Below are 57,671 nucleotides of genomic sequence, written 5' to 3' on the forward strand. Positions count from 1 at the left end.
AGCCATGCCCAGCCGATACAGAGCCAAGCTGATAAACAGCTTATCTGGTTTTAAAAGCGCCAATCTTATTGGCTCTCAAAACAGCAAAGGTGAAACCAACCTAGCCCTGTTTAGTTCTGTTGTTCATATCGGAGCATCGCCTGCACTCGTGGGCTTTATTTCAAGGCCTCACACAGTTGTAAGAGATACCTTAGAAAACATTCTGCAAACTAAGCAATTTACCGTTAACCAAGTTAATAAAGAGACTTGGCGTTCGGCACACCAAACATCAGCCCGTTACAACGCCGACGAATCAGAGTTTGAACAGACAGGTTTGACCCCCTTGTATGTTGATAACATAGACGTACCTTTTGTTAAGGAAAGCCATTTAAAATATGCGTTAACGCTAGAAGAAATCGTGCCAATTGCAGCCAATGACACCCAGTTAGTTATAGGCAAGGTCACCGATATCTTTTGCCAGCCCACGGCCATACGAAAAGACGGTTATATCGATATTGAATCCATAGACACGGTTAGTATTTCTGGTTTAGACAGCTACCACGTGAGTCGACGTTTATCACGATTATCCTATGCAAAAAAGGATAAACAGCTTGAGCACATTACTATCGATGGCGATAGGGTGAGTAAATAAGAAACCTGATAAACAACACTTTTTAATAGAATTATCTGGAGAAAAAAATGCTTAGCATTTTTTATGATGGCAATTGCCCTTTATGTGCTGCAGAAATGAATCATCTTAAAAAATCTGATACCAATAATGTGATCACCTTAGTGGATATCAATCAGCCAGATTTTGAGGCCCTATACCCCGACGTGAAGTTCCAAGATGCCATGAAAATACTGCACGGCCATTACAACGGACAAGTGCTATTGGGGCTAGAGGTTACTCACCGAGCATGGACATTGGTGGGCAAAGGTTTTTGGGTGGCCCCACTTAACTGGCCGGTAATCAAAACAATAAGCCACTGGGTTTACTTGCTTTTAGCCAAATATAGGCATCCTATCTCTTCTTTTTTAGCTAAGGTTTTTAATATGAAAACCGCTGACTGCCCATCGGGTAGTTGCGCTGTTACCCCCAAAAAGCCCAAGTAAAAACTTTAAAACGCCGATTTGTTGCAAGCAATACTCCTCTGTCCTGCAAACAAGCAGGGTATTGATTGAATTATTTTGCCCGCTTTTACGTATCACCTACTAACGCCCCCGTTCTTGTTACAACACAGGTTAGGAGATGTTCATGTTTAGCACCGATCCCACACTGGATTTTCTACTTAAAGGCCTATTATTAACCATCATGGCCATGGTTTGGGTGGTTCTGTTAGTTCGCATAAACGGCCTTCGGTCATTCTCTAAGATGACCAATTTCGATTTTGTAATGACCGTTGCCGTGGGTTCATTGCTAGCCAGTGCATCCCAAGCCAGTAGCTGGACGAGTTTTTTACAAGCTATGGTAGCGATGGCAACGCTATTTTTAGTGCAGTCTACCACCGCGTGGTTACGCAGACGCTCTGACAAAATTGAAGCGCTTATGCAAAACACGCCAATGATTCTAATGCGCGACGGTGAAATTATTGAAAGCGCACTTGTCGAAACCCGCGTGGCCCGCGACGATTTAATGGCTAAACTGAGAGAGGCGAATGTACTAAACATGCAACAAGTCAAAGCGGTGGTACTAGAAACCACCGGCGATATCTCTGTGCTTCACGGTAATCATTGTGCCGACGAAATGCTACAAGGCACCAAAGCGGTAAAACCCTAATTGCTATGCCAACAAAAAAAATATGCCCTGCCCCTTTTGTTTATTAGTTGAATTAGAGGTGCATATTCTGTATACAATTTAAACAGAACTAGAATCGAACATTTAAATGATGTAAATGTTTCTTCAATCAAAGGACTGTAATGTGAAGATTGCCCGGCTTTCCCTCATCTATGTTTGTGCGTTTATATTCTCGTTAAGCGCATTCGCCACAGCTGCCAACGAACACTGGTATCAACAACCGGCAATATCACCGGATGGAAAAAGTATTCTTTTTTCCGCCAAGGGAGATATTTACCGTGTAAGCACAACTGGTGGGCAAGCCGTGCCTCTGGTTTCAGATAATAGTTGGGACGGTTATCCAGTTTGGTCCCATGACGGCACCAGCATTGCCTTTGCCAGCGACAGAAACGGCAGTTTGGATGTGTATCATCTTGTTTTACAGACCAACACCCTTACACGGTTAACCTTCCACAGTGCCAACGATTATCCCATTGAGTTTTCCACCGACGATCAAGCCATTCACTTTAACTCGGCCCGTATGCCCTCGGTTACCTCGTCGGGGTTTCCTACCCCTGCGCTAACACAACTGTATTCGGTGAGTGTTAACACAGGCACGCCGCAAATGTTGCTAACCACGCCAGCCATGCAGGGGAAAACCTCCCCCGATGATAAGCAGTTTGTTTATATGGATAACAAGGGGTATGAAAATATTTATCGTAAACACGATGTCTCCTCATTCGCCAGAGACATCTGGGTGTTAGACAAGCAAAGCGGTGAACACAAACAACTGACCCATTTCGCCGGCGGAGACAGTAACCCGGTATGGGGCAAAAACGGGGTTATCTATTACCTTAGCGAAGATGAAACCAACAATTTTAATGTTTGGAAAATGGACAGTAACGGCAGCAACAAGGCCCGGGTTACGCAGCACACAACCCATCCGGTGAGATCCTTATCCAGCTCAGTGGATGGCCACCTTGCCTATGCTTGGCACGGCGAACTTTTTGTACTGCAAGGGGGCCAACAGCCGCAAAAACTAGATGTCAGTCTATTGGCTGAAAAACACAATTTATCTGAACAACCTTTTTCGGTAGGTAACAAGGCCAACCGATTTAGCCTTTCACCTAATGGTAAAGAAGTGGCCTTTATTGCCAGAGGCGAACTGTTTGTCACATCCATAGAATTTGGTACCACGGTTAAACTTACCAACACCCCAGAGCAAGAAAGAGGGATCAGTTGGTTTCCCGATGGACGTACAATTGCTTATGCCGGAGAAAAAAATGGCCATTGGGGCATTTACAAAGTCTCCATTGTTGACGAATCTGAACCCTATTTTTTTGCTGCCACAAAGTTTAATACCACGCCCCTCATTGTGGGTAGCAACAATGCCTTTCAACCACAGGTATCACCGGATGGAAAGGCCATTGCCTACATAAAAAATCGCGATGAAATCAGCGTTTTCAATTTAGATTCTGAAAAATCAAATACAGTGTTTTCAGCGCGGTTAAACTACAGCTATTCAGATGGCGATATTAGTTTTGATTGGTCCCCAGATAGCCGCTACTTAGTTGCTACTTACATACCCAGAGGCTTACTGTTTTATACCAGCTTAGGTATTGCACCGGCGGATGGCAGCCAATTACCCGTAGATATTACCCTGTCGGGGTACAGCGATATTGTCCCACAGTGGAGTGACTCTGGCTCAATTCAATTTCTCTCTGGACGATTCGGTAGAAGAAACCACGGAAGCTGGGGCAACGACTTCGATGTTATGTCGGTGTTTCTTAACCAAACAGCTTATGACGACTTTTTAAAGACGAAGGAAGAAAAAGCGTTAGAAAAAGAGCTACAAGCTAAAACAGAAAAAGAAAAGGACGACAAGGACACAAGCGAAAAAGACGAAGAAAAAGACAGCGACGTGGCCCCCATTACCATCGAGTGGGATCACCTTGATGAACGCACCGTACGCTTAACCAAACACTCGTCTAACTTCGACAATTTTAGTGGTATGAACTATGGGTTAACTCCCGACGGCGAAAAGCTTTTTTACTTAACTAAATTTGAAAAAGGCTTTGATCTATGGGTGGAAGACTTTAAAGAAAAAAGCACCAAGTTAGCGGTAAAATTAAACGCTAAACATGCCTTAATCGAAATTGATGAAAAAGGCGAAAACGCGGTTATTTTGGCAGATGGGGCCTTGTTCCAGATTGCCCTTTCAGGAAATTACGAGAAAAAACCCATAGCCTACACCGGCAACATACAGCTTGATGAAAGCAACGAGCGCGCTTACCTGTTTGATCATATTTGGTATCAAACCAAAGACAAATTCTATAACGCCAGTATGCACAACATCGATTGGCAACAAATGTATGATGAATACTACGATAAAGCAGTCAACACCGAAAATAATTATGACTTTTCTATTATCACCAGCGAATTGCTTGGGGAGTTAAACGCCTCCCATACTGGCACCTATTATCGAACGAAGCCCTCGCCCGCGGCCACCACCGCTTCCATTGGTGTTATTTATGCCGATACCCCCACCAACGATGGCATTGTGATAAAAGAAATATTACCTAATTGCCCCCTTACCCTACTTTCAGACAAGGTAGCGCTAGGCAGTCTGCTAACCCATATTGATGGTGAAGCCGTAAGCAGTACCAGTAACTTGTACCAAAAGTTAAACGGTAAGGCTGGGCAAAGAACACGGCTAACCCTTGTAACAAAAGGTAAAGCGCGGGAAGTCGTCATAAAGCCCATCTCATTAGGAAGCGAACAAAAAGCCCTCTATGATCGCTGGGTAGAGAGCCGCCGCGCTTTGGTAGATAAAATGTCTAAGGGCCAGTTAGGCTATGTTCACATTCCACAGATGGACGATTCGGCGTATCGCACAACCTACGCAGAACTGTTTGGCCGTAGTTTTGATAAAAAAGCCGTGGTGGTAGATACAAGGTTTAATCGCGGCGGCTGGCTTACCGATGATTTAGTCACCCTACTAAGCGGTAAGCAATATACTTGGCAAATGGCGGGCGGAATCAAATATCAAGGTGATTCCATGAAACGGTGGACAAAACCCTCCATTGTGGTGATGAACGAAGGGAACTACTCTGACGGTTATTGCTTTCCTAAGGCGTACACGGCAAATCGTATCGGTAAAACCGTAGGCATGCCTGTACCTGGCACCTGCACCGCGGTGTGGTGGGAAGAGCTACAAACCGGCGATCTGTTTTTCGGGATCCCGCAAATGGGGGTAACAGATATAAACGGGAATTTCCTGGAAAATAGCCAGCTAGAGCCGACCATAAAAGTAAAAAACACCCCTGAAGATACCCAAAACGGCAAAGATGACCAGCTAGAAAAAGCCGTAGAAGTATTGATGGATGAAATCTAAACAACGCTAAATAGTCAGGTTGTGTAACCTGGCTATTTTATCTACCCGTTGGGGTTAATAAGATCCAACGATTAGAATCACGGGTTTCTTAACTACTTAAGCAACACGATTATAGATTGCTGACCCGTGATATTTGCTTATTAACATCGGTTAAATGCCCGGTTTTTATCCACACAGTAGCGCCATCAGCACCAGCTTTTCCGTTAATTTTGCTATTGATTGGGCTGCGCAACCAGCTGTGTTTACCCAGTTGGTCGGCGTGTTCTGTTAACGTCCCAGCCAATACCAATAATTCAGCACCGCCTTGAGCGTCAAACGCAAATTGCACATTAGGTTCAACATGCAGCAAGCTCACTTCTTCAAACTCATCCTTATACAACGCAATTACTTTTACGCCAGCAATACGCTGGTGCGGCTGGCTTTCCATTAAGTTAGTTTGTAGCCGTACATGAGCTCTGTCGGCTGGTTGAAACTGCCATAATTTAACAAAAATGATGCAGCCGTTTTCAGAGCCTGGCTTATGTGTAGATTGGGGAGGGTTTCTTACATATGAGCCCGCAGGATAGTCACCGTGCTCATCTTGAAACACGCCCTCTAATACCACAAACTCTTCTCCGCCTGTATGCACATGCGGCGAAAATTCGCTATTTGGTGCATACCTCACAATGGTGGTTGCACGCGCAACTTCATCGCCAACTCTATCGAGGGCTCTTCTGTCTACGCCGGGCATAGGTGAAGCCACCCAAGGTAGCGTTTCATTGTGCACAACTACGCGTTGGTCAAAATTGGCGGCTATTTTCATGTGTGATCCTTAGTGTGCTAGCCCATTAAAGAGCCATGTGATCCGTTTGCCCAAAACACAAAAAGGCCAGTGAAATCACTGACCCTTAACTCACAAATATAAATTAGGTCATGTGGTAGAAGCAAAGTTTGTTGCCATCTAAATCATACACGTAGGAGCCGTAAAAAAAGTCAAAACGTTGACCGGGCTCACCGGCGTCTGTGGCACCTAATTCGATTGCCTTATTGTAAAGTGCCTGAGCACCTTCAATGGAACCACCGGGAATGGCCACTTGCTGACCATTTCCGCAGCTTTGTTCCTCGTTATCGTAGGGCGTACATACCGCTAACATGGCACCACCAGCGTCTGAGCCATAAAATTTAATGCGATCCATTTCCATCAGTCGCTTACCGCCAACTAACGCAAGTAGCGCATCGTAAAAGGGCACGGCTTTAGTTAAATCTTTTGAGCCTATGGTTGTATATCCAATCATTATTCTTACCTTTGCAATGTTAAGTAATCTATTATTTTTGACCTAATGATAGGGCTCAAAAACATAAACCTTGTGTGTTGAACGGCTTTCATTATTATCTACCTATCGATAGGTAGTCAATAAAAATTAACCATAACCCTGCTTAAATTGTTTTTATAACGATGAACATATTGATTTAAATGAGATTATTTAACACAAATAATTGCGCCTAGTCATTCTCATACACCATTTAATCCACACTTTATTAATTCATTTTAAATCAGCTGCTTACCCATAAATTAATAGCCCATCAAGTGCTAACAAATAGCGACGCAAGACCACCATATGGCTGTTTCCGTGACTAAAAAAATGAAAGCAGCGCGCCTAAGCAAAGTATGGAAACCAGAGCCTGTGCTATTTTGATGGCTAGCGGAATGAGGAGAGCCCGGCCAAGCCTTGTAATGCTAAAAGCGCTGTTAGATAATTACCTATCTACTAGTAGGACAATGAAGATGAACAAAAAAGAACAGCTTTTAAAAGTTGCCGAAAACAAAGTTCGCCAAGGGGGCTACAGCAATTTTAGTTTCAGAGAAATTGCCAATGAAGTCGGCATTAAAAGCGCCAGTGTACATTATCATTTTCCTACCAAAGCGGATTTGGGGGCGGCGTTAGCTCACCAGTATACCGACGTTTTTTTAGCCGCCTTAGGCAACGTTGACGACATCAAGGCCAGGGGCGAAAACCCCATTGATGTGTACACCGCAATTTTTAGAGGCTCGTTAATCAACGAAGACAAAATGTGTTTGTGTGGTTTATTAGGGGCACAAAACGAAAGTCTTCCCGACAAGGTGCAGGTTGAAGTAAAACGTTTTTTCGCTAAAAACCTAGCCTGGTTAGCGGCGGCCCATGCCGCCAATGGTGAAGCGAACCCAGAGCAAGCAGCCATTACAACGGTGAGTTTGCTTGAAGGCGCGATGATGATCAGTAAAGCCCTAAATGATCATAGCTACTTTACATTAGCCACGCAGTAGCGAATCCATAACTATCCAGCCATCAAGGGCGACACTAGGGGTTTTCCTACGCCCTAATGCCGGTTTGAGTGCGCGATAGTTGCAGCAGTAATAGGTTATTTTTTCTCAAAGGTATTAGCCATAAATTTAACGATATATTGGGCTATTTCTACGCTTTTTTCTTCCACACTAAAATGCCCTGAGTCTAATAAGTGTAACTCGGCATTAGGCACATCCTTTAAATATGCCTTTGCGCCGGCGGCAATAAACGCCGGATCTTTTTTACCCCACACAATCAAGGTGGGTGGTTGATGCTGCCTTAAATAGGCTTGCCACTTGGGGTAATCGAGCAAATTATTATAGTAATCTTGTAATAATTGCACCTGAATAAGCCGGTCTTTTTTTGTTTGTAAAAAGTGCACATCATGAGTCCAGCTATCTGGGCTCATGATCTCAACATTATCTTGTACATCCCGTAAATACTGATTATTAATAATGGCTTGCTGTGAGGTAAACGAATACAGTTTATCGGCCTGCGCTAAGGATGTATCTTGGTTTGCCTGTTTAAAAAACGCTTGTCTTGGCGCCGTTAAGCCCGCTAAATAGGCGTTGCCATTTTGCACAATAAGCGCTTCTAATTTATCGGGATTGTTCAACAACAGTCTAAAACCTACCGGCGCGCCAAAATCCTGAATATATAACGAGTATTTTTCTAGGTTCAAGGTAGTTAGCAGCCCGTCGACATACTGAGCTAACACATCAAAGGTATAGGGATGTTCATCAGGATCTGGCCTGTCACTGTAGCCTGAGCCTAAATAATCAGGCGCAATTATGTGATATCGCCCCGACAATAAGGGGATCAATTCGCGATAGGTATGTGAAGATGAAGGATAGCCATGTAATAAAACGAGGGTTTGTTTATGCTGCTCACCCGCTTCGCGATAGAAAATACGTTTTCCTGCCACCATGGCGTACCGATAAGCGGTTTTAGCAGGCCACACCGCAGCAACGTTAGCTTCAGTATCATCTGCGGCATTGACGTTATTAGCTTGCATGGCCAGCGCCAACATCAATACAACCCCAAAAATAGCGCTACTAATTACAGATTTAAACGTAAACTTGTTGCCCGACGCAATGCCATAACAATCATTAAACAATGTCATACATACCTTAAATAAATACTGAACCAATATATAAAGACCCGATATTGGCAGTTTTCATTCAAAACTTAACAACATAACGGGATTGAGCTAGGGCTGAAGCAAACGAAAAACGACGTTGTTTGATGGCTTATCTTTTTAAGATAAGGGTACCTTGGTAATTAACCTTTTCATCGGTACACTAAGGTGTAATTTTGTCGTAATCTTCGTTAAGGAAACCGCTTGTGAAAAAAGCGCTATTAATAGCCGTAGCCGGAACACTGCTTAGTGTGGGCGTAGTGACTCAATCTTCTGCAAAAACCAATTGCCAACTAAAACACAACGCCAATAAAGCAGAATGCAAGGTAGTAAAAAAAGCCCCGGCTAAAAAAGTTGTGGTTAAAACGCCGGCTAAAGTTGTGGTGAAAACCCCACCTAAAGTTGTGGTGAAAACCTCGCCTAAAGCGCCGGTTAAAGTAAACCTGATCCTTGAAACCCAACAGCAATTGGCTCGACTCGGTTACAACCCCGGGCCGTTAGATGGATTGATGGGTAAAAAAACCCGGCAAGCAATCATGGCGTTTCAACGCCAATACAAAAAAACAGTGGACGGCAAAGCATCAACAAAGCTGTTGCAGCAACTTAAGTCTATTCGCAGATAAAATAGCTGAGTAAAGTTGAGGGGCCAACACCAAGTTGGTTTAGTGCGATTACCCAGTAACACTGATGATACCATTACCCAGCGGCACTCGTTGCTGGGTAATGCAAACATTGATCATCACCTCCTCCCCTATTTACGCATTTTACTGTGCTTAAACGATTTACCCACTTCAAAAGAGAAACCAATGTTTTATCAAAGATTCACGTCTAAACTAAACGCCGCTCTTATCACCGCTGGCTTGCTCTCATTTTCGGCTAGTTCACAGGCCAAGAGCATCAGCATGGATGTCTTTGCTATTCCTTCACAGCCCATAGTTAGCCTGGTGAAACAAACCAGCGACAGCCTTAAAAAGGAAGGCATTCATACCTTTTACGAACAAGGCTTTGCGGTACACGCTACTCTCTACTTAACCGACTTCCCCGAAGGTGCAGAAGACGCCATCAAAACTGCCGTTAAAAAAATTGTGGCCCAACAGCAAGCGTTTCCAATAAAGGCCCAAGGTTTCACCGTAACCCCAAGTAATTGGGCCTTTATCAATCTGGAATTGTCCACCAAACTACAAAGACTTGCAGATGAAGTAACCTTGGCTATCGAGCCCTTACGTGATCAGCAGGCTGACGTACCTGGCTGGGTATCACACTACCCCAACAAATTAGAAGCTTTCAAACGCTACGGCAGCCCCAATGTGTTTCAAAATTTTCAGCCGCACCTAACATTACTTGCCAATGAGCCAAGCCCTAAACTGGCCAATTTTAACGTTAAAATGAAAGCGACTCCGCCTGTGGCAGAGGGTCAAATTATTGGCCTAGGCATTGGAATTACAGATGAATTCGGACAACAAAAAGAAGTGATAGCAAGGTACTTTTTTAATTAAAAAGAACACAGTAACCTCTTTGAAAGGCATTTAAATTTAACCGTGAAAAATGCCTGACTGGGTGCGGTGGGTTTCCTATGTAAGACGGGTCTCCTTTCCCTGTTGTTGCAACCTTGTCAATGTAATGGCAACTTCATCAAGTTCCTTTAACGGATCAGGGCGATGCAGAAGTAAGATATCCAGCGGTTCAATTGCCGACTAGTCGGGCTGAGCGGCCATATAGTTAATATTAGCAAAGGCCATAATCACGTCTTTGGCGAAATCCACCCTTGAGTTACGTAACGCCCCCTTTTTCCAGACTAAATAAATTTCATTCTCGGGCCCGCTTTTGCCAAGTTGAATAAGCTCACCGTTAGCGATCCCCTCTTTACATAAATAATCTGGTAACACGGAATAGCCTATACCAGCTTTAATAATGCTGCTTATCGCGCGAATATCGGGACATACTGCCGCCACCGGCGACTCACACGAGGCATTAAAGAGCTCAGAAAAATAGCGGCGAATAAGAGGTAACTGTTCGTCATAGGTTACCACCTTGTGCTGATTTAAGAGTTCTGCAGTTATTTCCCTGTCTCCAAGAAGCTTTCCTTGCACTCTATTTATCACCAAAACCAAGCGCTCTTTATCTAGCACTTGGTATTCGTACATGGCATCAGTAGGTTCTGAAGCCACAATAGCCAGTTCTGCAATGTCCTTTTCTAACAGTTCATAAGTGTTGTTTTTGTTTCCCGTGTGAATGACCAAATTCACTTTATCTGCCTGCAACAAGTTAGCCAGCGCTGGCCCTGCTACAATACTTAAATATTCCGCAGGCCCCGCTAGATGCAATGTGCCATGGTCGGTTGACGCGCGGCTTCGTATTGATGCCACTTTTTGCTCCAACGTATCAATATGGCTTGCCACTTGAAGTGCTAAATCATCTGCAATGGCAGTAGGCTCTACTCCCCTCGCCTTTCTCACAAACAACTCTTTGCCAACAATACTTTCCATGGCTTGAATATGAGATGTGACAGCAGGCTGTGACATATGAAGGCGCGCAGCGGCTCGGGTTATATTGCCGCATCGGTATACTTCTACAAAGGTTTTCAATTGTGTTAAATAGGACATACATCCTTACCCATCAGATTTTTGATGACTATCCTTAATTTATCTGACTTCTACAGTTTATCCAACTCTCCTAAGATGCCTTCACTTTCTAATGCGGTAGAAGCTGAACGAAAAACATACATTATTAATTTTATCGCTTGCGAGTATTGTCAGTTAATCCCCCTCTGTTTGCTAAATAAATTTATAAGGCAACGAGAAAGTTTAGGTGACAAGCTTGTATTGCCATTTCGCGAACACATTCTATTTAATGAACTGTTCGCAACAAAACGGTCTACCGTTTAATCGCAAAATATTTAAGGACAGGCAAACCATGCTTAATTTTACTTTTAAAAATCAAACCGAAATTTTATTTGGTAAAGGTCAACTCAGCGAAGTGTCTTCCCGTTTACCTCAACAAGCCAAAGTACTCTTTTTGTATGGTGGCGGTTCAATCAAGAAAAACGGTATTTACGATAAAGTAAATACCGCACTTAAAGACGCAGACGTAGTGGAATTCCAAGGTGTTGAACCCAACCCTGAATTTAAAACCTTAATGAAAGCCGTGAAGGTGGCTCGTGAAAATAACGTTAACTTCATTTTGGCCGTGGGTGGCGGTAGCGTCATTGACGGGGCTAAGTTTGTCGCCGCGGCGGTTAACTTTGAAGGCGACCCGTGGGATATCCTTGTTAAAGGTGCCACCTTTGCAAACCCATTGCCTGTAGGCGCAGTACTGACCTTGCCAGCCACCGGCTCAGAGAGCAACGGCAATGCGGTGGTAAACCGTTCAGAAACCGCACAAAAACGGGCATTTGTTTCGGAATCTGTACAACCGGTTTTTGCGGTTCTTGACCCAGAGTTCACCTATTCACTACCACCACGACAAGTATCCAACGGTGTAGTGGATGCCTTTGTCCACGTCATTGAACAATATCTGACTTACCCGGTAAATGCGCCTTTGCAAGATCGCTTTGCAGAAGGCATTTTACAAACGCTGATCCAAGAAGGCCCCAAAGCCCTAGCAACACCAGAAGATTACGATGTTCGCGCCAATGTTATGTGGTCTGCAACCATGGCCCTTAACGGTCTTATTGGTAAAGGTGTTCCTCAAGATTGGGCCACTCATATGATTGGCCACGAACTCACCGTGCTACATGGCCTTGATCATGCCGTCACTTTGGCGATTGTTTTACCCTCGCTCATGTTTATTCAACGCCAGCAGAAGCAAGAAAAGATCTTACAACTCGGTGAGCGCGTATTTGGAATCAAACAAGATGACAAAGAGAAAGCCATCGACTTAACCATAAAAGCGGTGCAGGATTTCTTTGAAACCATGCAAATAAAGACCCGTTTGTCTGACTACAACATTGAAAAGTCGGCCATTGATGGGCTTGTGAATAACCTAGAACGCAACGGACTGACTGCCTTAGGTGAGCACGGCGATATTAACCTTTCAAAGGTCCGTGAGATCCTCACCCTTGCTGCTTAAAGTTATATTTTATAAAGCACCTAATGGTCACTCTTAACTGACACTTGGGTGCTTAACCTTCTCAGTAAAAAGGAAGAACGTTTACTGCGTTATTCGAATAATTTACCTTACAAGACATTCCCCTTAATCGACCAGACTTTACTAGACAGATTTTTGTTTGAATTATTCTAGGCTTTCATGCCTAAGTATCGATAAGCTCTATGGTACTTTCGCCCGAAAAATTGTTCATTGTTTAAGCATGCGTACGACATTACAAAAATAAATGTGTGAATTTAGATAAAAAAATAGCGGAAAAGTGTGGGTTATTGCTCTGTAACTAAGAGGCTCCCGATAAAAACTATAACTTGTGAGGATTTTATGAAATTTCGTGACTTAATGTTTGGCGCTTTATTGGCGTTAGCTGGCACTTCGCTAACCCAAGCTCAAAGCTTCAAAGAGTTTAATGAGGGCTTCCCAGAAACAGTTCAAAAGATGTATCACGTTCCTGTGGCGATGGGTGACGGTGTGAAGCTAGCAACGGATATTTATTTACCTGACAAAACAGGAAAATATCCAACATTGTTAATTCGCGATATGTACACCAATGGCTCTGCTGCTAGCCGCCAAAAGTACGCAAAATTTGCCACCTCCAATGGTTATGCCTTGGTGTTCCAGTCTGTTCGTGGCCGCTATGACTCCGAAGGAAAGTGGTATCCCTATTTTCAAGAAATAAACGATGGGGATGACACCCTAAGCTGGATTGCTGAACAATCTTGGTCTGACGGTAAAGTAGGAATGTTTGGTTCTTCCTATTTAGCCTCTGTTCAATGGTTAGCAGCGATAAATAAAAACCCAGCATTGGTTGCCATAGCACCCGCAGTGAGTCCAGGTAACTACTATCGTGACGTAGCTTATCCAGGGGGTGCGTTTTCGCTGTTATCCAGAGCTAGTTGGGGAATTGGTTTAGTTGGCAGCAGAACCAACATGTCGTTTCCGGTTGATTGGGTTAGCGGGATCAATCATTTACCCATAGAAACCTTAGCCCAAAGTGTGGGCTTTAATGTGCAACACTTTCAGGATTGGATCGCCCATCCTTCCTACGACGATTATTGGAAACCATTAAATTTAGAAGACAGAGCAACCGAAATGGATGTGCCAGCCATCAATATTGGTGGTTGGTTTGATGTGTTCTTACGCAGCACTATTGGTAGTTATACCACCATGACTGAACAGTCTGCCTCAAGCACCTCTAGAAACGGTCAACGCCTAATAATTGGTCCTTGGCCCCATGGTTGGAATCAATCTTCCAAGCTAGGAGATGTAGATTTTGGTGAAAACGCCCTGATTGATGCCCCAGCAATGTTGCTAGATTGGTTTGATTATTGGATGAAAGGCTCAACTAAGCCTAAAGGTCTAAAAGCAGATGAAGCGCCAGTGCGCATCTTTATCATGGGCGAAAACGTTTGGCGTGACGAGCAAGAGTGGCCATTGGCAAGAACCGATTATCGTCCGTTTTATTTCCACGACAATCAAACCCTTTCAGAAAAATCACCAGCAAAAAAGACTGGCACCTTAAAATACGATTACGATCCAGCGGATCCCGTGCCTACCCTAGGTGGCAACATCATGATGCCTAAATTAAGAGGGCCTTACGATCAAAAACCTCTTGATGACCGGGAAGATATTCTGCGATTTGTCACAGAACCCTTTACCGAAGCCACGGAATTCACCGGCCCTATTAGCGCAGAAATTTATGCTTCAAGTAGTGCTCCTGACACCGACTTTATGGCCAAATTAATTGTGGTTAAACCTGACGGTACTGCATTCAACTTGGTTGATGGTGTAATACGAGCCCGCTATAGAGAAGGTTTTGAAAAGCCCAAGTTAATTGAACCGGGTAAAGTGTATAAATACGAAATCGACATGTGGGCCACAAGCTACAAATTGTCTCCAGGCGATCGTATCAGGGTTGATATCACCAGCAGTAACTACCCACGACTTGCCAGAAACTTAAACACCGGTGCTGAATTCGCTAAAACCTCAGAAATGCAGGTCGCTCATCAGACACTGCATATGAGTAAAGAGTACCCATCAAAAATAGTGTTACCTATTATTCCTTAAACAAGAACCTGTGTAGCCAAAGCGCCCGTTATGCTGAACCTAAATTCAACATAACGCGCGTTTACGTGCTAGTTATGGAAAATGATTTTTGGGATAATGATGAGTTAAGCTTTTAACTTACCACTTTGATTAGAGATAACCATTCTATTCGGTATTGGTTTATTTTCTACCTAGACTATTGCTACCGAAAAATAACACACTATTAAGTCGAGACTAATGGCTGTGGTTAGGTAACGGAAACCATCGCCGTTATAATAGGCATTCTTCAGAGCGTTTTTGATGCCCATCGCACTGTTGTGGAAACGAGGGCTATAGCCTTGTTATCTGGTTAATGATCAATGGAGTGACAGAGGCATGAATCCCGCCAGTCGGACCAAACATAAAATGATATTTATCCTGACTTCCATCTTTTTTATTAACCAATACATGCTTGTCGATAAGGGTTAGATTCTCCACGCTTTCCGCCCGAAATTGGTGAGATCTGATTAAGGTTTAATTCATGGCAAGGAAGCCATTGCTAGTAACTCACTTTCTTACCTATAAACGGCATCGTCTAGAACAGGGCCTTTTTATTTAATCAAGAACAAAACGTGTATTCGGGTTTTGTATGATTCTTCATTTCCAGTCGGTTAGGCCTAAGGCTTCATCAGCATACTTAGAAATATTACTGGCCAGCGCAGCCATTTTGACAAAACTATTGATACCCGACGCACCACCAAAAAATGGGACAACAAAAACGAGCGTATTATTGTCATTGCAACGCGCAACACTGAACATTTCACCGTCGTCTACCGTCGTTAAATCGCAGTCGAAAAAGCGAAAAAAAGACATCATCGAGCCTTTACCGGTACATACTATTATTCGCGGACCATGCTTTTTTACTAAGCTTTGAAAAAAACGCCCTCGATTTGAAATACACCATTCAAGATAAACTTCGAAAGAATGCAGTCCTATGAGATCTGCGATTGCGGGAGTCCAAGATACACTAGCACGATTTTTGAAAGAAATAGGAAAAGCGTTCATCTTAAATCCAATGCCATCCGAGCACATAAGCTTACGCTGAACAGCTTCTTCTTTATGCCCATCACCCCAGCCATAGAGATAACTATATAGCCAAGCAATCTTATTATTGTATTGATATTTGAGACGCTCTTTTACCTGCCCATCCCAGCTGCCAACATTAAAAGGCCCCTCCATTGCCTCATCTAAATCAGCTAAATCTTTAAACTCCGTTCCCCACTCCAAGCCACATACCCAGACTTTCGAATCTAAATTTCCACCATCACAGCCGTAGTGCGAACATGCAAACTGTTTGAATTTTTCATTTAACTGGCGCTTCACTATTACTTCCTTAACTCTAGTCTTTTCTACTTTTACACAAAACTACACTTAACTTGCGTCAGGTTTTGTCGCAGAGATCAAAAATTGTCGACTTTGTACAAATTCGCTAATGCGATCACTTCATTTTTGATTGTTTGTCGCAGTGTCGTTGGTGCGATTACTTCAATGCAGCTCCCTTGTGAACGTAGCCACCATCTAAACTGCCAAGAATCCTTGACTGTGGCAGTAAGGCCAAGCCAATCACTCTCTGTTTTCTCAACCTGCATATCATCCGATAGCGGAGTCTCAAAAAGATAGTTGATGACTGAACGATGAATCCGAGCTTTAAAGGCAATGTCATCACTCAAACTAAATTCAGCAGCGCCTGAGTCGACATAATCCTTCAATGAAAAATTTACTGGCTTATCTATCTTTTCTTCCAGCTGTTCAACGACACTTATTCTTTGTAATGCATATAATCGGGTATCTCTGTAACCAAATGCTGTGGCAACTAAGTAAAGTATCTTACCTCGGTGAATTAACCCAAGGGGATGCAACACCAGTGTTTTAGCCTCTTTCGCCCAAACACCAAAATAAACAACTTTTACTTGCTTCTCATCCAGCAGAGCACTTTGGATAATACCAAGCACTTGTTCATCAATAACTGGAGGAAGTAATGGCATTGATGGGGGGCGAATCGCAACTTTATCAGTCCATCGAGCAAGCGGGTGACTTTGATTGGCCTCTTGCAAATGTTTTTTTGCATATTCAAAACGCGGCTTTAAAGGTCGTAAAACCGACGGAGGCAATAGTGGTGAAATCACTTCTTCAGCCATTATCAATGAAACACAATCGCTGATGCTGAGATTAGGGATATCAAATGAGGCATTATCCATCCAGCGCCAGCCATAAGGTTTACTTTTGTCGTTACAGAGCAGCGGGAATTGGCGAGACAACTCATTTAAATCTCGCTCTACAGTACGCTTTGAAACATTGAAACCTAGACCTGTAAGTCTTTTCACTAATTCACTGGCCGTTATTCCTGCTCCAACTGAAGGTAAGAGTCTCAAGATTTCCCACTGGCGACTTAACGTATTCCTTTCTGTCCTATGATTCAAAGTATCTCCTCCTTCTCCTTGCGACATATATTGTCGCACCTCTTTATCACTATACCTGAGCTTAGTCAGATTAATACTTCTTAAGGACAAAACGTTCGAAGGTCTTTATGCGGATGGTGACATGTTTCATTCCCAACTATGACATGCAGTGTATAGCCAAATTAAATCGTGTTGCTGGCGAGCTTTACTATGCCTTATGTAAAGGGCGTTATGTACTAAAAGGAACGCAGAGATGCTCTACAAAATAGAAGATCAAGCCGAAGTTTTTGAAAAGTTAAAACCTGTAGAGTTCAGAGACTTTTCTAGTTTTGGAAAAAGTGAAAAAGCGTTAGAAAACTTAATTGCAAACAGCATTTTAGATGTGTTGTTTGAAGAGGCTAGATTAATGCCGGTGTGCCAGGAAAGACAAGGGCAAGCAGAAGCTGATATATATGCGCTTAATAAAAATGGTCAATTAGTTATATTTGAATTAAAGCGTGCACCCGCTGGGAAAGATGGCGTCCTTCAAGCACTTAGTTATACACAAGAAGCTGCTCAATGGAGCTACCAAAAATTAGAAGAAAAGTTCAAAGAGTATAGCAAAGGTGAAATGACCCTAGTTGAAGCTCACAGAGAGGCTTTTAGTCTTGAGCATGAATTAGATCCCAAAAAAATAAATGATAAACAACACCTATTAATTATAGGTAGCGCAACCGATGAATCATTAATATCTTCCGTCGATTACTGGAAGAAAAATGGTGTATCTATTGATTACCTACCATATCGAGTTTACGAACTCGCTGGAGAAAAGTACTTTGAATTCTTTGCGCTTCCATATGATAAGCACAAACAACCAAGTGATGTAAAAGGTGTATTATTTGATACAAATCGTAGTTGGGATGAGAATTCTATTTGGTCGATGATGGCTAATAGTCGTCTTGAGGCATATGGTGATGCAAAGAGGTTTATTCACCATGTTCATGTAGGAGATATTGTTTTCTTTTCGCACAAATGGTGCGGCTTAATAGCTGCAGCAAAAGTAAAAGGTGAGGTTAAAGCTCTAGACAGTGAAACTTTGTATCGAGATGTAGAGTTTTTGACTCCTATCCCTAAGCGGAAAGGTAGCACACTGTTAGCTATGCCTTTTTCACAAGTGAGCTCAAAAACAGGTAAAAATTTCTTTTGGGCTAGAACGATAAAGGTGCCTTATCTAACAAAAAGTGAAGCATTTGAGTTAGTCGAGCAGCTTAACCAATACTTGCATCGCCCATAACAAATCAATACTGCCCAATAAATTGCCTTATCTACATTGAAATAAGGCTCTCTATTGGGCGTTTAATAGAACGTCTATATATGCAACGCTTTTGCTTCGTACTCAGCAATAGCGTTTTCTTCCAGTAATGTTCTTCCTATTTTATCTACTCCAGTTAACAAATTTTGTTTATGGTGAAGCGGAATAGCAAAACTGAAAACATCACTGTTAAAACGAACCTCCTGATTGCTTAAATCAACACATACCAATTGATTCGGATCCTGCCGACATTGCATCACAATATCGTCAACCACAACGCGGGGTAATGTAATCGGTAGAATCTGATTATTAAGACAATTCGCATAGAAAATGTCAGCAAACCCTTTGGCTATAATCACACGAAAGCCAAAATCAGCGATAGCCCATGGCGCATGCTCACGACTCGAACCACAACCAAAATTTTCACCCGCCAGTAATATTTCAGCGCCAGCATACACAGGATCATTAAGCACACAATCTGGGTTTAAAACACTTTCATTGTTGTCGAGGTAACGTACATCATGAAGAAGGTGCTTTCCAAAACCTTGACGCGTTATTTCTGTCAGAAATTGCTTTGGCAGCAGTTGATCAGTATCCACGTTATTTTCTGCAAAAGGTATTGCCTTAGATTCAACCGTTATTAATGGTTTCATGGCTGCCCCCTTAATAGCAATCTAACATCGGTGAGTTTACCTTTTAATGCCGCACCCGCGGCCATGGCTGGGCTAACTAAGTGCGTTCTAGCGCCTCGCCCCTGTCTGCCTTCAAAGTTTCGATTGCTGGTAGACGCACAGCGGTCGCCTTCTTTAAGCACATCATCGTTCATCCCTAAACACATTGAACATCCGGGCAATCGCCATTCAAACCCCGCATTGATAAACACGCGATCTAGCCCTTCTTCTTCGGCAAGTTTTTTCACTCGCATCGAACCGGGCACCACAATCGCTTTGACTTGATCGGCCACTTGCCCATTTAATGCCACCGCAGCGGCTTCTCTTAAGTCTTCTATTCGACTGTTTGTACACGAACCAATAAATACATGGGAAATAGCAACATCGTCTATGCTTTGCCCAGCGTTCATGTCCATATACTGTAGCGCCTTCTGCATAGCGCTAGCATCGCCGTCGGAATAACTGTCAGGCAATTGAGGTACAGCTTCATCGATGCCGATAACTTGTCCTGGGTTAGTTCCCCACGTTACCTGAGGGGATAAACGAGACACATCAATGTCGACTGTTTTATCAAATTCTGCATCAGCATCTGAAAAAAGCGCCGACCAAGCAACTTTCATTGCCTCGAACTTCTCTCCTTTAGGCGAAAATGCTTTTCCGTCTAAGTAGCGAAAGGTGACATCATCCGGTGCAATCATGCCTGCTTTCGCACCGGCTTCGATACTCATGTTGCAGATTGTCATTCGCCCCTCTATCGATAAACTCGATATCGCGTCTCCGCTATACTCCACGACATACCCGGTTGCACCGTCGTGTCCAATTTCTCGAATTAAGGCTAAAATCATATCTTTAGCGAAGACCCCTTCGGGTAGCTCGCCATTAAAATTAACCCGCATATTCTTTGCTTTGCTTTGGCGAATGGTTTGGGTAGCTAACACATGCTCTACATCTGATGTGCCAATGCCAAAAGCTAACGTGCCCAAGGCGCCATGGGTAGCGGTGTGCGAGTCGCCACACACCACGGTCATACCAGGATGAATAAGCCCCATTTCCGGCCCCATAACATGCACAATACCTTGGTGACTGTCTCCTACTGGATATAAAACGATGTTATTAGCGTGGCAGTTTTTAATTAAGGTCTTTAACTGCAACGCGTTCTTTGGACCACAGGCATCTAAACTAGCCGACTGCGTAGAAATGCTATGATCCATCGTCGCTATCGTTAAGTCAGGTCGTCTTACTTTTCTGTTGAATTGTTTTAAACCATCAAATGCCTGAGGTGAAGTCACTTCATGAATCAAGTGCCTATCAATGTACAGCAACCCGTCACCATCAACTGAAGTAACGAAATGCTTATCCCAAAGCTTGTCATAAAGTGTTTTAGGCATGGTCGTCCTCCGCTTTTCTCTTAGCAAAATATGACGACACGGCGTCAAGACTGACAACTTCAGTATACTTTGCGTGTAGGTCGTGCAAGTTCGCGTTGTGAGCGTCAATGTTTCTGTCTCCGCAGGCCTCTTTGACAACCCACACAGGAAAATTACACGACAATGCATCTACTGCGGTTGCGCGAACGCAACCGCTGGTTGTTAAGCCACACACGACTACGCTGTCCACCCCGCCGGCCTTTAACTTCTCGTTTAGCTGGGTACCAAAAAAAGCACTTGGGACGGTTTTCTCAATTAACGTAGCGTTATCAGAAAACGATAGGCGGGGGTCTATCTCAACCCACCGGCTACCCCGAGCAAGCATATCTAAGTCAGGCAAATGCTGTCTGAACACCGATTGCTGGCTGTCGTTGTCATATACAACTGTTGAGAAATAAACAGGTAAGCTTTCGCCATCGAAGTGCTGAATTAATGCTTCAGCGGCGGCAATTTCACTATCAAATACACCGCCAAGAGGACTTTCAGGTGACGCAAAGCCTACTGTCATATCAACAATAATTAACGCAGGGCGCACGCCAAAGGCGACACCTTGCGAGAGTAAATCGCTGCTACTAAGCTGCATGTTATTGTCTCGCAACGTTGAACGATGGTGACACAGGTGCGGCTAAGCCCGTTTCCTCTTTTGCTTTGGCTTTAATTTCTTCTATTGTTCCGCCACGATTAAACAACGACACATCTCCTCTCTCTTCTTTCAATGTCGCTCGCAAGCGCTGGGTTTCTGTGTCGTTTACCAACCCATTTTCAATCACCACACCGTATCGACGCGCGCCTTCCAAAGAGACTAATCCTCTGGCGACATCATCAGCTACCGCTTTGGGTTCGCGGTCAAATGGATCGCCCCAACCGCCGCCGCCCCATGTATCGAAATACAATACGTCACCGGCTTTTACTACAATGCCCTCGCATTTAGCGGGCAGAATTTCTGTGCTGCCATCTTCTCGAACGAGGCGTTTTGTTGAACGTTTACCTGGCAACCCGCCATTAACGCCCCAAGGATAAGTTAACCACCTGTCATCATGAATCGCGATGGCACCATCACAAAGGAACCGATACCCCACCGACAGGCCATTACCACCACGGTGAAAACCAGGGCCACCGGAATCTGGAATAGTTTCGTAGGTTTCAACACGAAGAGGAAAATACGCTTCGATAAATTCGTTCGGTACATTAGTAAAGCCTGGCCACAAAGAATGTCCGTCTGGCCCATCACCCACAGGCCTGCCTGGGATCCCACCAAAACCAATCTGGAAGAGTTGGAACCACTCGCCTTTATCGTCATAGCCAGAATAAAACAGATGGGGAGAATCAGAGAAACCGGCGGCATTCATGGCATCAGGTGCACCTTGCCCTAATAGCCCTCCCATTACGTCAAAGATACGGCCTAATGCGTGCGTTCTTCCCGAAAGGGCCGCTGGAAAGTTTGGTTTAAGTAAGCTGCCTTGAGGTATACGCACATCAACTAAGTCATAGAACCCATCATTGAACAGTATTTGTGGGTCCACCAAATTGATAGTAAAAGAGCCGAAGAACATCTTGAACATGTCTTCATTTAAGTAGAAGTTTATTGAGCTTTTCGCTTGCGGATCGGTGCCTTCAAAATCGAAAATTGCCTTGCCATTCTCCCGCCACATCTTGCAGCGTATTTTGTATGGCCCCATGCCCACACCATCGTCACATAAGTAGTCTTCGAAGACCCGAGGCTTTTCTGGCACCAACATATTGATAATAGCTTCCATCGCAACATGGTTACGCTCGAGCATAATTTCCATGGTGGAATAAAACATATCGTCACCGAAACGTTCGGCTATTTCTTGGCAGCGTTTTGCCGCCGTTTTACATGCTGCCACAAGTGCGTTTAAGTCAAAGCGGTTCCACTGAGGCGTTCGCACATTATGCAAAATGAGCTCTAAGATATCGCTTTGTAGCACACCCTTTTTATAGAGTTTTGTGGGTGGGATCCGAATACCTTCTTGAAATATGGTTTCCGCTTTAATGGGTATTGAGCCTGGCACCATTCCGCCGTTGTCTGACATATGACCAAACATCGCGGTCCACGCAATGTGTCGTCCATCTTTAAAGATAGGAACAAGAATAATCCAGTCAGGTAAATGAGAAACAGCTGCATTTGTCATGTAAGGATCGTTGGTAAGGATAATATCCCCTTCTTCCAATTCACCCTCAAATGCACTTAGGAAGCCATGGATAAAAGAACCAAATTGCCCTACTACCATTTTGCCGTCTTTATTCGCAATCATGGGAAAGCAATCACCCTGCTCGCGGATCCCAGGGCTCATTGCGGTACGAAATAACACCGCATCCATTTCCTCTCTGGCATTACGCAATGCATTTTCAATGATATCAACGGTGACCGTATCAACGTCAATTCTGGTCAACTCAGCTGTGTTGGTTTGTTTAATTTTATTATTCATAACGCCTCCTTATTTACCAGTCGATTCAGGGTTGCTTAACGGGTTAAGTAATAGGTTGCCCACCACATCAACAGTTGCAACGTAACCAGGCAGGACCACAGTCGTTGAGTCCATTTCACAAATAACCGCGGGTCCCTTGACCGATAACGCTTCGTGAAGTTTTCTACGCTCGTAAATAATGGCGTCATGATAGCGACCTTCATAATAAATTTGGCTCTCGGTTATCATGCAATCTTCCAAGGTATAACTGGTGTTAACAGGCGGCGGAGTTGGAAGCGCTTTACTTTTTGCAGTGGCAACCGCACGAACCATCACAACCTCATGCCCATCTTCTAACGCAAAGGTGAATAGCTGTGTATGTTCAGCATCAAAGTGCTTTTTAAGTAAAGAAAGACCATTATCTTCAATGTCTTGCTTAGAAAAAGGAACGCAAAGTTGGAAGGCTTGTCCGGTGTAGCGAACATCCGCTTCATAAGTAATCGTTTGCTCGTCCATTGAAATTCCATCGGCGAGCAAGGTAGAAGATGCTTTTTCTGCTAATTCTTTAAGTACATGCTTAAATGCATCCTCGGTGAGGTTGTCGATTAGCGAAACCAGTGTTTGGGAGGCCTCGTCACGTACTTGTGTGGTGGCATCACCATACGCACATAATACGCCAGGACCAGGAGGAATAATGGCCGGCCACGCTTGGGTTAGAATACCCAGTGCATTGGCGTGTAATGGGCCAGCCCCACCAAAACCGACAAGGGCAAACTCTCTTGGGTCAAACCCTTGCTCTACCGACACCAAACGAAGGGCGCCGAACATCGCTTCGTTAGCTATTTTAATGATACCTTCTGCCGCTTCTTCAACCGAAATATCCATGGCGTCTGCCACTTTTTTTACCGCCGCTACTGCAGCGTCTCGATTGATAGCCATTTTGCCACCAAGCTGCACATCTGAAGGAAGGTAACCGAGTACCACATTGGCATCACATACCGTTGGTTCTACCCCGCCTTTCATATAAGCCGCTGGGCCCGGTTTAGCGCCTGCAGACTCTGGGCCTACGCGCAGTGCTTTGGTCAGTTCAGGGACAAAAGCAATGGAACCACCACCAGCGCCAACGGTTCTTACGTCTACCGATGGTGCTCGAACCGTAACATCTCCAACGCGGGTTTCTCGTCTTACCCGAGCCGTTGCATTTTGTATTAGTGCAACGTCAGTAGACGTGCCGCCCATATCAAAAGTGAGTATGTCGTTAAACCCACCTTGTTTACAAAAATGGATCGCCCCTGCTACACCGCCAGCAGGACCAGACATTAGCAAATTAACGGGGCTTTCTGCAGCTGAACGTGCAGACGCCAGCCCGCCATCTGAGCGCAAGATAGACAGATGAATATCGCTGCCCATACGCTCTGTTAGTGCGCCATATAAATTATCGACGTATTTGGCGACTTCAGGGCGAACATAACTGTTTACCACTGTGGTTTCAGTGCGCTCGTATTCTTGCAATTCAGGAACAACATCAGAAGAAATAGAGATTGGCATATCAGGGAAAACACGCTGCGCAACCGCTTTAGCTTGGCGCTCATTTTCCCCGTTCACATAGGCGTTTATAAAAGAGATAGTGAGTGCGGAAAACCCACCTTTATCTTTTAATGCCTGTAAGCTTTGCATGAGCTTCTCTTCGTCTAGGGCTTTAACAATACTTCCATCAGCGCCCACTCTTTCACTTGCTTCAATGGTGAGTTCTAACGGAGCAAGCAAAGGCTTCTTCACGTAGCTTACCCAGCCTCCCAGCCCCCCCGGACAGAATGAACGTGCCACTTGCAGCACGTGTTTGTAGCCTTGAGTGGTGACCAGTGCGACACTTGCCCCCTTGCCAGTCAATACCGCATTGGTTGCAACAGTAGTACCGTGCATAACACGAGCGATATCAGCAACATTAACACCTGACTCTTCACAAATACGGTCTATGCCGTTAAGTACCCCAACAGAAGAATCGTGCGGTGTAGAAGGCACTTTTGCTGTAAAGGTTTCCCCAGATATTTCGTTAATTAATAGTAGGTCGGTAAAGGTTCCGCCTACATCAACCCCTAATCGATAACTCATTTACTTCCCCTTTTATTTTCTTGTTGTTCTAACCAGGTTTTAGCATGTCCACCACGTGCTGTACCTGTTAATGCTTTGGCTTTGTCCGATGCGGCTAGTAATAGGCCCATATCTATGCCTGTGCGATAACCCATTTGTTCAACTAGCAGCACCACATCTTCTGTCGCTACATTACCGGTGGCGCCCGGTGCAAATGGACAGCCACCCAATCCCGCAATGGATGCATCAAATTGTCGAATACCCGCTTCAATTGCGGCGTAAACGTTGGCAACACCCATTGCCCGTGTATCATGAAAATGGCACGACAATTTGTTAGCGCCAAACTCAGATACCATTTTGCTCATAAGTCCATGTACCTGATCCGGCGATGCCGCACCAATCGTATCGGCCACCACAATGTGAGCTGCGCCAGCCTCCAATAAGGCTGCTGACACTTTAATTACATCATCCACGCTGATGTGCCCTTCAAAGGGGCATTCCCATGCTGTGGCAACATAAGCTTGCACCTTACGATTTAATTGTGTGGCTAGAGCAAGCACGTCAGATGACATAGACAATGCTTGGGTCGTCGTCATACGAATATTTTTTTCGTTCATCGTTGTACTGGCAGCAACTACCAGTGACATCAGCGGTACATTCAATTCCACTCCAGTGCTAAACCCTCTTTCGTTGGGAATAAGCACTGAATACGCCACCTTATCTTTGGCCTCGAGTTGACTAATCACCTCATCGGTCCCAGCCATAGCCGGAACCGCTTTGGGCGATACAAAAGCGCCCACTTCAATGGCGGGTAATCCAGCCGCCACTAATGCATTTATTAATGCGACTCGCTCATCCACACTTAGGTGTTTTTTCTGATTCTGTAAGCCGTCTCTGGGGCCAACATCGTTGATGATGATATTTCCCTTCGTTTTCATCAGCGAACGACCTTTTTCTCAAATAAAGAGGCTAACTCACTGTCACTCATGCCTACTAAATTTTTCAACACATCCTTGGTGTGTTCGCCCACCTTGGGCGCAGGCGAGAATACTTCGTCTGTGGTACGAGAAAACTTAATAGGATTACCCGGCCCTTTGGTTTTGTTGCCATCCCCCGAGGTAAGCTCAACCACCATATTGCGATGTTGCACTTGTTCATCATTAAGGGCTTGAGAAAAGGTATTAACAGGCGCACAAGGAATACGCGCCGCTTCTAGCTTTTCAATCCAATAGGCAGAGGTTTGTGTTTGCAGTGTTTGGTTAAGGGTTTCGTCGATAAAGTCTTTCTTTGCCCACCGGCCTGGCTGGGTATCGAATTCGGGTAAGTCCAATGCCTCTATCTTCACCACCGTTTTTAAGTTCTGCCAAAAGTTATCTGTGATAACCGCAATCACTATAAAACCATCCGCTGTTTTAAAGGTGTTGTAGGGCACGTGAACAAAGTGTGAATTGCCAATGGGGAATGGGTCTTTCTCTGACAGAAAGTACATTGTTGCCATGTAGTTAAGCAATGATATCTGACAATCTAACATTGAAATATCAACGTCTTGTCCTTTACCACTTTTTGCCCGTTCCAATAGCGCGGCTTGAATTCCCATGACGGCAAACATACCGCCGCCTAAATCGCCAATTGGAATACCGGCTCGAACAGGGTGATTGGGATCGGTGCCTGTAATAGACATACCGCCACCAGTTGCTTGAGCCACTTGATCAAACGCCGGACGTTTGAATTTGGGACCGTTGCTGCCAAAGCCCGTTATTGAGCAGGTGATTATTTCAGGGTTGATTTTACTTAACTGTTCATAGTCGATTTTTAAACGCGTTGGCACACCCGCACCAAAGTTGTTGACCACCACATCGGCTTTTTTAACCAACTCATAGAATACGTTTAAACCTTCTTCAGATTTTAAATCGATGCAGACACTTTTTTTGTTTCGGTTTAGTGTAATGAAGTAAGCGCCCATACCGTCCAAGGAATTCTCGGGATCGGTTGCAAGAAGCTTTCGAGTGCCTTCCCCTTGCAATGGCTCTACTTTAATTGTCTCTGCCCCTAAATCGGCGAGTATCATGCCGCAGTATGGCCCTGACAGCATATGCGTAAGGTCAATGACAGTAATGCCTGACAATGGTTTATTCATAAATTCATCCTGATTAAAATTCAATCTTCAAAGCGTAGTGATTAGAAGTTCATGCTAAGTTCTAAACCGTAGGAACGCAGTGCCGAGGGGTGAACAAACGAGCCGCCGAATTCTGGCGCTGGGATCACCTCTTGCAAATAAGCCTCGTTAGTTAAGTTTTTGCCCCACAATGCGACCGTCCACATTTCACCTTCTATGGAAATGCGAGCGTTAATGGTGTTATAAGCATCACGCTCAGCATTAGTGAAGTTTTGCGAGTGAGGGCCGGGAGGAACGCCGCCGCCTAACGTGCCGAAGTAATCCCAGATAGTCGGCGTTTCTTCACCTTGTAGCGTGTGGAAATTGGTTTCCCCTACATATTGATAATCAACTCGTGTGGCAAGTAGTAAGTCACCGGTAATCTCGTGCTCGTAAGAAATACCTAGGGTGTAAGAAGATTTGGGAGTTTGTGGCGCTTCATTACCTTCTGAAAGTGGTCTATTTTTGTTCTCAATGATTTCACTATCAATAAGCCCCATTCCTCCGAAGACAGTGAGGTTGTCGTTAACCCGGTAATTCACGTCCATTTCAAAGCCTTGAATTTCTAACTCATCAATGGTGGTAACCGCTCTTAATAAGCCAAACGGGCCAGCGAAGAACTCAAAGAACTGATTGTCTTCAACTTTGGTGTGGAACACCGCACTATTCACTTTTAATCGGTTGTCTAAAAACGTTCCCTTGCCACCAAATTCAATACTTGTGGTAATTTCTTTATCATAGTTATCGGGTACGATAAGTTGAGCGTCAACCGCATCACCGGGTGTACCGTTTCCACTTGCATTGAACCAAAAATCTAAGGTGGCTTCAGTGCCAATAGAATTAAACCCACCACTTCTAAAACCAACGCCATAACTGGCATAAAGGTTTATGGCATCGCTCGCTTCGTAACTAACAGTTAGCTTTGGCTGCCACTGACTATAGCTTTGATCACGATCGGGAATACCATCAGGATTGTCCGTAAATGCGGGGTTGATAGGCCCTACTACACCGTCGACAATGGTATTCACATTAAAGCCAGAGGCAGATACATTGGGTACATTGTTTGACACTTCTCGCGACTCGTTGTCATACCTGAGTGCGAAAGACACTTCCCACTTGTCGTTAACGTCGTACTCAAGTTGGCCGAACGTAGATAGCACCGTGGTCGAAAACGTATCATCAAACAGTAAGTCTGTAGGGTTAGGTCCGTCTGCCGGAACGTATGCCTGACGTAAGAAGCCTTGCCCTAAATCAGCACCATAGGCTACGACAACATCTCTATCTATATTGGCGAAATAGACACCCGCTATCCATTGCAAGGGCGAATCTGTGTCGTTCGATGTAAATCTAATTTCTCCGCTGTAATCTTGCTGGTTTCTTTCTTGATATTGATAACCGTCACACGAAGTCGGCGTATAAGGTCCATATACGCCTTGAAAATCTTGTCCTGGCGGAAGGACTACAAAAGGAGAGAGGAAATCGCCAAATAAGTCGCTTCTTCCCGCGCCACCAAAATCGGTAGGAAGGTTATTTAATGTGGCACGATCGGTTTGACATTGTTCTGTAAGTTCATAGCCATAAAATGAAGCGCTTGTGCCATCTGATAACAGATATTCTTCTAAATTGTTGTACGCAATCACGGTAGAGACATCAAATCCCTCGCCGCGCCAATCGGCTTTCAACGAAAGCTCTGTGGTCTTTTGTTCATTTTCACCAGGTACATTGAAAGCAAAAATAAACTCATGATCATTTACATCTTCGAAAAATGCATCTTGTCCAAAATCTTCTACAAAACTAGGAAGTCCAAACACAGCATTGAAATTTATTGCACCGCCTTTCGCCTCGCTGTACGAGCCGCGAAGATCGTAAGTAAGGGCATCTGACGCTTCCCAAATAAGCCGCCCTCTAACCGACGTATCTTCTAAGTAATCTACCGCGTCATCACGCCCAAGATATACATTTTCATAAAAGCCATCAGTGGTTGAATGTGCAACCACAATGCGCCCAAATACATTGTCAGCAAGTGGCCCAGTAAGCATTCCTGAATACTTCTGTGAATTGTTATTACCAAAGCCACCTTCAATTCTGGCTTCCACCACGTCTGAGGGCTTTTCTGTTGTTATCAGAATGGCACCGGCAACCGCATTTCTGCCATATAGCGCCCCTTGCGGCCCTTTTAAGACTTCAATTTGGGCTATGTCGGTCAGGTCTCCGTTAAAACTATTCGGGTTAGTCTGCAATACCCCATCCACGACATACGCAAACGTAGACTCTGCATCGCGTGTAGAAGTAATTCCCCGGATATTTACCTGCGTATCACCTACGTTGGCCGAATCAACAATACTTACGTTTGGAATTAGACTAATAAAATCGGAAGGACGATCTACCCCCGCAGCCTCTAATTCCCTTGCCGACAACGCCGTTACTGCAATCGGAACTTCCTGAATACTTTCAGGGCGCTTTCGTGAAATACTAATAATTTCGACGGGGTCAGACGTTATCTGCTTTTCTTCTTGTGCAAAAGCAGGAGCGGCTGAAATTCCTATGGTTAATCCAAGCGACACTTGCAATGCTAAATATGTTTTTCCGGTGGTTTCCATGACTATCTCCGAACACTAATTATTGTTGTGATTTAATGTTTTTAACCTTCGCCACAATGTGGTTTGGCTAATTCCTAAGTCCTGAGCTGCTTTACGTTTATCACCCTTCCATCGCGCCAATGCGGCTAGAATGAGTTCATTTTCTTTTATTTTTATTATTCCTTTGTCGGGCAAAATAGGCTGACGCCCCCCGCTTAACTCTGGCGCAATTTGAGGTAATGCTGTTTGCAATCGACCAAGGTCGTTTACGGTATGAAGATAAGCCACCACGCGCTCTAACACGTTTTCTAACTCGCGTATATTTCCCGGCCAGTTGTGCGCAGTTAAACTGTCGTTGAGATGTTCAAGAATGGCTGAAGGGCTGTGTGAAACCCCATAACGATTTAGTAGCTTTTCAAGCTTGTGCGCGGCAATGTGAAGAATATCGACGGGGCGCTCGCGCAAAGGAGGAATAGAGATATTGAATACATTGAGTCGATAGTAGAGATCTTCACGAAACGCGCCTTCATTGACCATTTCAGATAACGAACGGTTTGAAGCGGCGATCAGTTTCAAATCAACTTCTCGCTCTTGGTTTCCCCCCAAAGGACGGTAGCTTCTTTCTTGTAGAAACCTTAGCAACTTAGCCTGTTGATCGAGGGCCAGTTCGCTAATTTCATCGAGAAAAAGGGCGCCGTTCTCGGCTTCCTCTATTAATCCTTTGCGGCCACCTCGTTTTGAGCCTGTATACGCACCATCTTGATGTCCGAACAATTCACCTTCAAACAATTCAGATGGGATAGCGCTGCAGTTAAGGGCAACAAACTTGCCACTTGCATAAGGCCCTTGATGATGTATTTGTCTGGCAACTAACTCCTTCCCCGTACCCGACTCTCCAAACAGCAATACGTTACTTGGCGATGTTGAAAACGCCTTTACCTGCTGTAACACAGCTTCAATCTCGTTAGATTGGTAGACTAGATCGTGGCGAGGCGATGCCGCTTGCTTCGAAGGCGTTTTTTTAAGTTTTTTCCGGTAAAGTTGGTAAACAAATTTACTGTTACTGCCTTCTGATAACGTGTCTAAATGAAACCACCATTCCTCGCCGTTAATTTCGCATTCGCCATCGGTTTCGCGTTTTCCAGCACTTGGGTGAATAAGGGCATCTAAATCGACTTCTGCATTTGTGCTTAGATTTAAGTGATGCTTGGCAGCGCTATTAAGGGTTAAGGCATCATCGCTCTCATCTACCATAATGATGGGCGTTTGAGACTTAGTAAGTAACCACGATACCAACGCTTGTTCTTTGGCTAACAAACGGGCTTGCTTAGCCTCGTCAATGGCGCTTTGAAGGGTTTTTCTACAAGAACGTTCTGTATAAATTAAGAACGAAGGAATGCCTTTGCTATTCGCTAAACCACATACCAAGCTAGCGCCCACTACTGCTATGCCTTTAGATTGGCTGGCAATGTGAAATTGCTCTCTTGCTTGATCGGCCGTTAAGTAAATCGACTCTACAATATCGATATTAAGGTGGGAATCGGCAAATTTTGCAGCGCACGATGCTTGGGCAAAAGAAATGATGTGAATTGACTTTGAGACCTTAGAGGCTTTTTCAACCGCTTCGAATACGTCCCATTCAGTTGTCTGCATCGATACCACAGGAATAGATAACGCAGATTGCAGGTATCGCGCATTTGAACCTGCGCTGACTATTACATCAGGGTCAAATTCTGAAATATGCTGTTGAATTTCTTTCGTACTTCCAACGATAGAATCTACAATCTTAAATTGCGCTTCACCAACGTATTCAGGTAGCACGCTGCCCACCAGCTGGCTAAATTCGTTATAGCCAACGATAAGGATACGAAGTTGAGGTTGCGCCAATCTTACCGATTTCACGTTGTTGTTTTCCATCACATTTCTCCAATAGGTTGCCCCATGAAGTAACGTGAATTTTTATTATAGTTACACTGGCTATTGCACCAGTTGTGCCAACTTAATAAAAAAACAGTGTGCGGTAGGTTTCACGGGGGCTGTATAATAATCAAGCTCCCAGTGTAGGCATATCGATGAGATAATAACCAGCATTAATATTTCAAAATGAAATAAATAAATTTCAATATGAAATATTAATGTGAGTTCAAATGTTAGTGTGGGTATAAATATTAATGCTCTTCACAAAGTTGCAGTATTGGACCGAAATCATAATCTAATGAAATATCTTGCACATGCCAGTTAGCCAACCCTTTACGCATTTGTCCATTACGAGGGTTTCCCGCTAATCCATCGAGTGTTTTTGAAAGATCGTCAGTACCAAATGAAATAAGAAAAACTCCCTCTCCTTTCTCTTCTAAAATAGACGCGATAATGCCGTTTTTATCGGTTGGACTGACAAATACAAGCCAAGTATCGCCTAATTGGAAACGCGCCGAATTAGCCCCACGACTAGAGAGCGGCTCAAATATAGGTTGGCTATCGGTGACTTTAGCGAATGCCGCTACTGCTTTATCTAACTCTCTGACTAGAAAGTTAATGTGATGTATGTTTTTTACCATAGAGAAGCGCTCCTACGTTATTTGATATAGAGAAATTGTTGTCATTTTAGTATTGTGCCCACCTTCTTTTTTGCTATTGACTCAAGCGGGTAACCGAAATGCGTTTATTACATCTAATAATAATAAGTCTAATCAGGCAAACCGGTGTTTAAAGCAGTAGTTGTACTAAAATTAGTACGACTACCCATGCAATATGGCAAAAAAAAACAGCGCTGGATATGCTCACAGCGCTGTTTATAGGAAGTAATATTGCCCTGCTAAAAGGCTTGTATAGCAAGTGCAGCAGATGCCACTTATTTAGCAGGCCTTTGGCCCGTTAAAATGTGTAAGAAAGGCTCACTTTCGCGTTTCTTGGCGCACCGTAATAACCTACCGTACTCAAGCTAGTGATGTATTTCTCATCGGTAATATTGTTAACGTTAACCTGTGCACTTAATGCATCGGAAATCTGCCAATTAACAAAGGCATTGGCCAGTAAATAAGCGCCTTGTTTTACATTACTGGTGGTATTTTCCGTTTCAGAACGCCATTTTGCCGACATTCCCATGCTTAGATCTTCATTTATTTTGTAGTCGGCAATGAGATTTACCACATTTCTAGGGGCCCACAAATTAGTGTCGGCACCGTCGTCGTCTTCTACATCGACCCTAGCGTAGGCAAAGTGTACAGTGAGTGCGTCAGTAACATTGCCGACGACTTCTACTTCAAAGCCTTCTGATTGCACGTTAGTACCCGTGTAATAATAGTTACCGGTGTCGAGGTTTACGCCGGCGTATTCGGCAAGTCCATCTTGCTCGGCGGCATAAAGTGCAAAGGTGGTAACAAGCTTTTTGTCTAACCAGCTGGCTTTTACGCCGATTTCGGTATTTACGCCCTTGGTAGGATCAATAAAGTAACCGTCGTAATTGTACTCTTCTTGCGGCTGATAAATATTTGAGTAACTAACATAGCCGTTTACGTTATCGGTGATAGACCATGTGGCACCGATATACGGGCTAATTTCACTTTCGTCGTTATCGATTTCTACACCGCTTGCGGTGCCTTCGCGAGTATATTTGATGGCATTGAAGCCCACGACCATTAATAAATTATCGCTGAGGTTAAGACGAGTAGAGCCGTAGTAGCGGTTAAGGGTAACGTCGATATCAGAGTATTTGCTTTTTTCTGACCATACTGGTTCATCAATTGCGTCAAGCGCATAAGGAAACGCTGGGGTTAAACCATAGATAGCATAAGATTCTTCAGCTACGGGATAGGAAGTACCAATATCTGTACTGCGCGACGAGCTGATCCCGAACACCGCTTCGTGAGTGTTGCCAAAGAGGGTAAATTCGCCCATTGCTGTGATATCGATTAGGTCAGAATCAAAATCTGAGCCGTAGCGCCCAGGGTAACCGTACAAGCCTAAACCGGTGTCTTTGTCTATGGTACCGTAAACGTAAAACAGTTTACTTTTGTCTTCGAAATTACGCACATTGTAGGTGGCTTTTACTTCCCAGTTGTTGTCAAAAGTATAGGCGTACTCGACAAAGGCCGTGGTGTTGATCGTATCCCACATGGTCCATTCTTGTGCCGTGGTGGCACTCACGTCCCATTCAGCCTGGGTGCCATCGGTGTAGTTGTACACCAAAGCTCCCCACATATTGCCATCGGTGTTGGCATCTTGATACGACACTCCCATGGTCAAAATGGAGTTATCGGTAATTTGGCCGTCAACAACGCCATACACAAAAACGCGATCGTTTTCTAAACCGTCTAGATAGGATCCTTTGTCTTCGGCGGCAACCATAACGCGACCGGCCCACTTACCATCGTCGGTTAGCAAGGTGGAGTAATCAGCCTCTATGCGTTTAAAGTCGAAGGAGCCCCCCGCGATATTGATTTCACCTTGAGTATCATTGGTTGGGCGTTTGCGCACATAGTTAATAGTACCGGCAGAGTTACCCACGCCGGTTAATAAGCCGTTGGCACCCCGAATCACTTCAATTTCTTCATAGCCGTAGGCATCTTGTGCGCCGGTGACAATTCCCCAACTATTTGGCATACCAATACCATCGATTTGCGTATTTCTAATTTCAAAGCCACGGGAGGTGTAATTGGTACGGTTTGTCTCCCACTCTTCTACATTTAAACCTGGGGCCATTTTTAACGCATCGTTTAAATTAAAGGCTGCATAATTTTGCAATTGTTCACTGGTAATTATGCTAATCGATTGGGGTGTTTCGTTTAACTCCATGGTTAAACCTGTGGCCCCACGGCTATAGCGCTCGGAGCGAACGCCAAGAATGAGGATTTGCTCTACGTCATCCTCGCTAACTTGGGCGTCGTCAACGACGTCGTTTTCTTGAGCGGCAGCGTGAAAACCCATCGCTAACATTAATGCAGACAATGTGAATTTGAGTTTCATTATTGAACAACCTTTTGTATGTACTTCGCGTTTCGACCATCGAAGGTTTGTTGAGTGTTATGTAGTGGTAGCAAGACATTAGGTACACAGATACCCGTATCAGCTAGGTGCTGGGCATATTACGCCACCACCAACACATATGCAAATGATAAGCATTGCTGTTTAGTTTAGATTTTCACCATGAATATGGCTGTGTTGAGTGATTACGACAGTGGTTGCTGTTGACTTACAAGGTATGGATATTAGGTATTTTTAAGACATATCCAAATTAGCTGAAAATTTTTTAATCGCTCATAAAATCAGCAGAAAGCCAATTTAGATCGCTTGCGTTCAATTGCTAACCCCTTAATTTTCTCATACTATCAATTTGTTCACATACAGAGATTAACCATGGCCGATGATATTTTGATCATTCAAGAGGTCGCCACCTATCTAAAGCTAAATAAAAAGACTGCATATCGACTTGTAAGTGAAGTTAAATTGCCTGCTTTTAAGGGAGGTGGAAGTTGGTGCTTTAAGCGTGTAGATTTGGAAAAGTCGATTGAAGAACAAAAACAAAAATAAGGCCGTTATATGATCCTTAGTTATCAAGAATTCATGCGCCCCTTTCTCGAAATTGCTCATCAAGCTAATGGCAAAGAAGTTAGGTTACGCGATGTGATAAATCAATTAGCTGGTAAGTTCTGTCTATCCGAGGCTGAACGTGAAGAGAAATTACCAAGCGGCAAACAATCCATTCTTGATAACCGTGTTGGCTGGGCTAAAACCTACCTTACAAAAGCAGGTTTGCTTGAAACCACACGACGCACGCATTTTTTAAACACTGCTCGCGGAATTTCAGCTCTGCAAGATCCTAACACTAGAATTAACAATGAGTACCTTAAGCAATTCGATGAATCTGTCTCATTTAAGCAAAAGACAAATGAATTAGATACGCCTAGCGTTGAGTCAGAATCAGACAAAGACATCTCATCCGATGAAGCACTACGTTCAGCGTATAAGAGAATTAACGATGCCTTGGCGCAAGATATTCTCGATAGTACCCGTAAAGTCACCCTTGCCTTTTTTGAGGACTTGCTCATAGAGCTACTCATCGCCATGGGCTATGGCGGTACAGGCGAAGGTGCTGCCCATGCGTTAGGTAAAACGGGAGACAGTGGTGTAGATGGTGTTATAGACCAAGATCCATTAGGTGTTGATCAAATTTATATCCAAGCCAAACGTTATGCCGAAGGCAATAATGTAAGTGCTGGTGACATCCGAGACTTTTTTGGAGCGCTAAATCTCAAAAAAGCGCAAAAAGGTATATTTATTACCACCTCAGATTTCACTTCATCAGCCATCGAAACCGCTCAAATTTTAGGTACTCGTATTGTACTTATCAACGGCACTGGATTAGCCAAGCTTATGCTGCGATACAACATCGGCAGCCGAGACGAACAGGTATTGAACCTGAAAAAAATAGACGAAGAATTTTTTGAAATATAATTTTAAAAATAAGTAACGGATTAGAAGTAAAAAATATAGGACAGCAATTTTTAAAAGAGCTTGATCAAAAGCTATGGGCTGCCGCAGATAAATTACGTAATAACCTCTATGCGACCAAAATAACTTGACCACTATAGACAGCTGATAAATATCACAGAAACCATTGTTCTGTGGTAACAATTGATACATAAAAAATACTGATCAATACGTGCAAATAAATGGATTAGATAATGCGATATGAAAACTTGAGTCCGTCACCATCTTCACTGATAGAGTCTCTTCGAGATATTGGTTACTCTATGGAGACAGCCTTAGCAGATGTAATCGACAACTCAATCACTGCCAAAGCAAAGAAAATAAATATCGATTTTTCATGGAACGATGGTTTACCTTGGCTCGCCATTCAAGATGATGGTTGTGGCATGTCCTACGAAACCTTGCTTTTAGCCATGAAGTTAGGAAGTTTTAATCCTCTTGATGAACGTAAAGCGCATGATTTGGGCCGATTTGGCCTAGGATTGAAAACGGCGACATTCTCACAGTGCAGAAAGCTTACGGTCATATCTAAAAAACAAGGCACTGTCCGCGCTATGGAATGGGATTTGGATGTAATAAAGGATAATCCAGAACAAGGTTGGCGGGTAAGCATACTTGAAGAGTCAGATCTTGAACTAATTAAAGAGATTCCAAATTTAATTACAGCTCTTAACGAACAGGAAAGCGGAACTATTGTGCTGTGGAGGAAGTTAGACCGTTTGGACGACTTTGACTCCTTAAAAGTAAGAGAAAAGAAATTAAATGAATTAATTGACCATTCAAGAAATCATTTAGAGTTGATTTTTCATAGGTTCTTGGCTGCTGGGCCGGGTAAACAATCTTTAAAAATTTCAATTAATAGCGATCCTTTGATTGCGAAAGATCCATTCAATATTTCCAGCAATGCAACTATTGAACTTCCTTCTCAAATTATTCAGGTTGATTCTAAAAAGATTCAAGTTCAACCGTATGTGTTACCTCACTACACAAAAGTATCTGCTGAAGAATATGAAAAATATGCAGGAGACGGTGGCTACCTGCATAATCAGGGCTTTTACGTATACAGGAATAAACGCCTAATAATAAAAAGCACTTGGTTTAGGCTTATGCCGAAAGAAGAGCTTACTAAACTTATAAGAGTTCGCGTAGATATTCCAAACTCTTTAGATCATATTTGGAAAATAGATGTTAAAAAATCAAATGCAAGCCCTCCAGAAGCAGTAAAACGAGGGTTAAAGCAAATAATTTCTGAAGTAGAATATTCTGGGAAGCGAGTATTCAAGCAAAAAGGGTATAAATTAGAGTCCCAGATTCTCGAACCCTTTTGGCATCGCACGTTTAGTTCTGGCAAAGTCAGTTATCTCATTAACAGGAAACATCCGATGATAATGTCGATAACAAACCAACTAGATACTCAGTCCAACACTAGCCTCTCAGCTATTCTAAAATCGATAGAAGCATCATTTCCCTCTGATTTGTATTTTAACGATTTTGCGAACTCCCCTGAAAGCATCGACAAGCCAGTGGTTGACGAAGATGAACTAAAAGGAATCATTAATATGTTCTATCCACTATTTAAGGCTGAAAATTTAGACAAAGATAAAATAATTTCAAAGCTTTTACAAATAGAACCAATGGCATCAAATCAAAAGGCCACCGCTAAAATAATAGAACAAATGGAAGTTGAACTATGACTGATATATCGAAGTTAAATCAAATAGAAGACTTAACTGAAAAGTTTTTAATCGTTCAGTTAGGTGAAAGAAACCTTGAAAATATCACTCGTGAGCAAATTTTTGCTGCTGTTAAAATGATGGCACAGAATCTAAGTGTTACTAATACAGAAGAATTGAATTTCATTACATCAAAACTGGAGGAGCGGTTTGATATAAGCATGGAGCTAGGTGTTGCGTTCGAAGCTGAAGACTACACCCCTTGGTTGGAAGAGCATAGGGGTGATATATCTTGGTTTTTTTGGGAGAGGTACAAACGACATCTCACAAACTCAGGGTTTCCCCCCAAGGTTATTACACAACTAGATCTTGTTACAGATAAAATATTGGACCATCTTGAATACCCTAAAAAAACTGGGGACTGGTCCCGTAAGGGTCTAGTGGTCGGGCATGTGCAATCTGGAAAAACAGCTAACTATACGGGAGTTATCAACAAAGCTGCTGATGCCGGTTACAAAGTAATAATCGTTCTAGCTGGCATCTTAAGTGCGCTACGGAGCCAAACTCAAGAAAGAATTGATGAAGGTTTTATTGGAGTAGATAGTTCAACACAATTAGATAATATACCTCTCAAAAAGAGGTTGGTTGGAGTAGGCGAATATTCTCACGAAAACGTTCCAGTTTCATTTACTACAACTGTTCATGACTTTAAGAACACTATAGCTCAACAAATACGCTCTGGAATTGGTAACTTTAATCAACCTGTCGTTCTTGTAATTAAGAAAAATAAGTCAATACTCCAAAATCTCATTAATTGGTTGAATAACAATAATCTAGATTTAGGCCAATTCCCATTTTTACTGATCGATGATGAAGCAGACCATGCCTCAATAAATACCAACAAAGAAGATAAAGATGCTACCGCAATAAATAGTAAAATAAGAGAGTTATTAAAACTGTTCCGCCAGAATATGTATCTTGGATACACAGCAACACCCTTTGCAAATATATTTATAGATCCTGATAGCAATGATAAGATGATTGGGGATGAGCTATTTCCACGAGACTTCATTATAAGCTTAGATGCCCCAACTAATTACGTTGGCTCAAAAAGAATATTCAGTTCAGACTCAGATTTGGATATGGTTAGGGAGATTAACGACTTTGAAGATTTGATTCCCGCATCTCATAAAAAAGACGAATATCCCATAGCCCTACCACGTTCTCTAGAGGAAGCGATACGAATATTTATATTAGTACGAGCAATTAGAATATTAAGGAATCAGGAAACTAAGAATAACTCTATGCTAATCAATGTGAGTCGTTTCACAGACATTCAAAGTCATGTTAAATTGCAGGTTCATGAATACGTCAATGAAATGCGTACAAGCATCATAAACAATTATGCTTTAGATACTCACCGCGCACTCAAAAACAACTTTATAAAAGATTTAAAAAAATCTTTTGACAAAGAGTTCACAAGTGTTGAATTCTCTTGGGAGCTTATTCAAAAAAATCTAAAAAAAGCTGTATCTCCAGTCAAAACAATTGAGGTGAATGCATCAAAAAGCTCTGAACCGCTAGACTATAGTAAAGAAAGGTATCCCAATGGAAGGAGTATTATCGCTGTAGGAGGATTAAGTTTATCAAGAGGGCTTACACTTGAGGGACTAACCGTCAGTTACTTCATTAGAAATACTCAAATGTATGACACCTTAATGCAGATGGGACGATGGTTTGGGTATCGTGATGGTTATGAAGATTTATGCAGACTTTATATGCCAAGTGACGCGATATCTTGGTATCAGCACATATCGGATGTAACCGAAGAGTTAAGAGATGAATTTAAAAGAATGGAGAATGCAAAATTGACGCCGGAAGAATTCGGTTTATGTGTTAGGAGCCATCCTGAATCACTTATAGTCACTGCAAGGAACAAAATGCGGTCAGGCACCAATGTTTTGCGTCAAATAAGCCTTCATGGAAGACATATTGAAACGACTGTTCTTGCGACATCAGAAGTAGCAATAGAGAATAATTTAACATCTCTTCTTACACTAGCTAAAAGTTTACTGGCTAACTATCAACTAGAACCATCATCAAATAGTAATTACTTGTTCAACCATATACCTGATAGCTATATCAAGCGTTTTATCCAGAGTTTTTCGAATCACCCCGGTTCAAATTTGACAGAACATAAACCGATAATAGATTTCATCAGTAAGCTCAATACAACTTGGAATGTGCAATTTATCAGCAATTCGAAACCTCATGATGAGAAAAAAATACTAATTCTCGCAGACATGATGAAAATTGCTCCAGTGCTAAGGACAGTAGTCAAATATACAAATAACTCTATAACATCTAATAAAAGACGGTTTAGTTCTCCGTCTTGGGAGAGAGCAGGAATCGAACCAGTAATCCTCAAAAATCTTCAGAGCACGGAATCGCTTAGTGGCAAAAATCTCAGAAAAGTTAGAGAGCGACCATTACTTTCACTTTACTTAATAGACTGCGTCACAAATGATGATGAGAGGGTATTCAAAAACGATTCTGCCGTAGCGTGGAGTATTAGTTTTCCCGGGGAAACTGGAACTGGCAAGCCAGAGGATTTGGTTGAGTATGTTGTTAACACTACATGGTGGAATCAGGAGTTTGGAACTCTGTTAGATGAAGAGGAACCAATCGATGAATAACCCGTGGGAACATATTAAAACACCCAAATCAGATCTATCAGCTCGTCGCATTGATCACAAACACCCTTTAGATATTTACTGGGCGAAAGACAGAGCGGGTAAATACCTTTTTGTTTGCAAATTAACTGACAAATGCAAACTCCCCCCAAAGTTTCCAGCGCTATTTGGAATTGAAGTTACTTCAATTCCTGATAATAAACAGTTAGTTCTGACGTTAAAAAAATCGAGTGACTGGGAATTATTTTTCTCACTATGTAATGACATAATTTCCGCGACAAGAGCGCTTGAGCCGTCAGCAATTGTCTCGGTTATATTTCGTAGAATTGAACGGTGGCGCGAGTTCTTAAAGCAGGACAGAGAAAAGCTCCTAAGCGAAAGAAAAATCAAAGGATTAATTGGAGAGTTAATATATCTACAAGATTTCGTTTCACCGAAATTCGGCATTGCCAAAGCTATTGAATTTTGGACTGGACCAGAAGGCAGTACACAAGATTTCAGCATTAATAACACAGCAATTGAAGTGAAGTGCCAAGACGGAACTTCTTCACCAAAGGTAAGGATTTCTTCTCCTCAGCAACTTTGCGGTCAACTGGGTAGGCTATTTCTATTTGTCGTTACTTTAGGAAGGACCGAACCAGAAGCATCTAATGCTATCACTTTGCCCTTTTTAATTTCAAAAATTCAGCAAAAATTAATCACCGCCGGCTACACACAACAATTAGAAAGACTTCAAGATATATTGCTTGAAATAGGATACACCTACAGTGATGAGTATTTCTCGTACTGCTACATTGTTTCATCTAAAAAGTTTTATGAGGTAAAGGACGGTTTTCCCCGACTGAATCTTTCTGATATTCCTAGTGGCTTATCCAATATAACGTTTGATCTTGAGTTAATAGCTTGCGAACCTTTTTTAACGGATGAATCATGGATGGAAGACATATGAGCCTCAGTAACTTTTACACGAAATTTATGCAAGATATCTACAGCGAAGCGGAAGTAGACAGCAAATTCAATGAGCCTGTCTTCGTAGAAAAAATTTGTGACTATTTGGTTGAACAGGCTGTCATAGAGAACTATTCAGTTTGTAGCTATAAAAAAGAAACATTAGGTTTAAAAGTAGATGCTTGGCATCATAACAATGATAATGGAACACTAACTCTTATAGTTTCACATTATGGTGATCAATTAGAGAGGTTAACTACCTCTTTAGCTTTACAAATTTCCAAGAGGCCCGTTCGCTTTTTCGAGCGTTGCTTAGATATCTCATTTATGGAGTCGATGGAAGAAAGTGATCTAGTCTATCCTCTCGTGAGAAATATTTCTCTGAAGTCTTCGACAATATCTGGTGTCAAAGTAATAATCATTACTAACACTGAAATTAGTAAATCGATTAAGAGCATACCTGCGACTCAAGTAAGCGAACTAAATGTAGCGTTCGATATTTGGGACATCGAAAGAATCTACCGGCTCGATTCCTCTAACTTAGGAAAGGAAGCAATAGAGATAGATTTTGCTAATGAATTCGGAAAATGTCTACCTTGCTTAAAAGCATTCTCTGAATCTGACAAATTTCAATCATATTTGTTGGCTTTACCGGGTGACCTGTTATCAAAATTGTACGACAAGTACACTGAGAGGCTTTTGGAGCAAAACGTTAGAACCTTTTTGCAATTTAAAGGGAAAGTTAATAAGGGAATGAGAAACACTATCATTAATGAGCCAAATATGTTTTTTGCGTTCAATAATGGGCTAACCGCAACCGCAGAAGAAATAGAAACTATAGAAAAGAGCGGTATTTCATTAATTTCAAAACTAAAAAACCTACAAATAGTTAACGGTGGGCAGACCACAGCCGCAGTCTATAACACTTTGAAAAAAGAAAAGGCCGATTTATCCCAAGTTTTCATTCAAGTAAAACTTACCATAGTCCCGCCGGAAAACGTCGAAGATATTGTTCCAAAGATATCTGAGTATGCAAATACTCAAAACAAGGTCAACGCCGCAGACTTCTTTTCAAATAGTCCGTTTCATTGGCGCTTTGAAGAATTATCAAGGAGAGTTTGGGCATCATCTATTGACGGCGGGCTTCAAGAAACACATTGGTTCTACGAACGCGCTCGAGGCCAGTATATGACCGCAAAAACGAAACTCACGCCAGCTGAGCAGAAAAAATTTGAGAAAATTAACCCTAAGAACCAGATGATAACGAAGACAGACCTCGCAAAGTTCTATAACTCGTGGGATAAAGTACCATACATAGTAAGTTTGGGAGCCCAGAAAAACTTTGGTAAGTTTGCTGATTCGATGACCAGTCAATGGGAAAAAAGTGAAGCTCAATTTAACGAGATGTTTTTTAAAGAGTCTATTGCAAAAGCCATAATATTTAAAAATTTAGACCGTAATATCATGAAGCAAGACTGGTATGGCGGTTATAAGGCTAATATAGTTACTTATACTATTGCGAAGTTCCGTGATTTAACAGATAGAGCTAATAAACAGCTTGATCTAATCTCAGTATGGAGGCTGCAAAAGCTTCCGGAAGAGCTATTACGGAACTTATTGGAGATTGCTGAGGTCGTGAACGATGTAATAAAAAGCACACCAACTCATGTGACCAATATAGGTGAATGGTGTAAAAAGGAAGATTGTTGGAAAAATGTTGTTAAATCATCAGCTATATTGAACGGAGATGTTGAACAATTCCTCATAGACCCTAATGAAGCAAAGGAACAAAGAAAAGATGCTGTAGCGATTCAGTCCATCGACAATGGTATTGAAGCTCAAAAATACGTTTTCGACAAAAGCAGCATGTACTGGAAACAAATCATAGAGTGGAACAAGTCGTCATTTGCTCTAAGCCATAAAGAAAAGAGCATATTAGACATAGCTGCTTCCATACCGTCTAAAATTCCTACTGAGAAGCAATGCCTGTCCTTATTAGATATAGAAAAAAAGGCATTTGAAGAAGGGTTTTATATTTAATTTCTATCCGCTCTAATATTCTTATAAGATTTTCTAAGTTCTTGTGACTTGAAGTCTAAATATTGCTAATTTGAGTTGTGATAGTTAAAGCTTGGATTAACAACTATACTCAATTCAAGCTACTAAGAGTGAGCATCCGAACTTACAAATATTTATTTAGTTCTTAAAAAGACAAAATTTTCTTCTAGTGTCCATTTAAAAAGTGGACACTATCAATTTGATGAAGAGTAGTTAATTTGCGATTATCAATATCTTAACTTAGAAAATCTTATAAGAATATTGTATCGGATAAAAATCCATAGATAAGTGTAGCTATCTTCTTTGACAACAATGGAGGGACAGCATTTCCCACTTGAACATATTGTTGAGTCCTGTTACCCACAAAAAAATAATTATCCGGAAATGTCTGGATTCTAGCAGCCTCCCTGACTGTCAGACTTCTACATTGCAAGTAATCGGGGTGAATATAGTAATGACCATCCTTAGATATATGGCAAGTAATTGTTGTTGCTGGCTTATTCCAAGGCTGAACTCTAAACCTGTCTGCGAATTTACCAGACTTAAAGTTCTTGTGATTCGGAACTAGCGCCTCTGGAAACTCATTTGTTTTCGGGCTAAGCCTAGGCCATTTTTTTTCAAATGCTACAGAAGCCCACAGGCTACAAAACATATAACGCTGAAGATCAAGGTGAATATGTCCCCTTGTCTCATGATTGCACACATGCTTGCCAAGATTATCGTCATAAAACCAATTTCTTAAGTCAGTTTGGTTAATCGAATTACTACGCAATAAACCGAAATTTGCACCTTGCCCATCGGAAGGGACTGTAACAGAATCAACTGCTTCAATAAACTTATCAGCAATCTCATCTTGACCATGTTGTTTAAGGGACTCCACTGTTTTTTTAGCATCTGTCTCTATCGACATCAACCAGTTGCCATCAGTATTAACATCTTTGGACAGCCCACTTCTCAATTTAGGTAGATCGTGGATAACGCTGCTAATCGGGATTTCATCAGAGCATGTATTTAAGGTAAGTCCATTCCACTTCTCAGCTAAATCCTCTCTAACACCTAAAAGTATTACTCGATGCCTTTTTTGCGGAATACCAAAATTTTCACAGTTTATTACATAGTCATGAGGTCTCAGTACCGAATCCCCAGATGAGGCAGTCACTAATGAAAATATCTTATATTTAAGGTTTTTCTTAGACTTGATGTCCTCTCCTGAAGAGGACGATGGATTTTCTAAATCTTGAAAGATGGACTTATATATTAGTTCTCCGTTTACCTTAGCAGACAACATACCCTTGACATTTTCCATTACAAATAGCATGGGTTGGAATCGCGCAATTACTTTTAAATACTCCTTGTATAGAAAGTTTCGATTATCAAGCAAGGGATCATACGCTGTGTTAGATTTGTTTCTTGCAACACCCGCTACCGAATATGCTTGGCAGGGGGGGCCACCAATCAAAATGCATTCATCATTACCCACCGCTTTTGAAATGGCAGTGAATATTACGTCGTTATCTTTCCCAAGCTCAAGGTTCAGTGCCTCTCTATCTGCCGCTTCAACTTGCTTTTTGAACTTTGGTATTTTGTACAATCGTTCCTCTGGAGCGGTGCCAAGATTCCCTTTCAAAAATTCGTAATATTCTATGGGGGCGACTTTGAATTGTCGAAAGAACGCTCTTAACTTCAGAGTTCTATGTGCACTGACGTCGCGTTCAATTGACGCTGCAATTTTAAACACTCGTGATTTTTTTGAATCAAGTACTGATGAAAACCCTTCACCGAGACCGCCCGGTCCAGAAAATAAATCAATAACTTTAATCGGATTATTCATCCACGCGTCCTTTCCATCATACTATTTTTACTACCAAAAACACTAAATCCAACCCAACATTGTTTGTGCATGGAATATATAATATTTACTGCTTGATTAAACACTGAACATCAGAAGAGTATTGAGTGGTATGTATCAAAATTTGGTTTCGAATAATATCAGAAATCGGAGTGTCGGTTTAGCAAAAAAAAAGGGCCTTTCGGCCCTTTTCACAAACTTCATTTAAATCACAAACTTTATTTACGCAACACAAACTACATTCGAAACTGACAATCGACACCTACTCTTCTAAATAACTCTCAATAGCAGGGCAAGAGCACATTAGGTTACGGTCACCGTACACATCATCAATACGGTTTACACTTGGCCAGAACTTATTGCGGGCAACACTAGGTACTGGGTAAGCCGCAACCTGACGGTCGTAGCTACGGTTCCAATCGTTGTCGCAAATGTCTGCCAGCGTGTGTGGCGCATTGTGCAGTGGGTTGTCGGTGGCATCCCATTCACCGCTTTCTACTTTTCCAATTTCTTCGCGAATGCTGATCATGGCTTCCACAAAACGGTCAAGTTCGTACTTGGCTTCCGATTCGGTAGGCTCAATCATAAGCGTGCCGGCCACAGGGAAGCTCATAGTAGGCGCGTGAAAACCGTAGTCGTTCAAACGCTTAGCAATGTCCATTTCCGTTACGCCAGACGCTTCTTTTAGCTGGCGTAAATCGATGATGCACTCGTGAGCAACCAAGCCACTTCTGCCCTTATAAAGCACCGGATAATGGCCTTCTAACGATTTAGCCACATAGTTAGCATTTAAAATGGCCACTTCGGTGGCTTTACGCAAGCCGGCAGAGCCCATCATTTTAATGTACATGTAACTAATTGGCAGAATAGACGCACTGCCCCATGGCGCGGCCGATACAGCGCCACAGTTATCCCCGGCTGTATCCACATTTATCACTTTATGATTGGGCAAGAACGGCGCTAAATGAGATTTAACACCAATGGGGCCCATGCCTGGGCCGCCACCACCGTGAGGGATACAAAACGTTTTGTGCAAGTTAAGGTGCGATACATCCGAACCAATAAACCCAGGCGAAGTAACCCCCACCTGTGCGTTCATGTTGGCACCATCTAAATAAACCTGTCCGCCGTATTCGTGCACAATGTCACAAAGCTCGCGAATGGTTTCTTCGTATACACCGTGAGTAGACGGGTAAGTGATCATAGCGCAAGATAAATTGCTACCTACCTCGGCGGCTTTTTTGCGGAAGTCTTCTACATCAACGTTACCGTCTTTGTCGCAACCCACCACTACCACTTTTAAACTTACCATTTGTGCAGAAGCCGGGTTTGTACCGTGTGCAGAACTAGGAATTAAGCACACATTTCTGTGTCCTTCTCCGCGGCTTTCATGATAGCGCTGAATGGCCAACAAACCGGCATATTCACCTTGTGCACCCGAGTTAGGCTGCATAGAAAGAGCATCGTAACCGGTAATGTTAATCAGCCAATCGCTTAGCTCAGCGATCATTTCCTGATAACCTTGGGCTTGGTCAACTGGGGCAAAGGGGTGAATTTGCCCAAACTCGGCCCAAGTTACAGGTATCATTTCTGCCGTGGCGTTTAACTTCATGGTACAAGAGCCCAATGAAATCATGGAATGGTTTAACGCCAAGTCTTTATCTTCTAACGACTTAATATAACGCAGCATTTCAGTTTCAGAATGATACTGATTAAACACTTCATGGGTAAGAATATCCGAGGTGCGTACCAACTCTGCAGGAATAGACTGGCTGCCCTGCGTAGTCACTTCGGCATCCAAGGTGTCTACAGATAACCCATGGCCTTCACCTAAAAGTACGTCAAATAGCGCCTGAATATCTTCTCTAGACGTTGTTTCATCCAAAGCTATTCCCACCGCGCCTTCAATGTCGGCACGCAGGTTCATGCCTATAGCGTAGGCTTTGTCTAATACCGCGGCTTTGTTCTCAGTAAGTACCGTTAAGGTATCAAACCAAGTGTTATGTTTAAGATCCATGCCCTTTTGCTTAAGGCCAGTAGCAAGAATATCCGCCAGGCGATGAATACGGTTAGCGATGGTTTTTAACCCTTTAGGGCCATGATAAACCGCGTAAAAAGACGCCATATTGGCTAGCAGTACCTGTGCGGTACAAATGTTAGAGTTAGCTTTTTCACGGCGAATGTGTTGCTCGCGGGTTTGCAGAGCCATACGCAACGCGGGGCGACCGCGAGTATCTTTACTGACACCAATAATACGACCAGGCAACGAACGCTTATAGCTGTCGCGAGTAGCAAAAAAGGCAGCATGCGGGCCACCATAACCCATAGGCACACCAAATCGCTGGGCACTGCCTAAGGCTACGTCTGCGCCTAATTCGCCGGGCGATTTTAACATCACCAAACTCATTAAATCGGCGGCAACGGCTACAATACCCTTTTTCGCCTGCACAGCGGCAATGATGGCACTAATATCTTTTATTTCACCGGTACTGGTGGGGTACTGCAATAGCGCACCAAATACATCATGGTCAGCGGCTTCTTCAGCTGGGCCACTTACAATGCCAAAACCAAACATTTCGGCGCGGGTTTGCACCACATCTAACGTTTGTGGATGCACATCGTCGGCTACAAAAAACAGATTAGCTTTTTTGTTTTTCGATACCCGCTTTGCCAATGTCATGGCTTCGGCGGCGGCGGTGGCTTCATCAAGTAAAGAGGCAGAGGCCAGTTCAAGGCCCGTTAAATCGATGGTCACTTGTTGGAAGTTTAAGATGGCTTCTAAACGACCTTGGGCAATTTCAGGCTGATACGGCGTATAAGCGGTGTACCAACCTGGGTTTTCTAACACGTTACGCAAAATAACATTGGGTACATGGGTGTCGTAATAACCCATACCAATAAACGAACGGTTAACTTTGTTTTTGCCAGCAACGGCTTTTAACGCAGCCAGTGCGTTTACTTCTGTCTCGCCCTCTCCTACTTCAATAGGTTTGTCCAACTGAATGGACGCGGGAACCGTTTGCGTCATTAAATCGGTTAGTGAGTCTGCACCTACCGCTGTCAACATGGCTTGAATTTCTTCTTCACCCGGACCAATGTGTCGGCGAGTAAAGGCGTTTTTCTGCTCTAATTGAGCTAATGTAAGAGATGAATTCGACATAGTTTTGTTAAGCACTTGCAATGAGTTATAAAACAAAAGGGGCTTAAATTGCCCCTTTCAAGCCTTTTCGATACTGGCTATGCCGACGGATTAATCTTCGTCGATGCTGTTTTCATAGCCTTCTGCATCGAGTAACCCTTCTACTTCAGCAGGGTCATCCGCTTTAATTTTGAACAACCAGCCATCCCCATATGGGTCGCTGTTTACTTGTTCTGGCGCATCTTCAAGAGATTCGTTAATTTCAATGATCTCACCGCTAATAGGGGTATACACATCAGATGCTGCCTTAACAGACTCGGCCACGGCCACATCGTCACCGGTACTTACCGCATCACCCACATCGGGTAAATCAACAAATACCATGTCACCTAACAATTCTTGGGCATGCTCGGAAATACCGACGGTAAATACGCCCTCACCTTCTGGACGTACCCATTCGTGAGTTGCTGCATAACGTAAATCTGTTGGGATATTGCTCATAATAAGTTCCTGATTATTCCTATAATTGGTGATTACAATACACTTTTACCATTGCGAACAAAGCTGGGCTTAACCACGCTTACTGTAACCCACTTTTTGCGCATTTCCACCTCTACCGTGTCACCTGTAGTAGCCGGAACTCTGGCAAGTGCAATGGAATGCCCTAATGTGGGTGAGAAAGTGCCTGATGTAATCACGCCTTCTCCCGCTTCTGAGCGAATTTTTTGGCCATGACGCAATACACCTTTTTCGGTCATCACAAGGCCAACTAATTTGTCTGTACCTGCGGCTTTTTGTGCTTCTAACGCCTGACGACCGACAAAATTGCGATCTTGAGGTTCCCAGGTAATGGTCCAGGCCATGTTTGCCGCCAACGGAGACGTCTTGTCATCCATATCTTGGCCATATAAGTTCATGCCGGCTTCAAGGCGAAGTGTATCTCTTGCGCCTAATCCGCACGGTTGTACGCCCGCATCTAGCAGATCCTGCCAAAATTGAGCAGCACGATCAGCCGGTACCATAATTTCATAGCCGGCTTCACCGGTATAGCCGGTGGTGGCTATAAATAAGTCTTCTGCTTGCACACCAAAAAAAGGCTTCATGCCCGCAACAGCTTCTTTTTGCGCTTCGCTAAATAAGGTTGCGGCTTTTTCTTTGGCATTAGGGCCTTGTACTGCAATCATGGCAAAATCAGGCTTTTCTGTGATCGTGACATCAAATCCGCTGGCTTTATCTTTTAGCCAGTTCATGTCTTTTTCGCGAGTAGCTGAATTCACCACCAAGCGGTAGTTGGTATCGTCAAAGTGATACACGATAAGGTCGTCTACAACCCCGCCCTCTTCGTTCAACATACCACTGTATAATGCTTTGCCTTTATCTTTTAATTTGGCCACATCGTTAGCCAGCAAATAGCGTAAATAGTCTTTAGCCTGTGAACCGGTCACATCCACAATGGTCATGTGTGACACATCAAACATGCCCGCGTCTTTTCGTACTGCGTGGTGTTCTTCAATTTGTGAACCGTAATTAATTGGCATATCCCAGCCAAAAAAATCAACCATTTTGGCACCGGCTTCTAGGTGCTTGGCGTGTAATGCAGTGGTGTTCGACATGCGACTTGTTCCATTTCGATATGATAAAAGCGTGACCAGAGTATAGGTTTGTCTTTTACCGGCTTTCAAATTGGAATTTCTTATCCTTACATTTGCATTTATAATATACACAAACGAAATCATCAGAATTTTAAATCTTTATGCTCAAGCAATTATCTCTTGATAACTTACGCACCTTTGTTAGCGTCATTGAGCAAGGGGGCTATGCCAAGGCTGGCGACTGGATTGGCCGCTCACAACCGGCTATTAGTTTGCAAATTAAAAAGCTAGAAGAACAACTAGGTAAAAAGTTGTTCACTAAAGTGGGTCAACGGCATATGCCCAGCAACGACGGCAACTGGTTGTACCCCAAAGCCAAAGAATTGCTGGCACTCAACGATGCCATTTTTCATGCCTTAGATTCGGTACCGTTAAGCGGCCGCTTGCGTTTAGGCATTCCTAACGAGTTTGCATCTACCTTATTGCCCGGCATCGTGGGCGAGTTTTCTAAGCATTACCCTGATGTGTCTTTAGAAGTGACGTCTTCATTAAGCCGAGATTTGCTGCATGCCTCACGGCGCAGCCAGTTCGATGTCATTCTTGCACTGGTTAATCCCGACGAAGTAGCCGGAGGCGAATTAGTTTTAGAGGACGATATGATTTGGGTGGGTGACAGTGCTAGGCCGATAAAGAAAGAGCCGATTTCTTTAGTGCTTGCGCCCGACGGGTGCATGTATCGCAGCCGGGTGATAGACCAATTAAAGCAGCAAACTCGGGCATGGAAGATCACCTATACCAATGCCGATCTCAGTGGCTTGGTCGCCGCTATTCAACAAGGGTTAGGCATTACCGCTTTAGCCCGTTCTAGCATGCCGGAAAACCTCACCGTGTTAAAAGACAGTGGTCTACCCAATTTAGGCAAGGTGAATATCTGTTTATTCAACCAAGACACGCAGCATCCCGTGGTCAGCCGCACCTTAGCTGAATTTATAAAATCGAAACTACAACATCGATAGGATGGATCTTTTACCATCCCATCGCTTGGGCAAGCCATTTGCGTTTGATGGCAGGTAAAGAATCTGTCGCCACCAGCCCAACCCCACGAACAAGTTTTTTCAACGGATGATCGCCGTCAAACAGGGTTTTAAAGCCTTCCATTGCCGCAATCACTTTGGCGGCGTCGGCTTTACGAGCCCGCTCAAAGGCGCGCAAACTGCGCTCGTCGGTAATACTTTTATCGCTATCCACACAGGCTTTTAATACTTCGGCTAAGGCAAACGCATCCCGCATGCCTAAGTTAGCACCTTGGCCCGCTAATGGGTGAATGGTATGGGCAGCATCGCCTATTATTACCACACCTTTTTTTACCCACTGGCGCGCATAGCGCATGGTTAAAGGAAAGGCGTATTTTTCACTTTCCAGTTTTAGCACCCCAAGCACACTGTCGCTAACCGCCGTTAACCGGTGGCTAAAGTCTGTGTTATTTAAATTCATTAATTCGCTAGCCACTTCACTGTGTTGCGACCAAACAATAGAGCATAAATGCTTGTCGTTAAGTGGCAAAAGCGCCAGCGGCCCATGGGGAGTAAACACTTGTCTGGCGCAATTATCGTGGGGCAACTCGGTGCGAATGGTGCCTACAATGGCGGTATGGCCGTAGTCTTTAAAGGTAATAGGCAATTGGGCCTGTTGGCGAATAAACGAATTCGCTCCGTCTGCGCCCACCAGTAAACCACAAGCAACCACGTCATCGTTTTCTAGCATCACCATGGTTTCCCGCTGACCCCATAGTATTTTATCTATGCGCGACTCAATCAGTTTTACATTGCTTTGGTTTAAGACTTCCTCGGCCAGCGCATTAACCAACACCTGATTTTCGATAATATGCCCTAGGTGCTCGGCGGGTAAGTCGTCTTTAGAAAACTGAATGCGCCCAAAACTGTCCTTGTCCCATACCGCCATGGTGTCGTAAGGGCTGATGCGCTGGGCCGGTAAATGTGCCCAAACACCTAATGATTGTAAGGTTTGCCGATTTGCATCGTTGATGGCACTGACCCGCAAGGCAGGCTGGTCTGATAGTGGCTGCTGTACCACCTGATCGCTGATAATAGCAATACTAAGGGTACTCTCTTTTAGCGCAGCGGCTAAACACAGCCCCACCATGCCGCCACCAACAATCACCACATCAACGTTTTCCATGCTTTCTCCTAGCCATTGCGGGCGAACCCCGTGGCTTGTCTCACAAATTGCTGTTTTAGATAAGCGCAGTTATCCATGGCCATTAATCCCACATTGCGCACGGCAATAAGCCCCGGCATGTCATTAGAAAATAAACGTACTAAACCATCAGTAAGGGATATGGTGGTTTGTTTATCTTTACTGCGTTGTTGCTGATACGCCGATAACACCGAGAAGGCACCGGGATCTTTCTTGGCTTTTAAGCATGACACCAATGACACCGCATCTCGCAACCCTAAATTAAACCCTTGCCCCGCAATGGGGTGTAACATTTGTGCCGCATTGCCACACACAACCGCACGGTGGGTAAACACCTGCTTGGTTTGCTGTAAAGACAACGGATACGAAAACCGCTTACCTACTTGGGTAATGGCACCTTGGCGCCAGCCAAATGCCTGCTGTAATTCCCGAATAAAGGCTTTGTCGGTAGCCGACATCATATTTTCGGCCATGGCCGGAGGCAATGTCCACACCACACTAAACCCATGAGCATTGGCGGTATTATCTGCCGATTCAGGGTTAAAGGGCAAAAAAGCCACTGGCCCATGGTGGGTAAACCGTTCGTAAGCACGATGATGATGAGGCTGTGCGGTTAAGGCATTTACCACGATGGCAGTTTGTTGGTAATCATCCACCGTGCGTTCAAAGCCAAGTTGCTGATGCACGAAAGAACGCCCACCATCGGCTAACACCAACAGTTTAGCGGTAATCATAGTGCCGTTATCCAGCGTCACCGAAACACCGTTTTGGGTACGGGAGGTTTGGTCAACTTTTGCTGGGCAATGTAACGTAAAGCGAGCCGTATTGTCGTGTAGTTGCAGCGCATCGCCTAAACGGCGCAATGACACCACTTCGCCAAAACTGTCAGTTTGATAATCTTGGGCGTTGAGTCGGCATAATCCCGCTGCGCCTTTATCCGACACCTGAATATGATGAATAGGAACCGAGCCTACGCTACTGGCTTTTACACCTAAATCGGTTAGTTCTTCTACGGTACGTTTAGACAAGGCAATAACCCGATCATCAAAACCGGGATGGTGTGGGGTGTGCGAATAACTGTTTGCTTCAATTAGCGTAACAGACAACGACGTGTGCTTGAGTAATCCCCGCGCCACCACGCTGCCCACGGTTCCCCCACCTATAATTAGAACATCGGTATCAACCACGTATCAGGCTTTCCTCATAAGGGCTTCAATATCATCAATTTCTTTAGGTACGTACTCGGTGATCACTTCCACACCCGTGGCGGTGATCACAAGATTATCTTCTATGCGTACGCCAATGCCTTTGTACTTTTGCGCCACCGGCGCATCAGCACCAATGTAGATACCCGGTTCGATGGTGATCACCATGCCCGGTTGCAGGGTGCGCTCTTCACCGTCTTGTTTGTGATCGCCAACATCATGCACATCTAAACCAAGATAATGGCCAATACCATGCATGAAGTACTGCCGGTATGCCTGGCTTTCTAGGTTTTCACTGACACTACCGGTTAATACGCCGATATCCAGTAACCCTTCGACGATGATCTGTGTGGCAATACTATTGGCATCAGACAGCGTCATACCAGGCCCAAGCCTATCGATAACCTGCTTTTGTGCTTTAAGTACAATGCTGTAAATCTCTCGCTGCGGCTGGTTAAACTTTCCTGACACAGGAAATGTACGCGTAATATCTGCAGCATAGCCATTATATTCTGCGCCTGCATCGATCAAGATCAATGCGCCGTCGTTCACCACATCGCTATTTTCGGTGTAATGCAAAATACAGGCATTTTCGCCGCTGCCCACAATGGTGCCATACGCAGGGAAGCGCGCCCCCGCCATGGCAAACTCATGGTGCAGTTCAGCTTCTATCTGATATTCATAACACCCTGGATGGGCAAAGCGCATAGCGCGCTTATGGGCCTCGCAGGAAATTTTGGCTGCCGCTTTCATCATGGCAATTTCAGCGGATGATTTAAATACACGCATTTCGTGAATTAGCGGCGACACATCTCGAAGTGATGCGGGGGCGAGGTTTTCTTTAGGAGCATGGTGCAACGTCTTGCACACCTCCATAATGGTGGCAGTCGCGGCACACTCCCCATGCATGGGAAAATAAATATGATCATGGCCGCCTAGCCATTCATACAATACATCCGCGAGTTGCTCTGAGGTAAATCCTTCGTCCAAAGCAAAAAAAGACAGCCCGGCATCCACACCTAAGCGCCGCCCTTCCCAAATCTCCGCGCTTTTATCTTTGGCTTTGAACGCCATGGCACGGTAGGGATCAGAAAACTGACTGTGATTAGACAACAACAGCCAACTTTCGGGTTCATCAAACCCAGTAAGATACCAAAAATCGCTATCTTGCCTGAAGGGAAAGGTAGTGTTTTGGCTGCGGGTTTTCACCTTTGCCGCCGGCACAACACACACGCTTTCGGGCTCGCATAATGACAACAAGCGATGCTGGCGTGAGATAAACTCTTCTTTACTGATCATAATTTAATGTACGGATGGTTTGTCTTGTTGATCACCTAACAAAGAAGCACCCAGTTCATTAAAGCAAAGTAATGCCGAAATTTTCACGTATTCCACCACTTCGGTAAGCGCCCGTTCAGACTCTTCATCTTCGGTCATGGGCTCTTCCATTCGTGATATATCGGCAAAGTCTTCCAGTGCCTCTTTGACATCGTCAGAACATTGCACCAAGTTTTGCTGATACAAGCCAAAACCAAACATAAACCCTTGTACCCAGTTGATCAGGCCTAAGCCTCGATCGTTAATAGGGGCTTTATCGTCGGGCAGCATTAAACTTAGGGTAAACTCGGCTTCTACCAATTGTTGACACAATGCGTTAAACACACTGGTCAGTAGGTTTTCTAGCTCTGCAGGAAACGCTGCACCTTCGTTCATGGTATCTTTTAATACATCCAGCCACTTGCGTTCAGAAACTGGCATCCCGCCACATAATAGACCACACAAGGTGCCTTGGATCTCTGCGCCATCAGCAATAACATCGTATTGCGAAAGCATATTTGTTACATGGTCGTAATCGAGTTGTTTGTCCACGAATATATTTCCCGTCACTATTTGCCGTCATGCTACCAAAAAGCCTGATTAAAACCCAGTTTAACCCAAATTATGGCCAGCAATTGTCCACTTAATCCATACAAGCCTTTTCACAGCCAGGTTAATGCTTTAGGATCACCAAGGTTGTGATGTTATTTGCTAGTAGAAACCCAAATTCCTAACCAAATGGTCAGGTAGCAAACATGGGGTTTTTACTGGGCTGTAACCAAAAATACAGTGTTTTTTAAAAGTATTCGAAAGATTGTACGTGATCTGCTTCACGAACTGCATCGTTTGATATACTCTGTGACGCTGTTTATAAATTTTATGTCTTCTGGAATGTTTGCCAGTTTATTAATGTCCCTGGCCGATGCTTTAAACCTAGGAAGATGAGCTCGTAGCTATTGTGCAAGCTCGGCATGTACCGAGAAGCCTACGGCTATGACGATTCTTCCGCCCTGAACTTTTCGGTTCACGGGCGAACAATAGACAGCGGCATTCTGGAAGGCGCCCTCTTTCGACGGTAGAAGAAATGGCGATTATTAATTTTGGTTCGATCAACATCGATCATGTCTATCAGGTAGAACACTTTGTTAAACCTGGTGAAACACTGGCATCTTCACAATACAAGCAACTGTTAGGCGGCAAAGGGGCAAATCAGTCCATTGCGCTAGCCCTTGCCGGTGCAGATGTTAAACACGTTGGCGCAATTAACGAATCTGACGCCACGTTCAAACAAACCCTTATTCGCAAAGGCGTAGACTGCCAGTACGTAAAATGTACTGACACCCCCTCAGGCCATGCGATTATTCAGGTTACACCAACGGGTGAAAACGCCATCGTGCTATTTGGCGGTGCTAACCTTACCCTCACTGACGAGACCGTCAACAAAGCGCTCAGCAACACAAGTTCCGCCGATTGGGTGCTTACCCAAAACGAAACCAGTAGCATTGCTGACATCTTAAGCTTAGCGCACAGCAAACAACTTAAAGTGGCTTTTAATCCGGCGCCTATGAGCGACTCGGTGAATGCATTGCCGTTAGATTGTGTTGACCTGCTGATTGTTAACGAAACAGAAGCGCAAGCCATTACCGGTCAGTCAACCACCGAATCTATTGTGACTTGGTTCACCCAGAATTGGAAACATGGCGAAGTGATCCTCACCCTAGGTAAAGAAGGGGTGATAATGGTGCGTAAAGATGGCACAACCATCGACGTACCGGCATTTTCTGTAGAAGCCGTCGATACCACGGCTGCCGGCGACTGTTTTATCGGCTATTTCTTATCCGCATACAGTCATCACACCGACGCCCGTCAGGCACTAATACGCGGGTGCGCTGCATCAGCTATTGCCGTAACCCGGGAAGGCGCGGCACAGTCTATCCCCACTCAAAATGAAGTTGATCGCTTCTTAGCAAAACACGGTAAGTAGCATTTAAGGAATATCCATCATGACGCATAAAATCATCCTCGATACCGATCCTGGTATAGACGACGCAATGGCCATCTTTTTCGCTTTCCAGCACCCCGACATTGAAGTGCTGGGATTAACCACCGTGTATGGAAACGTACCGGTTTCCATGGCCGCTAAAAATGCCCTTACCCTGTGTGAGATGGCAGATCAAGACATCCCTGTTACTCAGGGTGTTGGCATGCCTTGGGTGGGTCCTGAGTCAAGCTATGCGCACTTTGTTCACGGCGATGATGGATTCGGAAATACCTTTCCCGAGCCGTCTGAACGTGAGCTCGACCCCCGTAGCTCAGCGCAGTTTATCGTCGACATGGCACGTAAGTATCCCGGCGAAATTACCCTTGTGGCCATTGGCCCTCTTGGTAACCTAGCGTTAGCCCTTCGTTTAGAGCCTGAATTACCTAAGTTGGTAAAAGGCGTAAGCATTATGGGCGGTGCCGCATTTGTACCGGGCAACGTTACCCCAGTGGCAGAAGCGAACATCTGGAACGATGCCCATGCGGCAGCGATTGTGTTTGACGCTAAGTGGCCCCTTACCATGTTCGGCTTAGATGTCACATTGAAAACCCCATTTACACTGCCCTTCTTAGATAAGTTAGAAGATAACAACGAAAAGCTTGGTGGTTTTGTTAAGCGCGCATCGCAGTTTTAT

General features: G+C 43.7%; 44 protein-coding genes, 1 other RNA gene and 1 pseudogene (1 of these 46 running past the window's edge). 20 read left to right on the plus strand and 26 right to left on the minus strand.

The window, feature by feature from the left end; translation table 11 throughout:
* The first annotated feature begins 4 nt into the window (after positions 1-4).
* The 4 genes from KO501_RS13965 (at position 5) to KO501_RS18595 (ending at position 5,147) form a co-directional block, all read left to right on the plus strand.
* Positions 5-631, plus strand: coding sequence for a flavin reductase (locus tag KO501_RS13965; protein WP_216030635.1), 627 nt, complete (start codon positions 5-7; stop codon positions 629-631).
* A gap of 47 nt (positions 632-678) precedes the next feature.
* Positions 679-1,092, plus strand: coding sequence for a DUF393 domain-containing protein (locus KO501_RS13970; protein WP_216030280.1), 414 nt, complete (start codon positions 679-681; stop codon positions 1,090-1,092).
* A 142-nt stretch (positions 1,093-1,234) separates the two neighbouring features.
* Positions 1,235-1,756, plus strand: a complete 522-nt coding sequence (locus KO501_RS13975) for a YetF domain-containing protein (RefSeq protein ID WP_216030281.1) — start codon at positions 1,235-1,237, stop codon at positions 1,754-1,756.
* A 142-nt stretch (positions 1,757-1,898) separates the two neighbouring features.
* On the plus strand, positions 1,899-5,147 hold the full coding sequence (locus KO501_RS18595; protein WP_216030282.1) for a S41 family peptidase: 3,249 nt from the start codon (positions 1,899-1,901) through the stop codon (positions 5,145-5,147).
* Positions 5,148-5,256: 109 nt separating this feature from the next.
* Here KO501_RS18595 and KO501_RS13985 read toward each other — a convergent pair whose 3' ends face one another.
* Both KO501_RS13985 and KO501_RS13990 read right to left on the minus strand, forming a co-directional pair.
* Positions 5,257-5,949, minus strand: coding sequence for a cupin domain-containing protein (locus tag KO501_RS13985; RefSeq protein WP_216030283.1), 693 nt, complete (start codon positions 5,947-5,949; stop codon positions 5,257-5,259).
* A 103-nt stretch (positions 5,950-6,052) separates the two neighbouring features.
* Positions 6,053-6,421, minus strand: a complete 369-nt coding sequence (locus KO501_RS13990; RefSeq protein WP_216030284.1) for a VOC family protein — start codon at positions 6,419-6,421, stop codon at positions 6,053-6,055.
* 491 nt (positions 6,422-6,912) lie between these two features.
* Here KO501_RS13990 and KO501_RS13995 point away from each other — a divergent pair, with 491 nt between their 5' ends.
* Positions 6,913-7,431, plus strand: a complete 519-nt coding sequence (locus KO501_RS13995) for a TetR/AcrR family transcriptional regulator (protein ID WP_216030285.1) — start codon at positions 6,913-6,915, stop codon at positions 7,429-7,431.
* Between the two features lie 95 nt (positions 7,432-7,526).
* Here KO501_RS13995 and KO501_RS14000 read toward each other — a convergent pair whose 3' ends face one another.
* On the minus strand, positions 7,527-8,573 hold the full coding sequence (locus KO501_RS14000; RefSeq protein ID WP_252728423.1) for an alpha/beta hydrolase: 1,047 nt from the start codon (positions 8,571-8,573) through the stop codon (positions 7,527-7,529).
* Positions 8,574-8,794: 221 nt separating this feature from the next.
* On the opposite strand from KO501_RS14000, the gene KO501_RS18600 reads away from it, so the two are divergent.
* Both KO501_RS18600 and KO501_RS14010 read left to right on the plus strand, forming a co-directional pair.
* Positions 8,795-9,211 carry a peptidoglycan-binding domain-containing protein gene (locus KO501_RS18600; RefSeq protein WP_216030286.1) on the plus strand — a complete coding sequence of 139 codons (417 nt, stop codon included), beginning with the start codon at positions 8,795-8,797 and terminating at the stop codon, positions 9,209-9,211.
* A 183-nt stretch (positions 9,212-9,394) separates the two neighbouring features.
* Positions 9,395-10,084, plus strand: coding sequence for a 2'-5' RNA ligase family protein (locus KO501_RS14010; RefSeq protein ID WP_216030287.1), 690 nt, complete (start codon positions 9,395-9,397; stop codon positions 10,082-10,084).
* A gap of 93 nt (positions 10,085-10,177) precedes the next feature.
* Here KO501_RS14010 and KO501_RS18400 read toward each other — a convergent pair.
* Together KO501_RS18400 and KO501_RS14015 are read right to left on the minus strand one after the other, a co-directional pair.
* Positions 10,178-10,276: pseudogene (locus tag KO501_RS18400) on the minus strand (aldo/keto reductase); the annotation flags it as partial.
* A gap of 6 nt (positions 10,277-10,282) precedes the next feature.
* Positions 10,283-11,191, minus strand: coding sequence for a LysR family transcriptional regulator (locus tag KO501_RS14015; protein WP_216030288.1), 909 nt, complete (start codon positions 11,189-11,191; stop codon positions 10,283-10,285).
* A gap of 310 nt (positions 11,192-11,501) precedes the next feature.
* Between KO501_RS14015 and KO501_RS14020 the strand changes: the two genes are divergently transcribed.
* Complete coding sequence (locus KO501_RS14020) at positions 11,502-12,656, plus strand: iron-containing alcohol dehydrogenase (protein ID WP_216030289.1); 1,155 nt, start codon at positions 11,502-11,504, stop codon at positions 12,654-12,656.
* Between the two features lie 357 nt (positions 12,657-13,013).
* Entirely contained in the window at positions 13,014-14,756 is a 1,743-nt protein-coding gene (locus KO501_RS14025) for a CocE/NonD family hydrolase (protein WP_216030290.1), read from the plus strand.
* Between the two features lie 615 nt (positions 14,757-15,371).
* Here KO501_RS14025 and KO501_RS14030 read toward each other — a convergent pair.
* Complete coding sequence (locus KO501_RS14030) at positions 15,372-16,097, minus strand: hypothetical protein (RefSeq protein ID WP_216030291.1); 726 nt, start codon at positions 16,095-16,097, stop codon at positions 15,372-15,374.
* Positions 16,098-16,174: 77 nt separating this feature from the next.
* On the minus strand, positions 16,175-17,221 hold the full coding sequence (locus KO501_RS14035) for a WYL domain-containing transcriptional regulator (RefSeq protein WP_216030292.1): 1,047 nt from the start codon (positions 17,219-17,221) through the stop codon (positions 16,175-16,177).
* Between the two features lie 205 nt (positions 17,222-17,426).
* Here KO501_RS14035 and KO501_RS14040 point away from each other — a divergent pair, with 205 nt between their 5' ends.
* Positions 17,427-18,446: a hypothetical protein gene (locus tag KO501_RS14040; RefSeq protein ID WP_216030293.1), complete on the plus strand. Its 1,020-nt coding sequence runs from the start codon at positions 17,427-17,429 to the stop codon at positions 18,444-18,446.
* 74 nt (positions 18,447-18,520) lie between these two features.
* Here the strand turns inward: KO501_RS14040 and leuD are convergent, their stop codons facing one another.
* The 11 genes from leuD to KO501_RS14095 form a co-directional block, all read right to left on the minus strand.
* Positions 18,521-19,117 carry a 3-isopropylmalate dehydratase small subunit gene (gene leuD, locus KO501_RS14045; RefSeq protein WP_216030294.1) on the minus strand — a complete coding sequence of 199 codons (597 nt, stop codon included), beginning with the start codon at positions 19,115-19,117 and terminating at the stop codon, positions 18,521-18,523.
* A complete protein-coding gene (gene leuC, locus KO501_RS14050) occupies positions 19,114-20,523 on the minus strand; it encodes a 3-isopropylmalate dehydratase large subunit (protein ID WP_216030295.1) in 1,410 nt (469 codons plus the stop codon). Before leuC ends, leuD begins: the two co-directional genes overlap by 4 nt.
* Complete coding sequence (locus KO501_RS14055) at positions 20,516-21,145, minus strand: isochorismatase family protein (RefSeq protein WP_216030296.1); 630 nt, start codon at positions 21,143-21,145, stop codon at positions 20,516-20,518. The genes leuC and KO501_RS14055 overlap by 8 nt, the downstream gene beginning before the upstream one ends.
* Before the next feature lies 1 nt (position 21,146).
* Positions 21,147-23,012: a hydantoinase B/oxoprolinase family protein gene (locus tag KO501_RS14060; protein ID WP_216030297.1), complete on the minus strand. Its 1,866-nt coding sequence runs from the start codon at positions 23,010-23,012 to the stop codon at positions 21,147-21,149.
* Positions 23,013-23,021: 9 nt separating this feature from the next.
* The gene (locus tag KO501_RS14065; RefSeq protein ID WP_216030298.1) at positions 23,022-25,103 is read right to left on the minus strand and encodes a hydantoinase/oxoprolinase family protein; all 2,082 of its coding nucleotides are present in this window, start codon (positions 25,101-25,103) and stop codon (positions 23,022-23,024) included.
* A complete protein-coding gene (locus tag KO501_RS14070) occupies positions 25,100-26,020 on the minus strand; it encodes a hydroxymethylglutaryl-CoA lyase (RefSeq protein WP_216030299.1) in 921 nt (306 codons plus the stop codon). Before KO501_RS14070 ends, KO501_RS14065 begins: the two co-directional genes overlap by 4 nt.
* The gene (locus tag KO501_RS14075) at positions 26,020-27,219 is read right to left on the minus strand and encodes a CoA transferase (RefSeq protein WP_216030300.1); all 1,200 of its coding nucleotides are present in this window, start codon (positions 27,217-27,219) and stop codon (positions 26,020-26,022) included. The genes KO501_RS14070 and KO501_RS14075 overlap by 1 nt, the downstream gene beginning before the upstream one ends.
* Before the next feature lie 41 nt (positions 27,220-27,260).
* On the minus strand, positions 27,261-29,837 hold the full coding sequence (locus tag KO501_RS14080) for a TonB-dependent receptor (RefSeq protein WP_216030301.1): 2,577 nt from the start codon (positions 29,835-29,837) through the stop codon (positions 27,261-27,263).
* Positions 29,838-29,852: 15 nt separating this feature from the next.
* The gene (locus tag KO501_RS14085) at positions 29,853-31,733 is read right to left on the minus strand and encodes a sigma 54-interacting transcriptional regulator (protein WP_216030302.1); all 1,881 of its coding nucleotides are present in this window, start codon (positions 31,731-31,733) and stop codon (positions 29,853-29,855) included.
* A gap of 251 nt (positions 31,734-31,984) precedes the next feature.
* Positions 31,985-32,374 (minus strand): hypothetical protein, encoded by a 390-nt coding sequence (locus KO501_RS14090; protein ID WP_216030303.1) that lies wholly within the window; start codon positions 32,372-32,374, stop codon positions 31,985-31,987.
* Positions 32,375-32,690: 316 nt separating this feature from the next.
* On the minus strand, positions 32,691-34,781 hold the full coding sequence (locus tag KO501_RS14095) for a TonB-dependent siderophore receptor (protein ID WP_216030304.1): 2,091 nt from the start codon (positions 34,779-34,781) through the stop codon (positions 32,691-32,693).
* A 390-nt stretch (positions 34,782-35,171) separates the two neighbouring features.
* On the opposite strand from KO501_RS14095, the gene KO501_RS14100 reads away from it, so the two are divergent.
* From KO501_RS14100 to KO501_RS14125, 6 genes are all read left to right on the plus strand, one after another.
* Positions 35,172-35,345 (plus strand): helix-turn-helix domain-containing protein, encoded by a 174-nt coding sequence (locus KO501_RS14100; RefSeq protein WP_216030305.1) that lies wholly within the window; start codon positions 35,172-35,174, stop codon positions 35,343-35,345.
* A 9-nt stretch (positions 35,346-35,354) separates the two neighbouring features.
* Positions 35,355-36,269: a restriction endonuclease gene (locus KO501_RS14105; RefSeq protein WP_216030306.1), complete on the plus strand. Its 915-nt coding sequence runs from the start codon at positions 35,355-35,357 to the stop codon at positions 36,267-36,269.
* 299 nt (positions 36,270-36,568) lie between these two features.
* The gene (locus KO501_RS14110) at positions 36,569-37,999 is read left to right on the plus strand and encodes an ATP-binding protein (RefSeq protein ID WP_216030307.1); all 1,431 of its coding nucleotides are present in this window, start codon (positions 36,569-36,571) and stop codon (positions 37,997-37,999) included.
* On the plus strand, positions 37,996-40,674 hold the full coding sequence (locus tag KO501_RS14115) for a Z1 domain-containing protein (protein WP_216030308.1): 2,679 nt from the start codon (positions 37,996-37,998) through the stop codon (positions 40,672-40,674). Before KO501_RS14110 ends, KO501_RS14115 begins: the two co-directional genes overlap by 4 nt.
* On the plus strand, positions 40,667-41,620 hold the full coding sequence (locus KO501_RS14120) for a PD-(D/E)XK motif protein (RefSeq protein WP_216030309.1): 954 nt from the start codon (positions 40,667-40,669) through the stop codon (positions 41,618-41,620). Before KO501_RS14115 ends, KO501_RS14120 begins: the two co-directional genes overlap by 8 nt.
* On the plus strand, positions 41,617-43,659 hold the full coding sequence (locus KO501_RS14125; protein ID WP_216030310.1) for an AIPR family protein: 2,043 nt from the start codon (positions 41,617-41,619) through the stop codon (positions 43,657-43,659). Before KO501_RS14120 ends, KO501_RS14125 begins: the two co-directional genes overlap by 4 nt.
* Positions 43,660-43,927: 268 nt before the next feature.
* On the opposite strand, the gene KO501_RS14130 is transcribed toward KO501_RS14125, so the two are convergent.
* The 4 genes from KO501_RS14130 to gcvT form a co-directional block, all read right to left on the minus strand.
* Positions 43,928-45,508: a DNA cytosine methyltransferase gene (locus tag KO501_RS14130; protein ID WP_216030311.1), complete on the minus strand. Its 1,581-nt coding sequence runs from the start codon at positions 45,506-45,508 to the stop codon at positions 43,928-43,930.
* Between the two features lie 280 nt (positions 45,509-45,788).
* Positions 45,789-48,686 (minus strand): aminomethyl-transferring glycine dehydrogenase, encoded by a 2,898-nt coding sequence (gene gcvP / locus KO501_RS14135; protein ID WP_216030312.1) that lies wholly within the window; start codon positions 48,684-48,686, stop codon positions 45,789-45,791.
* Positions 48,687-48,776: 90 nt separating this feature from the next.
* Positions 48,777-49,166, minus strand: a complete 390-nt coding sequence (gcvH, locus tag KO501_RS14140) for a glycine cleavage system protein GcvH (RefSeq protein WP_216030313.1) — start codon at positions 49,164-49,166, stop codon at positions 48,777-48,779.
* 32 nt (positions 49,167-49,198) lie between these two features.
* Entirely contained in the window at positions 49,199-50,278 is a 1,080-nt protein-coding gene (gcvT, locus tag KO501_RS14145) for a glycine cleavage system aminomethyltransferase GcvT (protein ID WP_216030314.1), read from the minus strand.
* 140 nt (positions 50,279-50,418) lie between these two features.
* On the opposite strand from gcvT, the gene KO501_RS14150 reads away from it, so the two are divergent.
* The gene (locus KO501_RS14150) at positions 50,419-51,273 is read left to right on the plus strand and encodes a LysR family transcriptional regulator (protein ID WP_216030315.1); all 855 of its coding nucleotides are present in this window, start codon (positions 50,419-50,421) and stop codon (positions 51,271-51,273) included.
* Between the two features lie 10 nt (positions 51,274-51,283).
* Here KO501_RS14150 and KO501_RS14155 read toward each other — a convergent pair whose 3' ends face one another.
* Genes KO501_RS14155 through KO501_RS14170 form a run of 4 tightly spaced genes read right to left on the minus strand, consistent with a single transcriptional unit; the run spans position 51,284 to position 55,548 of the window.
* Positions 51,284-52,456, minus strand: a complete 1,173-nt coding sequence (locus KO501_RS14155) for an FAD-dependent monooxygenase (RefSeq protein WP_216030316.1) — start codon at positions 52,454-52,456, stop codon at positions 51,284-51,286.
* Between the two features lie 8 nt (positions 52,457-52,464).
* The gene (gene ubiH, locus KO501_RS14160) at positions 52,465-53,661 is read right to left on the minus strand and encodes a 2-octaprenyl-6-methoxyphenyl hydroxylase (protein ID WP_216030317.1); all 1,197 of its coding nucleotides are present in this window, start codon (positions 53,659-53,661) and stop codon (positions 52,465-52,467) included.
* Positions 53,662-53,664: 3 nt separating this feature from the next.
* The gene (pepP, locus tag KO501_RS14165; RefSeq protein WP_216030318.1) at positions 53,665-54,978 is read right to left on the minus strand and encodes a Xaa-Pro aminopeptidase; all 1,314 of its coding nucleotides are present in this window, start codon (positions 54,976-54,978) and stop codon (positions 53,665-53,667) included.
* Positions 54,979-54,981: 3 nt separating this feature from the next.
* The gene (locus KO501_RS14170; RefSeq protein ID WP_216030319.1) at positions 54,982-55,548 is read right to left on the minus strand and encodes a UPF0149 family protein; all 567 of its coding nucleotides are present in this window, start codon (positions 55,546-55,548) and stop codon (positions 54,982-54,984) included.
* A gap of 328 nt (positions 55,549-55,876) precedes the next feature.
* Here KO501_RS14170 and ssrS point away from each other — a divergent pair.
* The 3 genes from ssrS to KO501_RS14185 form a co-directional block, all read left to right on the plus strand.
* Positions 55,877-56,059: non-coding RNA, 6S RNA (gene ssrS / locus KO501_RS14175), on the plus strand.
* Positions 56,060-56,080: 21 nt separating this feature from the next.
* The gene (locus tag KO501_RS14180) at positions 56,081-56,980 is read left to right on the plus strand and encodes a ribokinase (RefSeq protein WP_216030320.1); all 900 of its coding nucleotides are present in this window, start codon (positions 56,081-56,083) and stop codon (positions 56,978-56,980) included.
* 19 nt (positions 56,981-56,999) lie between these two features.
* Positions 57,000-57,671: the 5' portion of a nucleoside hydrolase gene (locus tag KO501_RS14185; RefSeq protein ID WP_216030321.1), read on the plus strand. Its footprint extends 270 nt past the window's final position; only the first 672 of its 942 coding nucleotides appear in the window; its start codon is at positions 57,000-57,002; the stop codon falls past the right edge of the window.

It is taken from the genome of Alteromonas sp. C1M14, assembly GCF_018860965.1.
GTDB lineage: Bacteria > Pseudomonadota > Gammaproteobacteria > Enterobacterales > Alteromonadaceae > Alteromonas.

Coding starts and splice junctions, on each gene's coding strand:
- KO501_RS13965 (WP_216030635.1), top strand. CDS start 5: ATGCCCAGCCGATACAGAGCCAAGCTGATAAACAGCTTATCTGGTTTT.
- KO501_RS13970 (WP_216030280.1), top strand. CDS start 679: ATGCTTAGCATTTTTTATGATGGCAATTGCCCTTTATGTGCTGCAGAA.
- KO501_RS13975 (WP_216030281.1), top strand. CDS start 1,235: ATGTTTAGCACCGATCCCACACTGGATTTTCTACTTAAAGGCCTATTA.
- KO501_RS13985 (WP_216030283.1), bottom strand. CDS start 5,949: ATGAAAATAGCCGCCAATTTTGACCAACGCGTAGTTGTGCACAATGAA.
- KO501_RS13990 (WP_216030284.1), bottom strand. CDS start 6,421: ATGATTGGATATACAACCATAGGCTCAAAAGATTTAACTAAAGCCGTG.
- KO501_RS13995 (WP_216030285.1), top strand. CDS start 6,913: ATGAACAAAAAAGAACAGCTTTTAAAAGTTGCCGAAAACAAAGTTCGC.
- KO501_RS14000 (WP_252728423.1), bottom strand. CDS start 8,573: ATGACATTGTTTAATGATTGTTATGGCATTGCGTCGGGCAACAAGTTT.
- KO501_RS14010 (WP_216030287.1), top strand. CDS start 9,395: ATGTTTTATCAAAGATTCACGTCTAAACTAAACGCCGCTCTTATCACC.
- KO501_RS14015 (WP_216030288.1), bottom strand. CDS start 11,191: ATGTCCTATTTAACACAATTGAAAACCTTTGTAGAAGTATACCGATGC.
- KO501_RS14020 (WP_216030289.1), top strand. CDS start 11,502: ATGCTTAATTTTACTTTTAAAAATCAAACCGAAATTTTATTTGGTAAA.
- KO501_RS14025 (WP_216030290.1), top strand. CDS start 13,014: ATGAAATTTCGTGACTTAATGTTTGGCGCTTTATTGGCGTTAGCTGGC.
- KO501_RS14035 (WP_216030292.1), bottom strand. CDS start 17,221: ATGTCGCAAGGAGAAGGAGGAGATACTTTGAATCATAGGACAGAAAGG.
- KO501_RS14040 (WP_216030293.1), top strand. CDS start 17,427: ATGCTCTACAAAATAGAAGATCAAGCCGAAGTTTTTGAAAAGTTAAAA.
- leuD (WP_216030294.1), bottom strand. CDS start 19,117: ATGAAACCATTAATAACGGTTGAATCTAAGGCAATACCTTTTGCAGAA.
- leuC (WP_216030295.1), bottom strand. CDS start 20,523: ATGCCTAAAACACTTTATGACAAGCTTTGGGATAAGCATTTCGTTACT.
- KO501_RS14055 (WP_216030296.1), bottom strand. CDS start 21,145: ATGCAGCTTAGTAGCAGCGATTTACTCTCGCAAGGTGTCGCCTTTGGC.
- KO501_RS14060 (WP_216030297.1), bottom strand. CDS start 23,012: ATGAATAATAAAATTAAACAAACCAACACAGCTGAGTTGACCAGAATT.
- KO501_RS14065 (WP_216030298.1), bottom strand. CDS start 25,103: ATGAGTTATCGATTAGGGGTTGATGTAGGCGGAACCTTTACCGACCTA.
- KO501_RS14070 (WP_216030299.1), bottom strand. CDS start 26,020: ATGAAAACGAAGGGAAATATCATCATCAACGATGTTGGCCCCAGAGAC.
- KO501_RS14075 (WP_216030300.1), bottom strand. CDS start 27,219: ATGAATAAACCATTGTCAGGCATTACTGTCATTGACCTTACGCATATG.
- KO501_RS14080 (WP_216030301.1), bottom strand. CDS start 29,837: ATGGAAACCACCGGAAAAACATATTTAGCATTGCAAGTGTCGCTTGGA.
- KO501_RS14085 (WP_216030302.1), bottom strand. CDS start 31,733: ATGGAAAACAACAACGTGAAATCGGTAAGATTGGCGCAACCTCAACTT.
- KO501_RS14090 (WP_216030303.1), bottom strand. CDS start 32,374: ATGGTAAAAAACATACATCACATTAACTTTCTAGTCAGAGAGTTAGAT.
- KO501_RS14095 (WP_216030304.1), bottom strand. CDS start 34,781: ATGAAACTCAAATTCACATTGTCTGCATTAATGTTAGCGATGGGTTTT.
- KO501_RS14100 (WP_216030305.1), top strand. CDS start 35,172: ATGGCCGATGATATTTTGATCATTCAAGAGGTCGCCACCTATCTAAAG.
- KO501_RS14105 (WP_216030306.1), top strand. CDS start 35,355: ATGATCCTTAGTTATCAAGAATTCATGCGCCCCTTTCTCGAAATTGCT.
- KO501_RS14110 (WP_216030307.1), top strand. CDS start 36,569: ATGGAGACAGCCTTAGCAGATGTAATCGACAACTCAATCACTGCCAAA.
- KO501_RS14115 (WP_216030308.1), top strand. CDS start 37,996: ATGACTGATATATCGAAGTTAAATCAAATAGAAGACTTAACTGAAAAG.
- KO501_RS14120 (WP_216030309.1), top strand. CDS start 40,667: ATGAATAACCCGTGGGAACATATTAAAACACCCAAATCAGATCTATCA.
- KO501_RS14125 (WP_216030310.1), top strand. CDS start 41,617: ATGAGCCTCAGTAACTTTTACACGAAATTTATGCAAGATATCTACAGC.
- KO501_RS14130 (WP_216030311.1), bottom strand. CDS start 45,508: ATGAATAATCCGATTAAAGTTATTGATTTATTTTCTGGACCGGGCGGT.
- gcvP (WP_216030312.1), bottom strand. CDS start 48,686: ATGTCGAATTCATCTCTTACATTAGCTCAATTAGAGCAGAAAAACGCC.
- gcvH (WP_216030313.1), bottom strand. CDS start 49,166: ATGAGCAATATCCCAACAGATTTACGTTATGCAGCAACTCACGAATGG.
- gcvT (WP_216030314.1), bottom strand. CDS start 50,278: ATGTCGAACACCACTGCATTACACGCCAAGCACCTAGAAGCCGGTGCC.
- KO501_RS14150 (WP_216030315.1), top strand. CDS start 50,419: ATGCTCAAGCAATTATCTCTTGATAACTTACGCACCTTTGTTAGCGTC.
- KO501_RS14155 (WP_216030316.1), bottom strand. CDS start 52,456: ATGGAAAACGTTGATGTGGTGATTGTTGGTGGCGGCATGGTGGGGCTG.
- pepP (WP_216030318.1), bottom strand. CDS start 54,978: ATGATCAGTAAAGAAGAGTTTATCTCACGCCAGCATCGCTTGTTGTCA.
- KO501_RS14180 (WP_216030320.1), top strand. CDS start 56,081: ATGGCGATTATTAATTTTGGTTCGATCAACATCGATCATGTCTATCAG.